This window comes from Pseudomonas lurida (assembly GCF_013522705.1).
In the GTDB taxonomy this organism is placed as follows: domain Bacteria; phylum Pseudomonadota; class Gammaproteobacteria; order Pseudomonadales; family Pseudomonadaceae; genus Aquipseudomonas; species Aquipseudomonas quebecensis.
In genome coordinates, this window is the sequence record NZ_JAAMRE010000008.1 from 114,996 (window position 1) to 172,666 (window position 57,671).

The 57,671-nt window shown below is 61.6% G+C and carries 50 protein-coding genes and 1 other RNA gene (2 of these 51 cut by a window edge); 24 read left to right on the forward strand and 27 right to left on the reverse strand.

What is annotated here, in order from left to right; genetic code table 11:
• The 11 genes from G7025_RS09595 to G7025_RS09645 form a co-directional block, all read left to right on the forward strand.
• A protein-coding gene (locus tag G7025_RS09595; RefSeq protein WP_181078486.1) for an alginate export family protein crosses the window boundary here: on the forward strand, positions 1 to 339 show its end. The gene continues 1,149 nt to the left of window position 1, outside the view; 339 of the gene's 1,488 nt are visible here — the last part of the coding sequence; the start codon falls outside the window, past its left edge; its stop codon occupies positions 337 to 339.
• Positions 339 to 1,907, forward strand: coding sequence for a mannuronan 5-epimerase AlgG (algG, locus tag G7025_RS09600; RefSeq protein WP_181078488.1), 1,569 nt, complete (start codon positions 339 to 341; stop codon positions 1,905 to 1,907). The genes G7025_RS09595 and algG overlap by 1 nt, the downstream gene beginning before the upstream one ends.
• 11 nt (positions 1,908 to 1,918) lie before the next feature.
• The gene (locus G7025_RS09605; RefSeq protein WP_181078490.1) at positions 1,919 to 3,367 is read left to right on the forward strand and encodes an alginate O-acetyltransferase; all 1,449 of its coding nucleotides are present in this window, start codon (positions 1,919 to 1,921) and stop codon (positions 3,365 to 3,367) included.
• A gap of 8 nt (positions 3,368 to 3,375) precedes the next feature.
• Entirely contained in the window at positions 3,376 to 4,485 is a 1,110-nt protein-coding gene (locus G7025_RS09610) for a mannuronate-specific alginate lyase (RefSeq protein ID WP_181078492.1), read from the forward strand.
• A 190-nt stretch (positions 4,486 to 4,675) separates the two neighbouring features.
• A complete protein-coding gene (locus G7025_RS09615) occupies positions 4,676 to 6,208 on the forward strand; it encodes an MBOAT family O-acyltransferase (protein WP_181078494.1) in 1,533 nt (510 codons plus the stop codon).
• Positions 6,209 to 6,219: 11 nt separating this feature from the next.
• On the forward strand, positions 6,220 to 7,395 hold the full coding sequence (locus G7025_RS09620) for an alginate O-acetyltransferase (protein WP_181078496.1): 1,176 nt from the start codon (positions 6,220 to 6,222) through the stop codon (positions 7,393 to 7,395).
• 16 nt (positions 7,396 to 7,411) lie between these two features.
• Complete coding sequence (locus tag G7025_RS09625) at positions 7,412 to 8,068, forward strand: alginate O-acetyltransferase AlgF (RefSeq protein ID WP_181078498.1); 657 nt, start codon at positions 7,412 to 7,414, stop codon at positions 8,066 to 8,068.
• A 149-nt stretch (positions 8,069 to 8,217) separates the two neighbouring features.
• Positions 8,218 to 9,669, forward strand: coding sequence for a mannose-1-phosphate guanylyltransferase/mannose-6-phosphate isomerase (locus G7025_RS09630; protein WP_181078500.1), 1,452 nt, complete (start codon positions 8,218 to 8,220; stop codon positions 9,667 to 9,669).
• Between the two features lie 260 nt (positions 9,670 to 9,929).
• Positions 9,930 to 10,394 carry a multidrug transporter gene (locus G7025_RS09635; RefSeq protein ID WP_181078502.1) on the forward strand — a complete coding sequence of 155 codons (465 nt, stop codon included), beginning with the start codon at positions 9,930 to 9,932 and terminating at the stop codon, positions 10,392 to 10,394.
• 14 nt (positions 10,395 to 10,408) lie between these two features.
• Positions 10,409 to 11,221, forward strand: coding sequence for an SDR family oxidoreductase (locus G7025_RS09640; RefSeq protein WP_181078504.1), 813 nt, complete (start codon positions 10,409 to 10,411; stop codon positions 11,219 to 11,221).
• Entirely contained in the window at positions 11,222 to 11,623 is a 402-nt protein-coding gene (locus G7025_RS09645) for a nuclear transport factor 2 family protein (protein ID WP_181078506.1), read from the forward strand.
• Between the two features lie 38 nt (positions 11,624 to 11,661).
• Here G7025_RS09645 and G7025_RS09650 read toward each other — a convergent pair whose 3' ends face one another.
• Genes G7025_RS09650 through G7025_RS09665 form a run of 4 tightly spaced genes read right to left on the reverse strand, consistent with a single transcriptional unit; the run spans position 11,662 to position 16,422 of the window.
• Entirely contained in the window at positions 11,662 to 12,522 is an 861-nt protein-coding gene (locus G7025_RS09650; protein WP_181078508.1) for an efflux RND transporter periplasmic adaptor subunit, read from the reverse strand.
• A 10-nt stretch (positions 12,523 to 12,532) separates the two neighbouring features.
• The gene (locus G7025_RS09655) at positions 12,533 to 12,733 is read right to left on the reverse strand and encodes a DUF1656 domain-containing protein (protein ID WP_003171907.1); all 201 of its coding nucleotides are present in this window, start codon (positions 12,731 to 12,733) and stop codon (positions 12,533 to 12,535) included.
• Positions 12,723 to 14,900: an FUSC family protein gene (locus G7025_RS09660; RefSeq protein WP_181078510.1), complete on the reverse strand. Its 2,178-nt coding sequence runs from the start codon at positions 14,898 to 14,900 to the stop codon at positions 12,723 to 12,725. The genes G7025_RS09655 and G7025_RS09660 overlap by 11 nt, the downstream gene beginning before the upstream one ends.
• Before the next feature lie 10 nt (positions 14,901 to 14,910).
• Positions 14,911 to 16,422 carry an efflux transporter outer membrane subunit gene (locus G7025_RS09665; protein WP_181078512.1) on the reverse strand — a complete coding sequence of 504 codons (1,512 nt, stop codon included), beginning with the start codon at positions 16,420 to 16,422 and terminating at the stop codon, positions 14,911 to 14,913.
• A 191-nt stretch (positions 16,423 to 16,613) separates the two neighbouring features.
• On the opposite strand from G7025_RS09665, the gene G7025_RS09670 reads away from it, so the two are divergent.
• The 6 genes from G7025_RS09670 to G7025_RS09695 all read left to right on the forward strand — a co-directional run bounded on the left by G7025_RS09670 (position 16,614) and on the right by G7025_RS09695 (position 23,269).
• On the forward strand, positions 16,614 to 18,809 hold the full coding sequence (locus G7025_RS09670; protein WP_181078514.1) for a hypothetical protein: 2,196 nt from the start codon (positions 16,614 to 16,616) through the stop codon (positions 18,807 to 18,809).
• Positions 18,810 to 18,908: 99 nt separating this feature from the next.
• Positions 18,909 to 19,877 (forward strand): LysR family transcriptional regulator, encoded by a 969-nt coding sequence (locus tag G7025_RS09675; RefSeq protein WP_181078516.1) that lies wholly within the window; start codon positions 18,909 to 18,911, stop codon positions 19,875 to 19,877.
• Between the two features lie 119 nt (positions 19,878 to 19,996).
• Positions 19,997 to 20,971, forward strand: a complete 975-nt coding sequence (locus G7025_RS09680; protein WP_181078518.1) for a 2-hydroxyacid dehydrogenase — start codon at positions 19,997 to 19,999, stop codon at positions 20,969 to 20,971.
• A 64-nt stretch (positions 20,972 to 21,035) separates the two neighbouring features.
• Positions 21,036 to 21,938 (forward strand): chemotaxis protein CheV, encoded by a 903-nt coding sequence (locus G7025_RS09685; RefSeq protein ID WP_181078520.1) that lies wholly within the window; start codon positions 21,036 to 21,038, stop codon positions 21,936 to 21,938.
• Between the two features lie 3 nt (positions 21,939 to 21,941).
• Positions 21,942 to 22,424, forward strand: a complete 483-nt coding sequence (locus tag G7025_RS09690; protein ID WP_181078522.1) for a GNAT family N-acetyltransferase — start codon at positions 21,942 to 21,944, stop codon at positions 22,422 to 22,424.
• A gap of 101 nt (positions 22,425 to 22,525) precedes the next feature.
• The gene (locus G7025_RS09695) at positions 22,526 to 23,269 is read left to right on the forward strand and encodes a YkgJ family cysteine cluster protein (protein ID WP_181078524.1); all 744 of its coding nucleotides are present in this window, start codon (positions 22,526 to 22,528) and stop codon (positions 23,267 to 23,269) included.
• A gap of 40 nt (positions 23,270 to 23,309) precedes the next feature.
• On the opposite strand, the gene G7025_RS09700 is transcribed toward G7025_RS09695, so the two are convergent.
• The 3 genes from G7025_RS09700 to G7025_RS09710 form a co-directional block, all read right to left on the reverse strand.
• On the reverse strand, positions 23,310 to 24,479 hold the full coding sequence (locus G7025_RS09700) for a transporter substrate-binding domain-containing protein (RefSeq protein ID WP_181078526.1): 1,170 nt from the start codon (positions 24,477 to 24,479) through the stop codon (positions 23,310 to 23,312).
• A gap of 131 nt (positions 24,480 to 24,610) precedes the next feature.
• The gene (locus tag G7025_RS09705) at positions 24,611 to 25,387 is read right to left on the reverse strand and encodes a transporter substrate-binding domain-containing protein (protein WP_181078528.1); all 777 of its coding nucleotides are present in this window, start codon (positions 25,385 to 25,387) and stop codon (positions 24,611 to 24,613) included.
• Between the two features lie 163 nt (positions 25,388 to 25,550).
• Positions 25,551 to 25,784: a hypothetical protein gene (locus G7025_RS09710; protein WP_034111815.1), complete on the reverse strand. Its 234-nt coding sequence runs from the start codon at positions 25,782 to 25,784 to the stop codon at positions 25,551 to 25,553.
• A 213-nt stretch (positions 25,785 to 25,997) separates the two neighbouring features.
• Here G7025_RS09710 and G7025_RS09715 point away from each other — a divergent pair, with 213 nt between their 5' ends.
• From G7025_RS09715 to G7025_RS09740, 6 genes are all read left to right on the forward strand, one after another.
• Complete coding sequence (locus tag G7025_RS09715; protein WP_181078529.1) at positions 25,998 to 27,164, forward strand: efflux RND transporter periplasmic adaptor subunit; 1,167 nt, start codon at positions 25,998 to 26,000, stop codon at positions 27,162 to 27,164.
• The gene (locus G7025_RS09720; protein WP_181078531.1) at positions 27,161 to 30,256 is read left to right on the forward strand and encodes a multidrug efflux RND transporter permease subunit; all 3,096 of its coding nucleotides are present in this window, start codon (positions 27,161 to 27,163) and stop codon (positions 30,254 to 30,256) included. The genes G7025_RS09715 and G7025_RS09720 overlap by 4 nt, the downstream gene beginning before the upstream one ends.
• A gap of 9 nt (positions 30,257 to 30,265) precedes the next feature.
• Positions 30,266 to 30,943: a heavy metal response regulator transcription factor gene (locus tag G7025_RS09725; RefSeq protein ID WP_181078533.1), complete on the forward strand. Its 678-nt coding sequence runs from the start codon at positions 30,266 to 30,268 to the stop codon at positions 30,941 to 30,943.
• Entirely contained in the window at positions 30,933 to 32,297 is a 1,365-nt protein-coding gene (locus G7025_RS09730) for a heavy metal sensor histidine kinase (protein WP_181078535.1), read from the forward strand. Before G7025_RS09725 ends, G7025_RS09730 begins: the two co-directional genes overlap by 11 nt.
• 270 nt (positions 32,298 to 32,567) lie before the next feature.
• A complete protein-coding gene (locus tag G7025_RS09735) occupies positions 32,568 to 33,896 on the forward strand; it encodes an OprD family porin (RefSeq protein WP_181078537.1) in 1,329 nt (442 codons plus the stop codon).
• Between the two features lie 87 nt (positions 33,897 to 33,983).
• Positions 33,984 to 35,477, forward strand: a complete 1,494-nt coding sequence (locus G7025_RS09740; RefSeq protein WP_181078539.1) for a sensor domain-containing diguanylate cyclase — start codon at positions 33,984 to 33,986, stop codon at positions 35,475 to 35,477.
• Positions 35,478 to 35,540: 63 nt separating this feature from the next.
• On the opposite strand, the gene G7025_RS09745 is transcribed toward G7025_RS09740, so the two are convergent.
• The 20 genes from G7025_RS09745 to rsmI form a co-directional block, all read right to left on the reverse strand.
• Positions 35,541 to 36,554 (reverse strand): hypothetical protein, encoded by a 1,014-nt coding sequence (locus G7025_RS09745; protein ID WP_181078542.1) that lies wholly within the window; start codon positions 36,552 to 36,554, stop codon positions 35,541 to 35,543.
• Entirely contained in the window at positions 36,547 to 37,020 is a 474-nt protein-coding gene (locus G7025_RS09750; RefSeq protein ID WP_181078544.1) for a type III secretion system chaperone, read from the reverse strand. Before G7025_RS09750 ends, G7025_RS09745 begins: the two co-directional genes overlap by 8 nt.
• Before the next feature lie 353 nt (positions 37,021 to 37,373).
• Positions 37,374 to 38,285, reverse strand: a complete 912-nt coding sequence (gene lpxC, locus G7025_RS09755) for a UDP-3-O-acyl-N-acetylglucosamine deacetylase (RefSeq protein WP_003171886.1) — start codon at positions 38,283 to 38,285, stop codon at positions 37,374 to 37,376.
• Positions 38,286 to 38,397: 112 nt separating this feature from the next.
• Positions 38,398 to 39,594 carry a cell division protein FtsZ gene (gene ftsZ, locus G7025_RS09760; protein ID WP_078823296.1) on the reverse strand — a complete coding sequence of 399 codons (1,197 nt, stop codon included), beginning with the start codon at positions 39,592 to 39,594 and terminating at the stop codon, positions 38,398 to 38,400.
• A 117-nt stretch (positions 39,595 to 39,711) separates the two neighbouring features.
• Positions 39,712 to 40,974, reverse strand: a complete 1,263-nt coding sequence (ftsA, locus tag G7025_RS09765) for a cell division protein FtsA (protein ID WP_181078546.1) — start codon at positions 40,972 to 40,974, stop codon at positions 39,712 to 39,714.
• Between the two features lie 15 nt (positions 40,975 to 40,989).
• Positions 40,990 to 41,859 (reverse strand): cell division protein FtsQ/DivIB, encoded by an 870-nt coding sequence (locus G7025_RS09770; protein ID WP_181078548.1) that lies wholly within the window; start codon positions 41,857 to 41,859, stop codon positions 40,990 to 40,992.
• A gap of 4 nt (positions 41,860 to 41,863) precedes the next feature.
• Positions 41,864 to 42,820 carry a D-alanine--D-alanine ligase gene (locus G7025_RS09775; protein ID WP_181078550.1) on the reverse strand — a complete coding sequence of 319 codons (957 nt, stop codon included), beginning with the start codon at positions 42,818 to 42,820 and terminating at the stop codon, positions 41,864 to 41,866.
• A complete protein-coding gene (murC, locus tag G7025_RS09780) occupies positions 42,817 to 44,265 on the reverse strand; it encodes a UDP-N-acetylmuramate--L-alanine ligase (RefSeq protein WP_181078552.1) in 1,449 nt (482 codons plus the stop codon). Before murC ends, G7025_RS09775 begins: the two co-directional genes overlap by 4 nt.
• Complete coding sequence (murG, locus tag G7025_RS09785; RefSeq protein ID WP_181078554.1) at positions 44,258 to 45,328, reverse strand: undecaprenyldiphospho-muramoylpentapeptide beta-N-acetylglucosaminyltransferase; 1,071 nt, start codon at positions 45,326 to 45,328, stop codon at positions 44,258 to 44,260. The genes murC and murG overlap by 8 nt, the downstream gene beginning before the upstream one ends.
• Positions 45,318 to 46,541 carry a putative lipid II flippase FtsW gene (gene ftsW / locus G7025_RS09790; protein WP_375139328.1) on the reverse strand — a complete coding sequence of 408 codons (1,224 nt, stop codon included), beginning with the start codon at positions 46,539 to 46,541 and terminating at the stop codon, positions 45,318 to 45,320. Before ftsW ends, murG begins: the two co-directional genes overlap by 11 nt.
• Positions 46,538 to 47,884, reverse strand: a complete 1,347-nt coding sequence (gene murD / locus G7025_RS09795; RefSeq protein ID WP_181078556.1) for a UDP-N-acetylmuramoyl-L-alanine--D-glutamate ligase — start codon at positions 47,882 to 47,884, stop codon at positions 46,538 to 46,540. The genes ftsW and murD overlap by 4 nt, the downstream gene beginning before the upstream one ends.
• A 6-nt stretch (positions 47,885 to 47,890) precedes the next feature.
• Positions 47,891 to 48,973: a phospho-N-acetylmuramoyl-pentapeptide-transferase gene (gene mraY / locus G7025_RS09800; protein WP_034111805.1), complete on the reverse strand. Its 1,083-nt coding sequence runs from the start codon at positions 48,971 to 48,973 to the stop codon at positions 47,891 to 47,893.
• Complete coding sequence (locus G7025_RS09805) at positions 48,973 to 50,343, reverse strand: UDP-N-acetylmuramoyl-tripeptide--D-alanyl-D-alanine ligase (protein ID WP_181078558.1); 1,371 nt, start codon at positions 50,341 to 50,343, stop codon at positions 48,973 to 48,975. The genes mraY and G7025_RS09805 overlap by 1 nt, the downstream gene beginning before the upstream one ends.
• On the reverse strand, positions 50,336 to 51,799 hold the full coding sequence (locus G7025_RS09810) for a UDP-N-acetylmuramoyl-L-alanyl-D-glutamate--2,6-diaminopimelate ligase (protein ID WP_181078560.1): 1,464 nt from the start codon (positions 51,797 to 51,799) through the stop codon (positions 50,336 to 50,338). Before G7025_RS09810 ends, G7025_RS09805 begins: the two co-directional genes overlap by 8 nt.
• Positions 51,799 to 53,541, reverse strand: a complete 1,743-nt coding sequence (locus tag G7025_RS09815) for a peptidoglycan D,D-transpeptidase FtsI family protein (protein WP_181078617.1) — start codon at positions 53,539 to 53,541, stop codon at positions 51,799 to 51,801. The genes G7025_RS09810 and G7025_RS09815 overlap by 1 nt, the downstream gene beginning before the upstream one ends.
• Positions 53,541 to 53,834, reverse strand: coding sequence for a cell division protein FtsL (ftsL, locus tag G7025_RS09820; protein ID WP_124361353.1), 294 nt, complete (start codon positions 53,832 to 53,834; stop codon positions 53,541 to 53,543). Before ftsL ends, G7025_RS09815 begins: the two co-directional genes overlap by 1 nt.
• Positions 53,831 to 54,778: a 16S rRNA (cytosine(1402)-N(4))-methyltransferase RsmH gene (gene rsmH, locus G7025_RS09825; RefSeq protein WP_370694742.1), complete on the reverse strand. Its 948-nt coding sequence runs from the start codon at positions 54,776 to 54,778 to the stop codon at positions 53,831 to 53,833. The genes ftsL and rsmH overlap by 4 nt, the downstream gene beginning before the upstream one ends.
• On the reverse strand, positions 54,775 to 55,230 hold the full coding sequence (gene mraZ / locus G7025_RS09830; protein WP_003171868.1) for a division/cell wall cluster transcriptional repressor MraZ: 456 nt from the start codon (positions 55,228 to 55,230) through the stop codon (positions 54,775 to 54,777). The genes rsmH and mraZ overlap by 4 nt, the downstream gene beginning before the upstream one ends.
• A gap of 355 nt (positions 55,231 to 55,585) precedes the next feature.
• An RNA gene (gene rnpB / locus G7025_RS09835) (RNase P RNA component class A) lies at positions 55,586 to 55,939 on the reverse strand.
• Positions 55,940 to 56,035: 96 nt separating this feature from the next.
• Positions 56,036 to 56,941, reverse strand: coding sequence for a 16S rRNA (cytidine(1402)-2'-O)-methyltransferase (rsmI, locus tag G7025_RS09840; protein ID WP_181078562.1), 906 nt, complete (start codon positions 56,939 to 56,941; stop codon positions 56,036 to 56,038).
• Positions 56,942 to 57,128: 187 nt separating this feature from the next.
• Here rsmI and G7025_RS09845 point away from each other — a divergent pair, with 187 nt between their 5' ends.
• On the forward strand, positions 57,129 to 57,671 hold the 5' portion of the coding sequence (locus G7025_RS09845; protein ID WP_181078563.1) for a penicillin-binding protein activator. The gene runs 1,269 nt beyond the window's last position; 543 of the gene's 1,812 nt are visible here — the first part of the coding sequence; it begins with the start codon at positions 57,129 to 57,131; its stop codon lies beyond the right edge, outside the window.

Here is a 57,671-nt window from a genome sequence, read left to right on the forward strand (position 1 = left end):
GTGTACCACAAGTTCTGGCGCGTGGACGGCAACAAGCCGGTGGGCAGCAATGGCATCGATGCGGTGCAGAACAACACCGATGACGTGACCGGCGCGATCCTGTCCAGCACCTCGCTGCCGCTGGAAGATGGCAAGAAAGACCTGGGCCAGGAGATGGACTTGGTGGTCACCAAGTACTTCAAGACCGGCCTGCTGCCGGCCGCGCTCAGCCAGTCGATCGACGAGCCGTCGGCGTTGGTGCGGTTCCGTGCCGGTGTGTTCAAACCGGGTGACGCCTACGGCAGCCAGGTCGACTCGTACATGCATCGCGCGTTTGTCGACGTGATCTGGAAATTCTGATGGGAGCCTGCGCAATGAATGCTCAAAGCCTACTCGTCGCGGCAATGCTGGTGGCCAGTGCCCCGGCATTTGCCGACACGGCGGCCAAGGCGCCTACCATCGCCAAGGAACTGCAACAGGCCAAGACCTACACCATTTCCAGCCCGCCGACCGCGCCGCTGGAGATGGCCAAGCCTGCCCTGCCGGACCTGTCGGGCTACACCGCCGCGGCCATGGAAAAAAAGATCGTCAGGACCAAGCCGGGCAAGATCAGCACCCGTCGCATGATGCAGGAAGACGCGCTCAAGGACTTTATCGGCGGCGATAACAAGATGGCCGAATGGGTGGTGCGCCAGCACGGCATTCCCCAGGCGATCTTTGTCGACGACGGCTACATGAACCTCAAGGACCTGCTGGGCAAAGTGCCCAAGCAGTACCTGAGCGAAACTTCGCCGGGCGTGTTCCTGGCCAAGTTGCCGATCGTGGTCGGGCGCAAGGGCATCCTCGAAATCGACAAGCGCACCCAAGAGCTGCGCCTGTCCCAGGAAGCCGGTTCGTTCCTGATCAACGACGGCCAGCTGTTTGTGCGTGACACCAAAATCACTGGCTGGAGCGAGAAGGCCAACGGCCCGGCGCTGTTCAAATCGCCCAAGGAATTTCGTCCGTTTCTGCTGGCCTGGGGCGGCACCGAGACCTACGTCGCCAACAGCAAGATGGCCAGCTTCGGCTACGCCAACAGTAAGTCGTACGGGGTGAGTATTTCCCAGTACACGCCGAACATGGCCAAGGTGCTCAAGCGCCCTGAGCCGACCGGCTGGATCATCGATTCCGAGTTCTCGGACATGTGGTACGGCTTCTACTGCTACGAAACCACGGGCTTCGTGCTCAAGGGCAACACCTACAAAGACAACATCGTCTACGGCATTGACCCTCACGACCGTTCACACGGGCTGATCATCGCGGACAACACCGTCTACGGCACCAAGAAGAAGCACGGCATCATCATTTCCCGTGAGGTGAACGACAGCTTCATCTTCAACAACCGCAGCTACGACAACAAACTCTCGGGCCTGGTGATCGACCGGAACAGCGTCAACAACCTGATCGCCGACAACGAGATCTACCGCAACCACACCGACGGCATCACCCTCTATGAGAGCGGCGACAACCTGCTGTGGGGCAACAAGGTAATCAGCAACCGTCGCCACGGCATCCGCGTGCGTAACAGCGTGAATATCAAGCTGTACGAGAACACCGCGATGGCCAACGGTTTGACCGGCGTCTACGGCCACATCAAGGACTTGACCAACACCGACCGCGACATCGCCCTCGACCCGTTCGACGCCAAGGTTTCGCTGATCGTGGTCGGCGGGGAACTGGCGGGGAACGGCAGCGGGCCGCTGTCCATCGACTCGCCGTTGAGTATCGAGCTGTATCGCGTGTCGATGCTGGCGCCGACCAAATCCAGCGGTATCAGCTTCTCCGGCGTCCTCGGCGATCGCCAGGAAGAGATTCTCGACCTGCTGGTGCGCCAGCAGAAAGCCGTGCTGATCGACCCTGTCGAACGCCAGACCGAAATGCAGGACTGAGGATGACCCTTATGCACCCACACATGATCAAACTGCTGAGCCTCTCGGGTCTGACCCTCGGCCTGCTCGCGGCCAGCCAGAGCGTACGCGCCGACGACGTCAAGGCGCCGACCTTCACCGCCGAACCGTGCTGCAGCCTGTGCCCGGCCGCCCACGACGCGAAGAATTACACCACGCGCTACCAGCAGAACTTCACCACCCTGGTCCAAGCCCAGGGCGACTGGCTGTTCCGTACCCAGGAAGACCTGCGCACCGAATTCGACACCACGCCGGCCGGCTACAAGCGCATGCAGCAGTTGCACGATGCGTTCAAGGCCAAGGGCGTGGAACTGGTGGTGGTCTACCAGCCGACCCGTGGCCTGGTGAACCGCAACAAGCTCAACCCTGCGGAAAAAGCCTCGTACGATTTCGACAAGGCGCTGACCAACTACAAGACCATGCTCGGCCGTTTCGCCAAGATGGGCTATGTGGTGCCGGACCTGTCGCCGCTGACCAATGAGCAGCTGCCGGACGAACTGCCGGCCCACGACTTCTACTTCCGTGGCGACCAGCACTGGACCCCGTACGGCGCTCAGCGCACCGCGAAAATCGTCGCGGCCAAGGTCAAGCAGCTGCCGCAGTTCGCCGATATTCCCAAGCGCGAATTCGAAACCAAGCGCACCGGACGCATGGGCAAGACCGGCACCCTGCACAACATGGCCGGGCAACTGTGCGGCACCAGCTACGCGATCCAGTACATGGACCAGTTCACCACCGAGCCCAAGGGCGAAGCGGGCGACGGCGACCTGTTCAGCGATTCGGGCAACCCGCAGATCACGCTGGTGGGCACCAGCCACAGCGGCAAGAACTACAACTTCGCCGGCTTCCTGCAAGAAGAAATCGGCGCCGACATTCTCAACGTCGCCTTCCCGGGCGGCGGCCTGGAAGGCTCGATGATCCAATACCTGGGCAGCGACGAATTCCAGAAGACACCGCCCAAGATCCTGATCTGGGAGTTCTCGCCGCTGTATCGCCTCGACCAGGAAACCATCTATCGCCAGATGATGGCGCTGCTGGACAACGGCTGTGAAGGCAAGACCGCACAGATGAGCGCCAGCGCCACCTTGAAGCCCGGCAAGAACGAATTGCTGGTCAACAGTTCGAACAAAGACCTGCGCAACGCCAACCACCAGGTTGATATCCGCTTTGCCGATCCGTCGGTGAAAACCCTGCAAGCCACCCTCTGGTACATGAACGGGCGCCACGAGGACATCAAGATCGAGAAACCCGAAACATCCGATACAGACGGGCGTTTCGCCTTTGAACTGCGCACCGATGAAGACTGGGCCTCGCAGAACTTGCTGGCCGTGGAAGTGCAGGGCCCTGAAAAGGGTGCCGCCGCGCAGAAGGTCGAAGCGAAAATTTGCACACGCAACGTATTCCCAAGCGGTGGTCAACAGACCGCCCAACTCGGGAAGTGAGGTTACTTATGCAAAAGTTGATGCTCCCTACCCTGCTGGGCCTGGCGATGTTCGCCGGTTCAGTCAACGCCGCCGCCCCGCTGCGTCCGCCTCAAGGCTATTTCGCCCCGATTGAAGCGTTCAAGACCGGCGAGGCCAAGGAAAACTGCGACACCATGCCGACGCCGTACACCGGGCCGCTGCAGTTTCGCAGTAAGTACGAAGGTTCCGACAAGGCGCGCTCAACCCTGAACGTGCAGTCGGAAAAAGCCTTTCGCGACAGCACCGCCGACATCACCAAGCTGGAAAAAGACACCAGCAAGCGCGTGATGCAGTTCATGCGCGACGGGCGCCCGGAGCAGCTCGAATGCACGCTCAACTGGTTGGTGTCCTGGGCCAAGGCCGATGCATTGATGTCCAAGGACTTCAACCACACCGGCAAGTCCATGCGCAAATGGGCGCTGGGCAGCATGGCCTCGGCCTATGTGCGCCTGAAGTTTTCCGACTCGCACCCGCTGGCCAACCACCAGCAGGAATCGCAGCTGATCGAAGCCTGGTTCAACAAACTGGCCGATCAAGTGGTCAGCGACTGGGACAACCTGCCGCTGGAAAAAACCAACAACCATTCCTACTGGGCCGCCTGGTCGGTGATGGCAACCTCCGTCGCCACCAACCGCCGCGACCTGTTCGATTGGGCGGTGAAGGAATACAAGGTCGGCGTGAATCAGGTCGACGACCAAGGCTTCCTGCCTAACGAATTGAAGCGCCAGCAGCGCGCGCTGTCGTACCACAACTACGCCCTGCCGCCGCTGTCGATGATCGCCAGTTTTGCCCTGGTCAATGGCGTGGACCTGCGCCAGGAAAACAACAGCGCGCTCAAGCGCCTGGGCGACAAAGTGCTGGCCGGGGTCAAGGACCCGCAGATCTTCGAGCAGAAGAACGGCAAGGAGCAGGACATGAAGGACCTCAAGGAGGACATGAAATATGCCTGGCTTGAGCCGTTCTGCACCCTCTACACCTGCGCGCCGGATGTGATCGAACGCAAGCATGACATGCAGCCGTTCAAGACCTTCCGCCTGGGCGGCGACCTGACCAAGGTCTACGACCCGGCGCATGAAAAAGGCAATAAAGGCAGCTAGTCGCTGATCGTTCCCACGCTCTGCGTGGGAATGCAGCACGGGACGCTCTGCGTCCCAAAGCGTGACGCAGAGCGTCACAAAAGGCATTCCCACGCAGAGCGTGGGAACGATCAAAGCTTCCCCCGACACCGTGGGGGGGTTTGGGGGGGCCGTTGGCCCTTGACTGTTGGTTAAACATGGAGAGATCGGGATGGTTTTCTCGTCCAATGTGTTCCTGTTTCTGTTCTTGCCGATCTTTCTCGGCTTGTACTACTTGAGCGGGCAACGCTATCGCAATCTGCTGCTGCTGATTGCCAGCTACGTGTTCTACGCCTGGTGGCGGGTGGACTTCCTGGCGCTGTTTGCCGCCGTGACACTGTGGAATTACTGGATCGGCCTCAAGGTCGGTGCCGCCGGTGTGCGCACCAAACCGGCCCAACGCTGGCTGCTGCTCGGCGTGGCCGTCGACCTGTGCATCCTCGGCTACTTCAAGTACGCCAACTTCGGTGTCGACAGCATCAATGTGATGATGAAGTCGATGGGCCTGGAGCCGTTCATCCTGACCCACGTGCTATTGCCGATCGGTATCTCGTTCTACATTTTCGAGTCCATCAGCTACATCATCGACGTGTACCGTGGCGACACCCCGGCCACGCGCAACCTCATCGACTTTGCGGCGTTCGTGGCGATTTTCCCGCACCTGATCGCCGGCCCCGTGCTGCGCTTCCGCGACCTGGCCGACCAGTTCAACAACCGCACTCACACCTTGGATAAGTTCTCCGAAGGCTGCACGCGGTTCATGCAGGGTTTCATCAAGAAGGTCTTTATCGCCGACACGCTGGCGGTGGTGGCCGACCATTGCTTCGCCCTGCAAAACCCCACCACCGGGGATGCCTGGCTGGGTGCACTGGCCTACACCGCGCAGCTGTACTTCGACTTCTCGGGCTACAGCGACATGGCCATCGGCCTGGGCTTGATGATGGGTTTCCGCTTTATGGAAAACTTCAAACAGCCGTATATCAGCCAGTCGATCACCGAGTTCTGGCGCCGCTGGCACATCAGCCTGTCGACCTGGCTGCGTGACTACCTGTACATCACCCTGGGTGGCAACCGTAAAGGCACGCTGATTACTTATCGCAACCTGTTCCTGACCATGCTGCTCGGTGGCCTGTGGCACGGCGCGAACATCACCTACATCGTGTGGGGCGCCTGGCACGGCATGTGGCTGGCGATTGAAAAAGCCATCGGCCTGAACACCGCGCCGCGCAGTTTCAATGTGCTGCGCTGGGCCTTCACGTTCCTGCTGGTGGTGATGGGCTGGGTGATCTTCCGCGCCGAAAACCTGCACGTCGCCGGCCGTATGTACGGTGCGATGTTCAGCTTTGGCGAGTGGTCGCTGTCGGAACTCAACCGCGCCAGCCTTACCGGTCTGCAAGTGGCAACCCTGGTGGTGGCGTACGCAACCCTGGCGTTCTTCGGTCTGCGCGACTTCTACACCAATCGCCCCGCCGATAAAACCAAGCCGGCCGACCCGAGCCTGATCAAGGCCGTGCCGGGCGACAACCCCGGCAGCATCCATCAGCCCGGCTTCACCGTGGGCCAGGACGCCGCCGTGCAACCGGCCTACTGGACCGCTGACTGGCCACGCTACGCTATGCGCGCTGCGGTGCTGGCGCTGTTCGTGGCGTCGATTCTCAAACTGTCGGCGCAGAGTTTCTCGCCGTTCCTTTACTTCCAATTCTGAGGGAGCCGACCATGACCCGTTCATTACGCATCCTCTATATCGGCCTGTTCCTGGTGCTATTGCTGGCACTGGGCGCCTGGTCGCTGCGCAGTTTCTTCGGCTTCAGCACCAATGCCGACGCGACCGTGCTCAACGGTCGCTGGACCAAGGCCGTCGAGACTCACTATGACGATGAGTTCCCGATCAAGCGTCTGGGCACCAACCTGTGGGCCGCGCTGGACTACAAGCTGTTCAATGAAGGCCGCCCTGGCGTGGTGCTGGGCCGCGATCACTGGCTGTACAGCGACGAGGAGTTCAATCCCGCCGTCAACGAAGACCAGAACCTGGAAGGCAACTACGCGCTGGTCGAAGGCGTGCGCCAGAAGCTCAAGGCCCAGGGCATTCAACTGGTGATGGCGATCGTGCCGGCCAAGGTGCGCCTGTACCCGGAACACCTGGGTGAGGTGAAACCGGCGAGCATCCACGCCAACCTGTACCAGGACTTCCACGCCCGTGTCGCCGCCGACAAGATTCCTGCTCCCGACCTGCTTGGCCCGCTGCAACAGGCCAAGTTGAGCGGCAAGCAAGTGTTCCTGCGCACCGACACCCACTGGACCCCGGACGGCGCGGAAGTCGCCGCCAGGCAACTGGCCAAGGCGATTGCCGAGCAGACCCCGCTCAGTGGCGAGCCGCAGCGCTTTGTGACCGAGGCCGAGAAGATCGAGCCGCACAAAGGCGACTTGCGTCTGTTCCTGCCCCTGGACCCGCTGTTCGAAAACCTGATGCCGCCCAAGGAGCCGCTGGAAAAACGCGTTACGCACCTGGCTGAAACCAAAGGCGACGACGCGCTGTTCAGCGACAGCGAAACGCCAGTTGCACTGGTGGGCACCAGCTACAGCGCCAACCCGAACTGGAACTTCGTCGGCGCCCTCAAGCAAGCCCTGGGCAGCGATGTAATCAGCTACGCCGAAGACGGCCACGGCCCGATCCTGCCCATGCTCAGCTACCTGAAAAGCGACGACTTCAAGAACAACCCGCCACAAGTGCTGATCTGGGAGTTCCCAGAACGTTATCTGCCGGTCAACAACGAAATCGGTGATGCCGACCCATCGTGGGTTGCGCAACTTAAACAAGCCGGTTCACGCCAACAAAACATGGCACAGAACACCCTTAAAAAATCCGAGACGCCCGACCGGGCGCAAAACTGAAAGAGAGGTAACTCACATGACTTTCACTACTACTCCTCGTCGTCTCGCCAAGACCCTGGCCATCGCTGCCGGCTTGAGCTTCGTATCGATGTCTGCCTTCGCCGGCGGCGACGCCGCCCTGTACGGCCCGACCGCGCCAAAAGGCTCAAGCTTCGTGCGCATCTACAACGCCAGCAACCAGGAAGTCAGCGCTACAGTCGGCAACACCAACCTCAGCGAAGTGGCCCCGCTGGCCAGCAGCGACTTCAGCTTCATGCCAGGCGGTGACTACAGCGCCAAGGTGGGCAGCCAGACCGTGCCGGTCAAACTCGCCGCCGATCACTACTACACCCTGGTCAACAGCAGCAGCGGCCAGCCGCAACTGATCGAAGAGCCGCCATTCAAGAACAAGCAGAAATCCCTGGTGCGCGTGCAGAACCTCAGCGACAAGGCCCTGACCCTGAAAACCGCCGACGGCAAGACCGACGTGGTCAAGTCGGTGGCCGCCAAGGGCCGCGGCGAGCGCGAGATCAACCCGGTGAAGGTGAGCCTGGCGTTGTATGACGGTGACAAGAAAGTCGGCGATGTGAAGCCGGTTGCGTTGGAACGTGGTGAAGCGGCGGTGCTGTATGTAACGGGCTCGGGTTCGAGCCTGTCGCCAGTCTGGGTGAAACGCCCTGTGTCGACCCGCTGATTAGCTTTTGAAATTGACGCTCCCCCTGTGGGCGCAGGCTTGCTCGCGAATGCGGTGGTTCAGTAACAGATGTACCGACTGAAACACCGCCTCGGGGGCAAGCCCCCTCCCACAGGCTCTGACCCAAATCGATTCAAGGAGAAACACCCATGATCCCAGTAATCCTTTCCGGTGGTAGCGGCTCACGTCTTTGGCCGCTTTCCCGTAAACAGTTCCCCAAGCAATTCCTGGCCCTGACCGGTGAGCACACGCTGTTCCAGCAGACTCTGGAGCGCCTGGTGTTCGAAGGCATGGACGCCCCGATCGTGGTCTGCAACAAGGACCACCGTTTTATCGTCAACGAGCAACTGGCCGCGCGTAAGCTTGAATGCCAACGCATCCTGATGGAACCGTTTGGCCGCAACACCGCGCCGGCCGTGGCCCTGACCGCGATGATGCTGGTCAATGAAGGCCGCGACGAGCTGATGCTGGTGCTGCCCGCCGACCACGTGATCGACGATCAGAAGGCTCTGCAACGTGCCCTGGCCCTGGCCACCGTGGCCGCCGAGCGCGGCGAGATGGTGCTGTTCGGCGTCCCGGCTACGCGTCCGGAAACCGGTTACGGCTACATCAAGTCCACCAACGATTCGCTGCTGCCAGAAGGCGTGAGCCGCGTGCAGCAGTTCGTGGAAAAACCCGATGAAAAACGCGCCGTCGAGTTCGTCAAGAGCGGCGGCTACTTCTGGAACAGCGGCATGTTCCTGTTCCGCGCCAGCCGCTTCCTGGAAGAGCTGAAAAAACACGACCCGGACATCTACGACACCTGTGTACTGACCCTGGAGCGCAGCGAGCAGACCGCCGACACTGTGACCTTCGACGACGCCACCTTCGCCTGCTGCCCGGACAACTCCATCGACTACGCCGTGATGGAAAAAACCCAGCGCGCCTGCGTGGTACCGCTGAGCGCCGGTTGGAGCGACGTGGGTTGCTGGGCGTCGCTGTGGGCGGTCAACGACAAAGACGCCAACGGCAACGTGAGCAAAGGCGACGTAGTGATCCAGGACAGCCGCAACTGCATGGTGCACGGCAACGGCAAGCTGGTGTCGGTGATCGGCCTGGACAACATCGTGGTGGTGGAAACCAAGGACGCGATGATGATTGCCCACAAGGACAAGGTCCAGGGCGTCAAGCAGATGGTCAACACCCTCAACGAACAGGGCCGCAGCGAAACCCAGAACCACTGCGAAGTGTATCGTCCGTGGGGCTCCTACGATTCGGTGGACATGGGCGGCCGCTTCCAGGTCAAGCACATCTCGGTCAAGCCGGGCGCGTGCCTGTCGCTGCAGATGCACCACCACCGCGCCGAACACTGGATCGTGGTCAGCGGCACCGCTGAAGTGACCTGTGACGAGAACGTGTTCCTGCTCACCGAAAACCAGTCCACCTACATCCCGATCGCTTCGGTGCATCGCCTGCGCAACCCAGGCAAGATCCCGTTGGAGATCATCGAAGTGCAATCGGGCAGCTACCTGGGCGAAGACGACATCGAACGCTTCGAAGACATCTACGGCCGCTCGACGCCGGTAGAACGTGGCGTGTCGGTGAAAACTATCGCGCAGTAAAACAGTCGTACAAGAAGCCCTCGCCCAACCCATTGCGTCCCCTATCCGCAGTGGGTTGGGTGGGGGCTTTTTTTTGATTTTCGCTGGCTGTGAGGGCCTTATCGGGGCAAGCCCCCCTCCCACCTTTGATCTGTGAATACATTCCAATGTGGGAGGGGGCTTGCCCCCGATAAGGCCCGCAAGGCCACCACAGCACTCAAGCTACCCAATCCCACCTACGCTTAAGTTAGGATGCTGGTTCCAAATTCGAGGTGGTCTCCATGTTCTTCGGCGTTCTCCTGATCATCACCTGGCTGATCCTGCTGCTGCGCTACCCGGCCAAAGCACTGCCGGTATCCCTCGCCGCCTTGGCCGGCCTGGGTTGCGTGGCCGTCTGGGTGGTGTGGCTGGACAACCGCGAAGCCTCACAATTGGCGCGCCTGGAACTGCGCATCACCTACGCGCCGCAGGACTGCCCGGCCGATCGGCCGCTGAAGCTGACCCTGAACAACGGCAACGACGTGCCCCTCACCGAACTGCGCTGGCGCGTGGCCGCCTACGCACCGGGCGACACCGTGAACCTGGCCGACAACGTCTACGCCGCCCCGCGCTATCGCGGGCCCGGCGAATTGCAGGCCGGCGCCACCTGGGACGATTGCCTGCCCACCCCACCGCTACGCCCCGGCTACCGCCCGCAAACCCTGGAATTTCGCGCCGAGCACCTGCAAGGCAGTTTCTCGGACTGACAAAGGACTGCTCCATGCCCAACGTACTCATCACCGGTTGCTCCAGCGGCATCGGCCGCGCCCTGGCCGATGCCTTCAAGGCTGCCGGCTTCAACGTATGGGCCAGCGCCCGCCGCCCTGAAGACGTAACCGCCCTCGCCGCCGCCGGTTTCACTGCAGTCGAACTTGATGTCAACGACAGTGCGGCCTTGCAGCGCCTGGCCGAGCAACTGGGCGAGCTGGATGTGCTGATCAACAACGCCGGCTACGGCGCCATGGGCCCGCTGCTCGACGGCGGCACCGAGGCCCTGCAGCGCCAATTCGAAACCAATGTGTTCTCCATCGTCGGCGTGACCCAGGCGCTGTTCCCGGCCCTGCGCAAACGCAAGGGCCTGGTGGTGAATATCGGCAGCGTTTCCGGTGTGCTGGTCACGCCCTTCGCCGGCGCCTACTGTGCGTCCAAGGCCGCCGTGCATGCGTTGAGCGATGCACTGCGCATGGAACTGGCACCGTTCGGCGTGCGCGTCATGGAGGTCCAGCCCGGCGCCATCGACACCCACTTCGCCAAAAATGCCGGCGCCCAGGCCGAATTGCTGATCAACCAACAATCGCCCTGGTGGCCCTTGCGCGAGGGCATTCGTGCGCGCAGCCAGGCGTCCCAGGACAAACCGACACCCGCTGCAGTGTTTGCGGCCGATGTGCTCAAGGCGGTGCGACAACCGCAACCGCCGCGCCTGTTGCGCTCGGGCAATGGCAGCCGGGCGTTGCCGTTGTTGGCGGCGTTGTTGCCCAAAGGATTATTGGAAACCGTGTTGAAAAAACGCTTTGGTTTGAATGGGAGTTTGTAAATGATCGACTACAGCGATTTCTTTGAAGAAGTGACCCAGACCCACATCGAGATCGAACAATGGTTTGCCGGCGTCGCGCCTGAAGGCACCCTGCAGAACCTGCTCGCGCGTTTCTCGCCCGACTTCAGCATGATCGCCCCCGCCACCGGCGCACGGGTGAATGCGGCCGGGGTCAACGCACTGTTCACCCGCCTGGGCGGCATGCGCCCTGGCTTGAAAATCACCTTGAGCGAAATGACCGGGATTGACCGCCACGCGCGCGGCGCCACGGTGACCTATCGCGAACATCAAGTGGACGACAGCGGCACGCAGACCGACCGCCGAGCCACCGTGGTGTTCGAGAAACAGGCCAGTGGTGCGCTGTTGTGGCGGCATTTGCATGAGACCTTCATCAAGACATAACACAGTCAAATGTGGGAGGGGGATTGCCCCCCCACATTTCAATTCTGCGCTTGGTCAACGATCACCGTGCAGGTAATCCCCGCCGCCAACACCACGCCCTCCGGCACTTCATCAATGTGAATCCGCACCGGCACCCGCTGGGCCAATCGCACCCAGTTGAACGTCGGGTTCACATCGGCGATCAGTTCGCGGCTCTCGGGGTTGTCGCGGTCGTAGATGCCGCGGGAGATGCTTTCCACATGGCCCTTCAAGGTCTCGCCGCTCATCAGTTGCATATCGGCGTTGTCGCCGACTTTCACATGGGGCAATTTGGTCTCTTCGAAGAAGCCATAGACCCAGAACGAGTTCATATCCACCACGGCCATCTTGGCCTCGCCGATGCGTGCATAGTCGCCACGGTGGACGTTGAGGTTGGTGACGTAGCCGTCCACCGCCGCTAACACCTGAGTCCGTTTCAAATTCAGTTCCGCCGCTTCCAGCTGGGCCAGCGCATGTTGGTAATCCGCCAGCGCCGAGTCGGCGATGTTGCTCGCGTCGTCGCGGTTTTCCCGGGAGATCACCAGCGCGTCGAGGTCGGCGCGGCGGTGGGCGTTGACCTTGCGCATTTCCCAGGTGGCTTTGCGCGAAGCGACAAGGGCCTGGGCCTGTTTGACCGCGATGCGGTAGTGCTCCGGATCGATCTGCATCAGCAGGTCGCCCTTTTTTACCAACTGGTTGTCACGCACCGGCACGTCGACCACTTCACCGGTGACGTCGGCGGCGACATTGATGATGTCGGCGCGCACGCGACCGTCGCGGGTCCACGGCGTCTCCATGTAGTGCACCCACAGCGTGCGGCCAATCCAGATCGCCAGGGCCAGTACCAGCAAGGTGGCGAGCAGGCTGAAAAATTTTTTCATCGGGGCATTCTCAACGGTAGACGCTCAGCGCCAGGGCGCCGAACAGGCAAACGAACAGGCTCAGGCGCAGCAGCGCCGGGTGCCAGAAAAACCGGTACAGGTCGAACCCGGCCAGGAAGCGGTCCAGCGCCCAGGCCAGCACGGCGGCGATCAGGAACATCAGGGTCATGGTCGGCATGTAGAGGCCGTGGAATGCGATCTCACGGGGCATGGGAGGATCCTTTGAGGGCCGCCAGCGGCGATTGCGGGTCCAGCAGCGAGGTGCGGATAAAGTGCAGGTAGCTTTTCACCCGGCGCAGGGCCGAAGTGTCGAAGTGCGGAGCGAACGGTTCGTCAGTGGCCTGCACGCGGCTGATCGCATGGTCGACGGCGACGAGCCCGCGCTCCAGATTGCTCGCGCTGGGCTGCAGGAACAGCCGCACCAGCGAACGCCCCATCACGCGGATGGCCTGGCGCCACGGCTGGGATTCGGCGTACGCCGGGTGCACCGGCAGGATCGCCTGTTCCTTGCGCAACTCGATGATCGCGTGGCCGACCTCCAGCACCACAAACATCCAGCGCAGCAAGTCGCGCTGCACCTGCGGCTGGCCCACGGCGAGGCCGTAGGCCTGGTGCAACAGGTCGCGGGTGCGGCTCTCGAAACTGGAGGCCAGGCCTTTGAGCCTGCCGCTGATGGCATACACCACTTGTTCGCGCAGGTCCTGCTCCAGGCGGCGCCACAACCAGCGGCTGTTGGGGGGCAGGATGATCGCCCCGGCCGCCGCGCATACCAGCATGCCGATGACCATGGCGATGTAGTCGTTGATAAAGGTGTAGGGGTTGTAGACCGTGAGGTTGTCCGGCACCGACCCGGTGCTGAAAAAAATCAGCAGGCCCACACCGACACCGGCATATTGCGGGCGTGAGGCGAGAAAGGCGCCGGCAACGATGACCGGTGCGAGCATCACGCACAACAGTGGGAAACCGTCGATCCAGGGGAACACGAAGAACATGTCGACAAACCCCACCAGGGCACCGATGAAGGTGCCGCAGGCCATCTGAAACGCCATGCGCTTGGGGTTGGGCGTGGCGGCGGACAGGCCGACGGTGGCCGCTGCGATCAGGGTCATGGTGGCGCCGCTGGGCCAGGCGGTGGCGACCCAGTAACTGCCCAGCACAATCAGAATGAACGAGGCGCGAATGCCGGATGCGGCGCAAGCCAGCCAGTTGGTTTTCGGTGTGTAGGGCTCGTCCCAGTCTTCCCGCGCGTGACTGTGATCGGCCAGGGAGGCATGGGTCTGCGCGTAGTTGTGCAGGTCATCGACAAAGCGGTACAGCAACTCGTAGGCGGTATGAAAATCCAGTTGCTCGGCTTCGGTGGGCTGCGTTTCCTGGAAGATTGCGCGCAGGCTGCGCACGGTGGCGGGCAAGCCGTCCTTGTAGGCACTCAATTGCGTCACCAGGCGGGCGGCATCGGGACTCGTAAGTGCACGTGCGGAGAAACCATCGAGCCGTTCGGCAAGATCCTGCAAGCCAGGTTTGATCGCCGCGACCACGTGGTCGGCGGCATCGGCGCGCAGGCGTTCGAGCAATTGGTGCAGGGCGTTGAAGCGTGTGGTGACGCTCATGAATTCGCTGTTGAGACGACTGAGGCGACCGTTGCGCCGGCGCATGTGCGGGTCTTCGAACACGGTGACGCTGCGCAGTCCTTCCAGGCCCACGGCTTCGGCGATGAAGCGCACGTTGCCGGCCTCGAAGGCGTCGCGCTGGCTGCGCCCGCGCAGGCCATCGGTGACGAACAACGCGAATACCCCAAAGCGCTGATAAAGTGCATTGCGCATGGCAGCGCTGGAGGTCTGCGGCAGGATCGCAGCACTGACCAACGTCGAGCAGATGATCCCCAAAGAGATTTCCAGCACGCGCCACACCGCCGCCATGAATGCGCCATCCGGATGCGCCAGGGCCGGCAGGCCGACCATCGCGGCGGTATACCCGGCCAGCACAAACCCATAGGCGCGAAAGTTGCGATTGCGCGTGGCGCCGGCGGTGCAGATGCCGACCCAGATCGCCAGCGCACCAAGAAACAGCTCGGTGTTCTGCGCAAACAGGGCGATCAGCAAGACCATCACCGCCGACCCCGCCAGGGTGCCGAGGAAGCGGTAAAAACTCTTGGCGAACACCTGGCCGCTCTGCGGCTGCATCACGATAAACACGGTGATCATCGCGGTGCGCGGTTGCGGCAATTCCAGGCGCATGGCCAGCCACAACGTGAGAAACGCCGCGATCAACACTTTGAAGATATACACCCAGGTCACGCCGTCGCTGCGTGCCCAATCGAAAAAACCACGGCGCCACTCAAGGGCGTGCAGCCAGCGCAGCGGTGCAGGCAAGGAAGTCATCGCAAGCTACTCAGTGATCGAACACGGCCAGCGCCGCCGGGGTTTTGCTCGGAAGGGTCTTGGCGGGCGCCGGCACGTCGTCGCCGGCACCGAGGCCGCCGCCCAGGGCGGTCACCAGTTCGGCGTGGGCGCTCAGGCGCGCGGCCTGCACCTGCTGCTGGATCTGTTGCTGGCGAAACAGCAGGGTCTGGGCGTTCAGCACGTTCAGGTAATCGGTGAGGCCGCGTTGGTAGGCGATCATCGCGATGTCATAGGTTTTCTGCGCCGAGGCCACCGATTGCGCGGCGAAGGCCTGCTGCTTGTCCATGGACTCGCGACGGATCAACTGATCGCTGATGCCCTTGAGTGCGTTGACCAGGGTCTGGTTGTAATGCGCCACCGCGATGTCATAACCGGCGCTGGCTTCACCCAGTTGGGCGCGCAGGCGGCCGCCGTCGAAAATCGGCAGGGTGATGGCCGGGCCGACGCTGTAATTGAATTTTTTACCGGCCAGGAATTCCAGCATGCCGCCGCCGGTGGCCATGTAACCGAGGCTGCCGACCAGATCGACGTTAGGGTAGAAACCGGCATGGGCCACATCGATGCCCCGTGCCTGCGCCGCCACTTGCCAGCGACTGGCGACCACATCCGGACGTTGGCCGAGCAGTTGCGCGGGCACGCTCGACGGCAGTGCGAGCGGCGCAGCCAATGACAGGCTCGGGCGCCGCAATTGCGCGCCCTGCCCCGGCCCCATGCCCGCCAGCGCCGCCAGTTGGTTGCGGCTCAGGGCGATGGCTTCGTCCAGCGCATCCAGTTGGCGATGGGTTTCCGGCAACGGCGTTTCAGCCTGGCTTACGTCGAAGTGCGTGCCGATCCCGGCATTGAGGCGTTTGTTGGCCAGGTCGAGAATCTGCTGTTGCTGGGCCAACGTCGCGGCGACGATGTCGCGGTTGGCGTACTGCAACGACAGCTGAATATAGGCGCGCACCACATTGTTCTGCAGTTCGAGCTGGGCCTGGCGCGCTTCGGCGGCGCTCATGTGCGCCAGGTCGACCGCCCGCTCGGTGGCATTGCTTTCACGCCCCCACAGGTCCAGGGCATAGCTCAGGCCCAGGGACGAATTGTTGTCCCAGGTGTTGGCACCGCTCAATTCGCCCGGCCCGTAGAACTGATCCTTGGGCCAATTGTGGCGTTTGAGGGTGGTGTCGCTGTTGATCTGCAGCGCCTCGGCCGACTCGGCCAACCCGGCCATGGACCGCGCCTCACGCACCCGCGCGGCGGCCATGGCCAGGCTTGGGCTGTGCCGGGTAGCGAGATCGACCCAGTGGTCCAGTTGCGGGTCGCCGTAGGCTCGCCACCACTGCGCGGTGGGCCAGTGGGCGTCTTGCGCCGCCTGCTGGATCGCCTCGTCGGTCGCCAGTTGATTGGCGTCGAGGGCCTGGCCTTGCGGGGCGATTCCTCCGGTTCCGATGCAGCCGCTGATTGCTAACGATAAAGCCCAAACACTGAGAGTCTTCAGCTCTCTGCTGATGCGACGCGGCACGGCAAGCGAATTCCTGAGATGGGTGAAGCGGGAGAGGTGGCGCAATTCTAGGGCGCGCGGGGGATGCCGATAAGCGGGCATTCCTGTGAATCTTTGTTACCGTTCAGGCGATAATCCGGGCGTTTGCCCTACACAGTCCGGTGCGGGCAGCTTCACATAATGGGCAACATTCATTTCTTGCGGAGCCGCCCATGCTTCCTCCCTTGAGCGTCCTTGCGCCTGCCGCCGCGCCTCTGTCACCCGCCGAAGCCTGCGCCGACGGCTTGCGCAGGCAACTGCACATTCATCCGGCACCGCTGAGCCCAGGTAGGTTGCCCTTACAGCGCGATGCGCGCTGGGTCCTCGACACGGTGCTGGAAAAGCTGATGAACCTGGCCGGCTATCCGCGCGATAAAGAGGCGCTCGAAGCGCTTCATCACACCCTGTCCAACAGTCCGGCCAGGCTGGAGATGGCGGCTGAGGAACTGCCCGATTTCTATCATTTTTTCAAAAAGGCCGAGCACTTGCTCAAGCGCCACCGCAGTGTCGATGATCCAAACATCGAAGCTGACTATCGCTTGTGCCGCGCCCTTAAGTGGCAGTTCCGGGCCGCTACCAGCGATACCAGGCACACGCGTCTGACCCAAGGCGTGTTGTCAGCGCTGGGTTATATCGATGCCGGTGGTAAACGTATCAACCATCGCCAACTTGGTTACGAATTCGCGCTGGAACCCACGCGACAGTTAAGTGCAGGCCCTTACCTGGCGGCCGATTCTCTGGTGGAAGTTACCGACGACCAGCGCATCAGGAGCACCCGCGTGGTTGGCCTGCTGGGCAAACTGAACTCGACGCTGGCGAACGTGACGGCGGGCACGTCGGGTCATCAACTGGGAATCGGCTATTTATCCTCACGGGAGTACCCAAGCCTTGCGCACTATGCCGATGCCCGCAGCCACTCAGTACGCACGTCCCTGAGTGAAAATATCGCCCGGACCGTACGGAATTTTCCGGCCATTTTGAGTGACCGTTTCCATTTGCAAAGGCATCGGGACTACAGCGCACAGAGCCAGCCCTACACCCGCGAGGCACTGGCCGCCAATGGCCTGGGCGACGTTGAATTGCCCTGCCTGCAACACACCGACCAGCCGGTGATGACCGAACGCGGTTCTAAAATGACTGCAGGCAGCAGACTGGCGCTGGATGTCTTCAGCTTCCTGAAGGTAAACACTGCGATGGCGCTGACATTGCAACGCACTGTGCAGTCCAAGACGCTTGATATCCTTGGCCTGTACGACACAGCGCCGGCGCTGGCCCGGCAGCAACTGGCCGCCCGACAATCGTCGGCGGACACGCCGCTCAAGCTGCTGGCGGATCTGAATGCACAGGTGGCGTCCAGCAGCCGACACTTTGTTCAACAGCTCAACTCACCGCGCGCAAACGCCGTCGTTGACCTGCGCACTCAACAGGCCCAATCACTGCTGGAGCGCTACGTGCTGCTTCAGGACCTGGGGCCTGTCGATCCAGTGGTGAACGCAGACATACGCGACCTGATCCAGCAGCACCGCGCCCTTCTGCGGCCGCAGGCATTGTGCGTCTATCAACTGAAGGCCCCGACCCAGATACTGAGCGGGTCGGTGGGCGCCTCGGTCTCGTCCCGGGCCGAGGGCGGTAAAGGCGTGACCCTCGAGGTCAGCCACCGAACATCCGACGATCCACATTTGAGTGGCGACTACCTGGCGATCGATATCGCCCCGCTCAAATGCAAAAAAGGGGTGGTCACGGCACTGCGCGAAGTATTGGCGGCCCTGGGTAAGCAGACCTTCGACTGGGAAGACCTGATCCACTCCATCAGCGCATCGCTGCTCGACCCCGCCCGACAGCCGTCCACCCACGTGCTGGTCAAGATCAAGCATGGGCAACCGGTAGTGCTTCTGACCCGCCATACCCGCGACAAGCATCGCGACCTGGCCTTGCCGGAACCGATCAGCCACTACACCGGCGTCCAATTGCAGTCGTTGCGCACCCGGCAATCGCTGCACAAGGAGCAATGGGGCACCGATTCGCTGGACCACCTGCTACCGATCGCCCGCCGCTACCTGGCCAACCCCGAAGACAGGCCCGGCTGGGACCGTTATATAGAGGCACACAGCGATGACCTGTCCAAGCTGTTCGACGCCATGGGCCGACAATCACCGGGCAGTGTCCTGAGCGCTGAGCTGGACGTACTCAGGCGTATCGGCCCGGCACTCGATCAGGCGGTTGAAACGCTGGCACAGCAGGCCGCCGACACGCTTGCGGCGCCGACACCGGAAAATCGTGCGCGGGCGCGACAGGCATTGGACCGGATGTTGCTGGCTTACCTGCCGCACTATGTGGCGAAAGTCAGCGAGGCCTGGCGGTTGGACTGAGCCCTGGCGGGGATTTTCATCGACTTAGGTCGTGCCCAGCGGATACACACCTGCTGGCAACTTCATGTCACAATTTGCCATCGACCTTGAGAACCCCCCATGGACACTTTGCAAAACATGCGCGCCTTCAGTTGCGTGGCCGAAGCCGGCAGCTTCACCGCCGCCGCCGCCCAGCTGGACACCACCACGGCCAACGTCTCGCGCGCGGTCTCCAACCTTGAGGCCCATCTGCAAACCCGCTTGCTCAACCGCACCACCCGCCGCATTGCCCTCACCGAGGCGGGTAAACGCTACCTGCTGCGCTGTGAACAGATCCTTGCGTATGTCGAGGAGGCCGAGGCCGAGGCCAGCGACGCCCATGCCCGCCCCGCCGGGCAACTGAAAGTGCACACCATGACCGGTATCGGCCAGCACTTCGTAATCGATGCCATCGCCCGCTACCGCCGCACCCACCCGGACGTGACCTTCGACCTGACCCTGGCCAACCGCGTGCCGGACCTGCTCGACGAGGGCTATGACGTGTCCATCGTGCTGGCCAGCGAACTGCCGGACTCGGGCTTCGTATCCCAGCGCCTGGGCATCACCTACAGCATCGCCTGCGCGTCGCCGGACTACGTCAAGGCCAAGGGGTGCGCACAGCGCCCCCAGGACTTGCTCAACCACGCCTGCCTGCGCCTGGTCAGCCCGGTCATTCAGTTGGACAAATGGACGTTCAACGGCCCGGAAGGCCAAGAAAGCGTGGCGATCAACACCTCGCCGTTCCTGGTGAACTCGGCCGACGCAATGAAAACCGCGATCACCAGCGGCATGGGCGTCGGGCTGCTGCCGGTGTACGCCGCCATCGAAGGCCTGCGCAACGGCACCCTGGTGCGGGTGATGCCCAACTACCGCTCCCAGGAGCTGAACCTGTACGCCATCTACCCGTCGCGCCAGTACCTGGATGCGAAGATCAAAACCTGGGTGGAATACCTGCGCGGCTCACTGCCGGAGATTCTGGCGGCGCATCAGGCCGAACTGGTGGCGTATGAATTGAGCGGCAGCCTGGGTGGGGTGCGGTTGGCTAATTGATAGCCAGCAAACAACACAGTGTGTCCGGTGCCCAGATTGGATCGGCGGTGTCCTGACAACCGCCGGCAGGAATGTTAGCGTGCCTGGCATTCTTCCGTAGTCGATGAGCCCCGCCTGCCATGAAAAAGACTGTCCTCGCCTTCAGCCGCATCACCCCGTCGATGATTGAACGCCTGCAACAGGACTTCGAGGTGATCGCGCCGAATCCCAAGCTGGGGGATATCAACGCGCAGTTCGCCGAGGCCCTGCCCCACGCCCACGGCTTGATCGGTGTGGGCCGCAAACTGGGCCGCGCGCAGCTCGAAGGCGCGGGCAAGCTGGAGGTGGTGTCGAGCGTGTCGGTGGGCTACGACAACTACGATGTGCCGTACCTCACCGAGCGTGGAATCATGCTCACCAACACCCCCGACGTGCTGACCGAAAGCACCGCCGACCTGGCGTTCGCCCTGTTGATGAGCAGCGCCCGCCGCGTGGCCGAGCTGGACGCCTGGACCAAGGCCGGGCAGTGGAAGGCCAGCGTCGGCGCACCGTTGTTCGGCTGCGATGTGCACGGCAAGACCCTGGGCATCGTCGGCATGGGCAATATCGGCGCGGCGGTCGCGCGGCGCGGGCGACTGGGGTTCAACATGCCGATCCTGTACAGCGGCAACAGCCGCAAGCCGGCGCTGGAACAGGAACTGGGCGCGCAGTTGCGCAGTCTCGAGCAATTGCTGGCCGAAGCGGACTTCGTCTGCCTGGTGGTGCCGTTGAACGACAAGACCCGCCACCTGATCAGCACCCGCGAGCTGGGGCTGATGAAGCCCAGCGCCATCCTGGTGAATATTTCCCGCGGCCCGGTGGTGGACGAACCGGCGCTGATCCAGGCCTTGCAGAACCGGACCATTCGCGGCGCCGGGCTGGACGTGTATGAGCAGGAACCGCTGGCCGAGTCGCCGCTGTTCCAGCTAAGCAATGCCGTGACCCTGCCGCACATCGGCTCGGCCACCACCGAAACCCGCGAAGCCATGGCCAACCGTGCCCTGGACAACCTGCGCAGCGCCCTGCTCGGGCAGAAGCCGCAGGATCTGGTGAACCCGCAAGTGTGGAAGGGCTAAAGCCTGGGCCGCGCAGGTCGATAACCTTCCATAGATCGTCCTCCCTGATTCACAGAAGGTTTTTATGCCTACCTCCAAAGCCCGCGCAGATTCACTCTCGCTTCTGCTCTTTACCTTGCGCAGCGGCAAGCTGATGGCCATCAACCTGCTGAAGGTCAGCGAAATCATCCCCTGCCCGCCGCTGACCAAACTGCCGGAGTCGCACCCGCACGTCAAAGGCATCGCTACCCTGCGCGGCGCCTCGCTGTCGGTGATCGACCTGAGCCGCGCCCTTGGCGAGATGCCGCTGGAAGATCCGAATGGTGGCTGCCTGATCGTCACCGATGTGAGCCGCTCCAAGCAGGGCCTGCACGTGCAGGCGGTGAGCAAGATCGTGCACTGCCTGACCACCGATATCCGCCCCCCGCCCTACGGCTCCGGCGGTAATCGCGCGTTCATCACCGGCGTGACGCAGGTGGAAGGCGGCCTGGTACAGGTGCTCGATATCGAAAAAGTCATCCACGGCATCGCCCCGGCCCCGATCGAAGCGGCACCGACCGACCTGACCATGGAAGAAGCCGAAGTGCTCGGCCATGCGCGGATCCTGGTGGTGGATGACAGCCAGGTGGCGTTGCAGCAGTCGGTGCATACCCTGCGCAACCTCGGCCTGACCTGCCACACCGCGCGCAGTGCCAAGGAAGCCATCGATGTGCTGCTGGAGCTGCAAGGCACCGGCGAAGAAATCAACGTGGTGGTGTCGGACATCGAAATGTCCGAAATGGACGGTTACGCCCTGACCCGCACCCTGCGCGAAACCCCGGACTTCCAGCACCTCTACGTGCTGCTGCACACCTCTCTGGACAGTGCGATGAACAGTGAAAAAGCACGGCTGGCCGGCGCCAACGCGGTGCTGACCAAGTTCTCGTCCCCCGAGCTGACCAAGTGCCTGGTGGTGGCCGCCCAGACCGTGGCGCAACAAGGTCGTTGAGCCATGGCTGCATATTTTCAGCTGCTGCGCCGCCCCCTCACCGGGAGCCTGCCCGCGCCGCAATGGCCGGCCGGTACGCAGTTGGATCATTACCGCGATGAGCTGGCCCCGGCGATTCATGCGGTATTGCGCCTGACTCAGGAACAGGGCGGTGGCCGCGTACCCGATCTGCACACCTGGCAGGACCGGTTTGTCACCGATGCCGAGTTCGACCCCACCCTGTGCCTGGTCGCCAGCAACGAGACGGGCATTCTGGGCGTGGCCCAGTGCTGGACCAGCGCGTTTATCAAGAACCTGTCCGTGCACCCCTGCGCCCAGGGTCAGGGGCTGGGTCGCGCCTTGTTGCTGCACGCGTTCCAGGTGTTCAAGCAACGCGGCGAGCCCTATGTGGACCTCAAGGTGCTGGAAACCAACCTGCGTGCCCGGCGACTGTATGAAAGTGCGGGCATGCTGTTTGTCATGCGCGATGTGGTCAGCGAAGAATGACTGGCGCATAACTTGCTTCCAGAGCGGTATTGCGGTGAACAGAGGTAAAAACCCGTCACCGCCGTTGCATGCCCTCTGACCTAGCCTGGTGACAGCCTGCCATGAACACTCATTTTTCCTGCGTCGGTTGCGGCAAATGCTGCAGTGACCACCACGTGCCCCTGACCCTCGACGAAGCCCGTATGTGGGCGGCGGACGGCGGTAACGTCATCGTTCTGGTGGAGGGCTTTCTCGGCAACGGCCTGGGGTTGCCCGTGCAACAGCGCGAGCACGCCGAACGGCGTTCGGTGGTAGTCCCCAGCGGCACAGCCGAGGCGTTCGTGGCGATTACCTTCGCCGCCTACAACGCCGGACGCTGCCGGAATCTTGACGAAGACAACCTGTGCCGCATCTATGAACGGCGCCCGCTGGTCTGTCGCATCTACCCGATGGAGATCAACCCACACATCCCGTTGAACCCTGCGGCCAAGGACTGTCCGCCGGAGTCCTGGGAACAGGGCCCGGCACTGATCGTCGGGGGCGAACTGGTCGATCGGGAACTCGCGCAGTTGATCCAGCAATCACGCCAGGCCGACCGCGACGACGTGCAAACCAAGGAGGCGGTCTGCGCCCTGCTGGGCATTCGCACCACGGCGCTCAAGGGCGATGGCTTCACCGCCTACCTGCCGGACATGGGCGCATTCGCCCAGGCCATCGAGCTGGCGATGGCCCACCCCTCTGCGGCCAGTGAGTGGGTGTTCCAGGTGTCCGGCCCGGGCATCGCCGAACAACTGCTGGACGCCGGCGCGCAGATCGCCACCGAGGTGCCGGCCAATTACACATTTATTCCGCTGCGGGCGGCGTGATGCGACGCGCCGCCCATCCGCGCGGTGTTGATTGGCGCCCTCAATAGCTGGCGACGCACTCTATTTCGATGCGCGCATCCAGTAGCAGCCGACCGGCAGCGAACGTGGTTCGGGCGGGCAGATGATTCGCCGGGAAGTAGCGGCTATAGACTTTGTTCATGGCGGCGAAATCGTTGATATCGGCGAGGATCACGGTGCACTTGACAACGCGTTCCATCGACAATCCCTTGTCCTTGAGAATCGTGCGCATGCTCTCCAAGGCCCTGGCGGTTTCCGCTTCTATTCCACCGGGTACGCGCTTGCCAGCGCTGTCCAAACCCAGCAAGCCCGACAGAAACAGCAAGGACCCGGCCCGCACCGTTTGCGAAAACGGTAGGCCTGCGTCGGCGGGAGAGAAGCCCAGAGGTTGGAGTACAGGGCGCTGGGGCGCTGGCGCGGCGGCGAGATAACGTCCCGTAATAGCGGCGTGCTGGCCGTTGTCCTTGAGTCGTTGCAAGGCCTGGTTCAACGCGTCACGCAGTTCAGGGTCGGTTTTGCGCAGGCCGATGGCAACCCCGGTGCCGAGCATTTCATCCTTGATGGCGGGCCCGGCAAACGCGAAATCCACACCTTGCGCAGTTTTCAACAAGGCTTGCGAGATTTCGATGCTGTCCTGCAACGTTGCATCAATCTCGCCCTTGCGCAGGCTCTCGATCAACTGCGCGTTGAGCTTGAACGTCTTCACCTCGACCCCATGGGGGGCCCAGCGCGCCAATGCGTAGGCCTCCCGACTGGTACCGGCCAGCACGCCGATGCGGCGGCCCTGCAGTACCTTCAGATCAGGCTGCAGGGCCAGGTCGCGTCGCGCCACCAGCCTGGTTTCGAGCGGGTACAGGTTATCGGTGAAATCGATCTGCTTGCGCCGCGCGGGGGTGGAGGACATGGGCATGATCGCGTCAAAGCGGCCGGCTTCAAGCGCCGCCAGATTGGTGGCGTAGCTCTGGTCGACCCACTCGCAACGCCTTTTGAGTTGGGCGCACAGTGCGTTGCCCAGTTCTATATTCAACCCCACCAGCTCGCCTTTGGCGTTGCGACTTTCAAAAGGCGGTACCAGAGGCTCGACGCCAAACCGTATGACTTGTGATCGTTTTTCCTTCGCGTAAGCCGTGGAGCACAACACACCGGTCATCGTGCATAAAGCCAGCGCCAACATCAGTCGTGTCAGGATCATGATTCAGTCCTTGCAAAAAATAAGAGGGCTTTCGGGCGCCTATCAATGGCCGCACCGACTACCCCAGTAGATTTAGCAGGACTCCTCGCATAATCGCCCGGCACTCATCCTGTAATGCTGTAGGAAAAACCCTAAAATCTCGGAATTTCCAGGCGATAGGGCGCGATGATCCGCTGGTACTCACCGTTCTGCTTCAACTGTTCAAGCGCCAGGTTGAGCGCATGACGCAACGCGGTATCAGGCTTGCGCACCGCGATTGCCACACCATCGCCCAACAGCTCGGCGGAAACGGCCGGGCCCAGGAAGTCGAAGGCCTGGCCTTCGTCGGTGTCGAGCAGGGCCTCGCGAATTTCCACGGTGCCCTGCAACGTCGCGTCGAGTTCGCCCGCCAGCAGGCCGTGGACCAAGTCGGTGTTGAGCCAGAAACTTTTGATAATGACGCCCTTCGGCGCCCATTTGGAACGGGCGAACGCCTCACGATTGCTGCCCAGCAATACCCCTACCCGCTTGCCCTTGAGCGACTTGGCGGTGGGCAGCAGGCCGGAAGCCTTGCGCGCGACCAGGCGGGTGGTGAAGGGGTAGAGCAGATCGGTGAAGTTCGCCCATCGCCGGCGTTCCGAGGTGGGCGCGATCCCCATGATGGCGTCGAAGCGCCGGGCATCCAGGGCGCGGAAGTTTTCCACCTGTACCTGGTCGACCCAGGTACACCGCACATGCATTTGCACGCAGAGGGCATTACCCAGTTCGATATTCAGACCGACCAGTTGCCCTTGTGGGTCGCGGCTCTGAAACGGGGGGAACAGCGCGGCGACGGCAAATCGGACTTCTTGACGCGGTGGGTCGGCGGCCGCGACGGCATCCACCGAAAGCAACAGGGCGAGCGCTACACAGAGGTGTATCAGAGCCACGGGAAACATCCTTTTCCAGAGAAACCAGCCTCATCGCCCCTCGCCCGGTATGCACGGGCGCAGCAAAGGCAGGCAAGCTTTCTAGAAACGGACTTGATCCTACAAGCAGAAATATCAGCAGAGCTTGTAGGCAAATGCCATCACGATTAAACGGTAATTACACTCAGCGTTTACCCATGGAGCGACGCGTGCCGGGCGGGGCCATTCCGGGAGTCTTGGTGTGGCCGTTCTTGGCGCCGTTCTTGTACCAGGGCTGCGCGGCGTTCTTGGCTCCGGCAAGTTCACCCGGTTTGAAGGGAAACTTGAACGCCGGGATCTCGGCCTTTTCAACGCCTTCGGCGCTGGCCGGATCGGCGAGGTCGGCCGCTTCAACGGGGGATTGTGTCGGGGAATTCATGGAAGCTCCGGAGCGTGCAGAAAAATGAAGCGAGACCGCTTGCCGGCCACGCTGGCGCGCAGTATACCTGCCCGCCTCGGTTCTTTAACCACCGCCTGTACGAATGGTCGGCGTTTGCTGACAGCCCTGTCAGTTAGCCGTCACCGTGCTGACCGGGTTGGCGGGCTATAAAGGCCGCTACCTATTCCACTCCTCTGTCCCGGCCCCCTGCCCATGCACATTCAGCGAAAAACCGCCCTGATCGCGGCAGTCCTCGTGGTTTCCGCGGTTGCTCTCTGGGCCGTGACCCGCCCGGCCAAGCCTCGGCTGGCGGCACCCAGCGCGATTCCGGTACGCGTGGTAAGCGTGGCCCGGCAGGATGTGCCGCGCTTTGTCAGCGGCATCGGCACGGTGCTGTCGCTGCACAGTGTGGTGGTACGCCCGCAGGTGGATGGCATTCTCACCCGGTTGCTGGTCAAGGAAGGCCAGTGGGTCAAGGCCGGCGACCTGCTGGCCACCCTCGATGATCGTTCGATCCGCGCCGGCCTCGACCAGGCCAGGGCCCAACTGGGCGAGAGCCAGGCCCAGTTGCAGGTGGCGCAGGTCAACCTCAAGCGCTACAAGGCATTGAGCGTCGACGACGGTGTGTCCAAGCAGACCTATGACCAGCAGCAAGCCCTGGTCAACCAGCTCAAGGCCAGCGCCCAGGGCAACCAGGCGGCGATTGATTCGGCTCAAGTGCAGTTGTCCTACACGCAGATTCGCTCGCCGGTCAGTGGTCGCGTTGGTATTCGCACAGTGGATGAAGGCAACTTCCTGCGCAGCAGCGATGCCCAGGGGCTGTTTTCCGTGACGCAGATCGACCCGATCGCGGTGGAATTTTCCCTGCCGCAGCAGATGCTGCCGACCCTGCAAGGCCTGATCGCCGCTCCGGAAAAAGCCAGTGTTGACGCCTACCTGGGCGCCGACACCGACGGCCGCACCGGCGACTTGCTGGGCCGTGGCCATCTGAGCCTGATCGACAACCAGATCAGTTCCACCACCGGCACCCTGCGCGCCAAGGCCGAATTCAGCAACACCGCCCAGCGCCTGTGGCCCGGCCAACTGGTGACCGTCAAGATCCAGACCGCCCTCGATAGAAACGCCCTGGTGGTGCCGCCGACCGTCGTGCAGCGTGGCCTGGATTCGCACTTTGTGTACCGGGTAAACGGTGACAAGGCCGAAGTGGTGCCAGTACAGGTGACGTATCAGAACAGCGACCTCAGCCTGATCACCGGCGTGCAGGCCGGGGATGTGCTGGTCAGCGACGGTCAGTCGCGGCTCAAGGCCGGTGCGCGGGTCGAGGTGCTCAAGGAGCCGCCCCAGGCGATCCAGACCGTCGACGCCACGGTGCAGCCATGAGCGGCAGCCGCTCGCCGTCGGCCTGGTGCGTCGACCACCCGGTCGCCACTTTGCTGCTGACCTTCGCCCTGGTGCTGCTCGGGCTGATTGCCTTCCCGCGCCTGGCCATTGCGCCCCTGCCGGAAGCGGAATTTCCGACGATCCAAGTCACCGCGCAGTTGCCCGGCGCCAGCCCCGACACGATGGCCTCGTCGGTGGCCACACCGTTGGAAGTGCAATTCAGCGCCATCCCCGGCGTGACTCAGATGACCTCCAGCAGCGCCTTGGGCTCCACCCTGCTGACTCTGCAATTCACCCTCGACAAAAGCATCGACACTGCCGCCCAGGAAGTGCAGGCGGCGATCAACACCGCGTCCGGCAAGCTGCCCAGCGATATGCCGAGCCTGCCGACCTGGAAGAAGGTCAACCCGGCGGACAGCCCTGTGCTGATCCTCAGTGTCAGCTCCGACAGCATGCCCAGCACCGAACTGAGCGACTACGTGGAAACCCTGCTGGCCCGGCAGATCAGCCAGATCGATGGCGTCGGTCAGATCAACATCACCGGCCAGCAACGTCCGGCGATTCGCGTGCAGGCTTCGCCCGACAAACTCGCGGCCATCGGTCTGACGCTTGCCGATATCCGCCTGGCCATTCAGCAGTCGAGCCTGAACCTGGCCAAGGGGGCGATCTACGGTGATAACAGCGTGTCGACCCTGTCGACCAATGATCAGTTATTCCAGCCACAGGACTACGCTCAATTGATCGTGTCCTACAAAAACGGCGCGCCGGTGCAGTTGCGCGATATCGCCAAGGTCATCAACGGCTCGGAAAACGCCTACGTGCAGGCCTGGTCCGGGGACACTCCCGGGGTCAACCTGGTGATCTCGCGCCAGCCTGGCGCGAATATCGTCGAGACCGTCGACCGCATCCAGGCGCAGCTACCGCGCCTGCAAGCCATGTTGCCGGCATCGGTGCAGGTCAGTGTGCTGAGCGACCGCACCAAAACCATCCGCGCCTCGCTGCATGAGGTGGAAGTGACCTTGCTGATCGCGATCCTGCTGGTGGTGGCGGTGATGGCGCTGTTCCTGCGCCAACTGTCGGCCACGCTGATTGTGTCCAGTGTGCTCGGCGTGTCGCTGATCGCCAGTTTTGCGCTGATGTACCTGATGGGCTTCAGCCTGAATAACCTGACCCTGGTGGCCATCGTGATCGCCGTGGGCTTTGTGGTGGACGATGCCATCGTGGTGGTGGAGAACATCCACCGGCACCTGGAGGCCGGGCTCGATCAGCGCGCGGCGGCGATCAAGGGCGCCGGCGAGATCGGCTTTACGGTGGTGTCCATCAGCTTTTCCCTGGTGGCGGCGTTTATTCCGCTGCTGTTCATGGGGGGTGTGGTCGGGCGGCTGTTCAAGGAGTTCGCGCTCACCGCTACCTCGACCATTCTGATTTCGGTGGTGGTGTCCCTGACCCTGGCACCGACCCTGGCCGCGTTGTTCATGCGCGCGCCCAGCCATCACACCCAGGCCAGGCCCGGTTTCAGCGAGCGCCTGCTGGCCGGCTACGCGCGCAACCTGCGGCGTGCCCTGGCCCATCAACGCAGCATGCTGGCGATCTTCGGCGTGACGCTTGCGTTGGCCGTGGTCGGCTACGTGTTTATTCCCAAAGGGTTCTTCCCCGTGCAGGACACCGGCTTCGTACTCGGCACCAGCGAGGCGGCGGCCGATGTGTCCTTCCCGGACATGGTCGCCAAACACAAGGCCCTGGCCGAGATCATCAAGGACGACCCGGCGGTACAGGCGTTTTCCCATTCCGTGGGGGTGACCGGCAGCAACCAGACCATCGCCAACGGCCGCTTCTGGATCGCCTTGAAAGTGCGTGGGGAGCGCGATGTGTCGGCCAGCCAGTTTATCGACCGCGTCCGCGCGAAACTCGCCAAGGTGCCGGGCATTGTGCTGTACCTGCGCGCCGGCCAGGATATCAACCTCAGCTCCGGCCCCAGCCGCGCCCAGTACCAATATGTGCTCAAGAGCAACGACGGCCCGACGCTCAACACCTGGACCCAGCGCCTCACCGAGAAACTGCGCGCCAACCCGGCCTTTCGCGACCTGTCCAACGACTTGCAACTGGGCGGCAGCATCACCCACATCAGCATCGACCGGCAGGCCGCCGCACGGTTCGGCCTGAGCGCCACCGATGTCGACCAGGCGCTGTACGACGCCTTCGGCCAACGCCAGATCAACGAATTCCAGACCGAGATCAACCAATACCAGGTGGTGCTGGAACTGGATCGCCAACAACGCGGCAAGGCCGAGAGCCTGAACTATTTCTACCTGCGCTCCCCCTTGACCAACGAAATGGTGCCGCTGTCGGCGCTGGCCAAGGTCGACCCACCGACCGTCGGGCCATTATCCATCAGCCATGACGGCATGTTCCCGGCCGCCAACCTGTCCTTCAACCTGGCACCCGGCGTAGCGCTGGGCGATGCGGTGATCATGCTCGACCAGGCCAAGGCCGAGATCGGCATGCCCAGCACCCTTATCGGCAGCTTCCAGGGCGCCGCCCAGGCATTCCAGAGTTCACTGGCCAGCCAGCCGTGGCTGATCCTTGCGGCGCTGGTGGCGGTGTACATCATCCTGGGGGTGCTGTACGAAAGCTTCGTGCATCCGCTGACGATCATCTCGACCCTGCCGTCGGCCGGCCTCGGCGCGCTGATCATGCTCACCCTGATGGGCCAGGACTTTTCGATCATGGCGTTGATCGGCCTGGTGCTGCTGATCGGCATCGTGAAAAAGAACGGCATCCTGATGATCGACTTTGCCCTCGACGCCCAGCGCGTGCGTGGCCTGGCGCCTCAGGAGGCGATTTACCAGGCCTGCGTCACGCGGTTCCGACCGATCATCATGACCACCCTCGCCGCCCTGCTTGGCGCGGTGCCGCTGATGCTGGGCGCCGGTCCCGGCGCGGAACTGCGCCAGCCGCTGGGCATCGCGGTGGTCGGCGGGCTGCTGGTGAGCCAGGCGCTGACCCTGTTCACCACGCCGGTCATATACTTGTACCTCGAAAAGTTGTTCCATCGGCCCACACCAGCGTCCGCGCTGGCGACCACAGAGTGAGGCGGGGTCATGCGCGTCCTGATTATCGAAGATGAAGAAAAAACCGCGGACTATCTGCACCGTGGCCTGACGGAACAGGGCTACACCGTCGACGTGGCCCGTGACGGTGTCGAAGGTTTGCACCTGGCGTTGGAGAACGACTATGCCGTGATCGTGCTCGACGTGATGCTGCCGGGCCTCGACGGCTTTGGCGTGCTGCGGGCGTTACGCGCGCGCAAGCAGACCCCGGTGATCATGCTCACCGCCCGCGAGCGCGTGGAAGACCGCATTCGCGGCCTGCGCGAAGGCGCCGACGACTACCTGGGCAAACCCTTTTCGTTTCTCGAACTGGTGGCGCGCCTGCAGGCGTTGACCCGCCGCAGTGGCGGGCATGAGCCGGTGCAGGTGACCGTCGCCGACTTGTGGATCGACCTGATCAGCCGCAAGGCCAGTCGCAACGGCCTGCGCCTGGATCTGACCGCCAAGGAATTCTCGCTGCTCAGCGTATTGGCGCGCCGCCAGGGCGAGATCCTGTCCAAGACAGCGATTGCGGAGATGGTGTGGGACATCAATTTCGACAGCGATGCCAACGTGGTCGAAGTGGCGATCAAGCGCCTGCGGGCCAAGCTCGACGGCCCGTTCGAACACAAACTGCTGCACACCATCCGTGGCATGGGCTATGTGCTGGAGAACCGCAGTGCCGGCTGATTCCATTGCGCTGCGCCTGAGCGGCATGTTCACCCTGGTGGCGGCGCTGATCTTCCTGCTGATCGGCGGCGCGCTGTACCAGCAAGTGGACCGCGGCCTGGGCCTGCTGCCGGAGGCCGAACTGGACGCACGCTACAGCGTGCTCGAATCCTCGGTGAACCGCTTCGGCACCCCGGACCACTGGGCCAAGATCACCAACAAGCTCAAACTGCTGAGCGAAGAAGACAAGCGCATTCATTTCTGGGTAGTCAGCAGCGACCCGGCCTATGAATACGGCAACCCCGACGCACGCATTCGTGCCTTCGCCGCTGAACGCACCGGTAAGCGTGACTTGCACCTGCCCGGCCAGCGTTATCCGCTCAAAGTGCTGGTCAGCCAGTTCGCCGCCAAGGACCAGCGCCCGCCGCTGCGCTTTATGATCGCCATCGACACCGAAAACTTCCGCGCCACCCAGCATCACTTGCTGGTGGCGCTGGTCAGCCTGGCGCTGGTGGGCGTGCTGCTGGCGGCGCTGCTGGGGTTCTGGGTCTCGCGCATCGGCCTCAAGCCGCTGGGCAAGCTCTCGGACGAGGCCAGCCAACTGGCGCCGCCGAAACTCTCCGGCCGCCTGCTGTTGTCACCGTTGCCGCCGGAGCTCAAGCAGTTCGTCAACACATTCAATGCCACGCTGGACCGCGTGGAACAGGCTTATTCGCGCCTGGAGTCGTTCAATGCCGACGTGGCCCACGAGCTGCGCTCACCCTTGACCAACCTGATCGGCCAGACCCAGGTGGCGCTGACGCGCGGGCGCTCGGCCGAACATTATCTGGAGGTGCTGCAGTCGAACCTGGAAGAGTTGGAGCGCCTGCGTTCGATCGTCAACGACATGTTGTTCCTCGCCAGCGCGGACCAGGGCACCAAGGCCACCAAGTTGAGCGAAAGCTCCCTGGCCGACGAGGTCGCAACGACCCTCGATTACCTGGACTTTATCCTCGAAGACGCCCAGGTGCAGGTGCAGGTCCATGGCGACGCACAGGTGCAGATCGAGAGAGCCCACCTGCGTCGCGCGCTGATCAACCTGCTGAGCAACGCCGTGCAACACACGGCGCCCGGTCAGGTCATCGACGTGCACATCGAGGTGCAGGCGCATCACGTCGCCATCGGCGTGACCAACCCCGGCGAAACCATCGCCAGTGAACACCTGCCTCGGCTGTTCGAGCGGTTCTATCGGGTCGACGCCTCGCGGCGTAACAGCGGCGCGAACCATGGGTTGGGCCTGGCCATCGTCAAGGCGATTGCGCTGATGCACGGCGGGGATGTGTTTGTACGCAGCGACAGGCGCGGCAATACCTTTGGTATCACGCTGCCGGTATGAGCGCGTGACTGTTGCGGTTTGGGCAACAGTCATTATCTTGTTACACTCTGTTTCGCAGTGCTCGCCTGCGTTAATTTGACGCATCGATGAGCGCGACGGCAAAGACAGCTGCCCCGTTTACCCGAATTTCCCTCGACTTATTTCCAGGGCTCTACGCTGGGAATCTGTCTTAAAGCCGCTGACCTTCAGCGGCTTTTTTTTGCCGTCAAAAAAGGCCGGGCATTTCCCACGACACCGGCCGTTTACGTCTGATCCAAAGGAGCTCCACCGGTGCAGAACTCGCTGACGTTCACCCCGTTATTCCTCGCGATTACCGCAACGATTACGCCCATCGCTCACGCGGCGGACAGCGTCCCCGTCGACGGTTTCGTCGAAGGTTCACACCTGACAATCGACACCCGCAACTACTACATGAACCGCGACCGTCGTGATATCCACACCGACGACAGCAAGGAATGGGGCCAGGGTTTTATCGGCACCTTCGAGTCCGGCTTTACCCAGGGCACGCTCGGTTTCGGCCTGGACGCTCATGCCATGCTCGGCCTCAAGCTTGACGGCGGTGGCGGCACTGACGGTTCCAGCATCCTTCCCTATGGCAGCGACACCGGCAGCGGCAAAGCGCCGGGTTCGTTCTCCACCGCCGGCGGCACCTTGAAAATGCGCGCCTTCGACACCGAACTCAAAGCCGGCGACCTGTTCCTCAACAACCCGGTGATCGCCGGTGGCATGACGCGCATGCTGCCGCAGACCTTCCGTGGCGTCAGTCTGACCAACCGCAGCCTGGACGGCTGGATGTTCGAAGGCGGCCAGGCCAGCTTCACCAAGCTCTATAACCAGAGCGGCCACCGGCGCATCGGCACCAGCTACGGCGCCTTGCCCGATAACCACGACAGCCAGCACCTGGACTGGGCCGGCGTATCGTTCAGCGCTGCGCCGGGTGTGACCAGCAACCTCTATGCGTCGCAACTCAAGGACGTCTGGCAGCAGTACTACTACGATCTGGATTACACCTACGCGTTGAACGACCGGGTCAGCCTTAACCCAGGCCTGCACTACTACCATACACAGGACATCGGCCAATCCCTGCTGGGCGACATCGACAACAACACCTGGAGCCTGCACTTCACCGTGGGCGTGGGCAGCCACAGCGTCACCGCCGCCTATCAGCGGGTCAACGGCAACACACCGTTCGACTACATCACCCAGGGCGACAGCGTGTACCTGGACAATTCCCAGCAATACTCGGACTTCAACGGTCCGAATGAGCGCTCGTGGAAGCTCAAGTACGCTTATGATTTTGCCGGCCTTGGCATGCCAGGCCTGACCTCGGCGGTGTCTTACATCAGCGGCAAAACCGATCTGACCCAGGTCGATCCGCAAAGCCGTGGCTACAGCGCCTGGTACAGCGCCGACGGCAAAGACGCTGAACACTGGGAACGGGATATCGATCTGAAATACGTAGTGCAGGACGGTCACGCCAAGGACCTCGCCGTGCGCCTGCAATGGGCCACGCACCGAGGCGGCCGCGGTTATTCGGCGGTGGATCGTGACGTGGATGAATATCGGATGATCGTCGACTATCCGATTGACGTGTTTTGAGGGCTCGAATCTTTCTTTTTAGCTGAGTATTCAATTTTCATCGGGTAGAACTAAACTGCCAGCATCTATCTCGCTGAAGTCTGCCCGATGAGTCAACGCCGTGTTCGTCCACCGCCTGCACACCCGGAATTGCTGCTGCTCCTGGGCAGCGGCCTGACCGTCGTTCTGATCGTCATCATCGTCGCGGCCTTACTGGTTCGCGAACATGCCAGTACGCTGCAGGCGGCTACGCGCTCGACCACGAACATTGCCCAACTGATCAACGCCGATGCGCTGCGTAACGTCGAGCTCTACGACCTGGCTCTCAAGGGGCTGATTGCGGCCAGGCAGCGCGAGGACCTGGCCAAGGTCGATGCGAACATTCAGCATCTGCTGCAGTTTGACTTGGCCACCGCCGCGCCCTTCAAGGGTGAAGTGCTGATGCTCGATGCCCATGGCACGGTGATCGCCGACTCGTCGACCCTGCAACCCACCGCGCGCAATTTTGCCGACCGCGACTATTTCCAGGCCCATGTGAATAACCCTCAAGCCGGGCTGTTTATCAGCCGGCCGTTCAGGGTGCACTGCGAGTGCGATCAGGTCTGGCGCATGGCCTTCAGCCGCCGCGTATCAGGCCCCAATGGCGAGTTTACCGGGGTGGCGGTGGCGACCATGCGCCTGGCGTACTTCGACCAGTTGTTCAATACCCTCACCATCGGCAACGGCAGCAGCGTCAATCTGCTCAACAATCGCGGCATTCTACTGGCTCAGCAACCGTTGCTCGAACGCGACATGATCGACAAGGACCTGAGCGAACGCCCGAACTTCAAGCGCATCCTGCGCGAAGGCAGCGGCAGCTTTCAGGCCGTCTCGGCCATCACCGGCAAGGAACGGCTGTATACATTCACCACCGTGGGCGACCTGCCGCTGATTGTGGTGGTGGCGTTGTCCCGCGAAGATGTGTTCGCCCCTTGGAAACGCGCCGCGCTGCTCACCAGCGGTGCCACCGGCATTCTGTGCGTCGGTTTGCTGTGGCTGACCTGGATGCTGCGTCGCGAGCTGCGACGTCGCTATCGCGCGGAGCGAGTGCTGTCAGAACTGGCAGCCACCGACCCCCTGACCGGCCTGGCCAACCGCCGCGTCCTGGACGAACGCCTGCGCCAGGAATGGGACCGCGCCCAACGCTCGACCGAAGCGCTGACCCTGCTGATGATTGACGTAGACCACTTCAAAGCCTTCAACGACCGCCACGGTCACAGCGGCGGCGACGAGGCCTTGCGCGCCGTGGCCCAGGTCATCGGCGACAATATCCGCCGCCCGGCTGACCTCGCGGCGCGCTACGGCGGTGAAGAATTCGCGGTGGTGCTGCCCCATACCGACGCCAAGGGCGCGATGGTCATCGCCGAGCACATCCGCAGCAGCGTCGAACGCTTGCCACGGGCGGCAGGCAGCGAAGGGCCGATTACCGTGAGTATCGGCATGAGTACCTGGGACAAACGCAACCGCCAATCCCTGGAAGCGCTGCTGCTTAGTGCGGACCAGGCGTTGTATGAGGCCAAGCATGGCGGACGTAATCGTATAGTCGATGCAATCCGCCATTGAGACGATCGCGCGCAGTGAGCGCAGGAAGCTTTATCGACGTCTGTAGAGTATTGGCTGACTCACTTACAATTTACCTGTCTTATCATCTTTTTTGACGGCCGCCTCCATGTAGCTATCCGAGAAAAAGTGCCTCGCAACTTTTATCTCAGGACGATACAAGCCGTTAATCAACTTATTCATATGTTCTTCCCCTGTGCCCGCCAGCAGACGTTTACTTGTTTCCGGCGGTAACTTGCGCAGATCCTTGATAATCGACAGTCCGATTCCCGCTTTCATGTCATCCCCGGAAAATACGGTCTGGAAAGGTTCCAGCTTTCGCCTGGAAATATCCTTAAATTCGCCTTGCGTCAGCGGTTCGATATGCCGTTCAAGATACGGTGTTTGCGCAAACCTCATTTCTACCAAACTCACCCACGCAGCATCCTTGAACGCCGGGCTTTCAAAGTCAAAACGAAAGGTAGTTCCGCCAAAACGACTGCTTGGTTTTTTTGGCTCGCCTCCCGCTTCCAAGGCAAAAAATACAAAATCGTCATTGCCGAGAATCTTAATATCTTCTTGGGGAGAGTTCTCCGTGTTAAAAATGATATTACGATCAATCAATTTTTGACGTGAAAACAAGCCGACGCTACCATCGTCGCGTTTTACCGGAGCTCCAGTACTATGCGTCGCATATAACGAACTTTCGAAATAGTTATTCAAAAATTGCTTCTCATCCGGAGTTAGTGCACCCAACTCATTTCGAAGATTGCGCAGGTTAGTCTTAGAAAGACCATCGACATAAGTTTTTTCCGAAGAGACAGGAACGGTGTTCCATAGCGTTCCATTTTTTATCATCCGCTCGTGGGACTTCCCGCTGATAAATTGGCGTATTCCTTTGGTTATCTGGCGAGCGGCTACATCTTCATTCATGGTAGGCCGGTCGCTTGATGAATAAGGTTTAGCGATACCGTTACCGATTCCCACGTCTGCTTTCGCAAACATACGTTCTATATGATTACCCTGCAAAACGCCTTCATTTCCGGCGTGTTTAGCATAATCAATCAAACCAGGGGTCTTGATCTGGCTGATACTAGGCATAGTGAACACCACCGAGACGAAGGAATTGATGATGGGCCGGGGCAGGTATAACCCGAGCTGAATTCAGAGTGCGTGTGTCAAACATATATGAACTTTCCAAAACCCAATCGATAAGGGCATTCAACTTCTCGCTAAGTCGTTTGGGCGACACATCACCCTCTACAATATGGCTCATTGCCAACAGCGCTGTGGATGCACTATTGAATCCGACCACAGGGATATGTTCGTGCAAGAAACCCATCTGACGTTCAAATAGCGAGCGGTACCAGCTGTCCATTTCCAAGCCATCTATCGCAACATGGGGAAATTCGCAAATCAGGCTGATACAGCCTTGAGCCCGATTATCATAAATCGCCAACTTCATGCCTTCTATCTTCATTTGGCACATCTGGCACTCATCAAACTTAAGATCAGGCAGACCAATCTGATCACCGAACAGCTTTAAAACAGCGTCATTTTTTTTCATACTCTACAAACTCCAGCCAAAGCACGAAACTCATAGCGTACAACCCACTGCGCCAATAATGCCGAGTAACTACCGACAAAAATATCGATACCAACAGCCTTGAAAATAGAAAACATAGTCATAACTCCGAAACTGGCCAACATCATTATCAGAGCATCCATGCCAAGCTTCGGAGGAAACACTACACTAGGAACTCTCAAATTCCGACTCAGGAAAAATGCAAAATCATTGCCAGAAAATTCTATAACGCTGAATGGAACGTATCCTTTCTGAATAACCACCCAGGTTTTTACGAGACGAAAAAAAGGCCACCCGAAGGCAGCCTTTAAAAACTAAAGAAAGAGAGTTGTTACTTACACCGCCGCAACGGGACGCATGTAAGAGATCGGTGCGGTGCTGGCATCTTCGAAGGTCACGACTTCCCAAGCATCTGTCTGCTCAATCAACTTGCGCAGCAGCTGGTTGTTAAGGGCGTGGCCCGACTTGAAGCCTTTGAACTCGCCTATCAGGCTATTGCCCAGCAGGTAGAGGTCACCGATTGCATCGAGGATCTTGTGCTTCACGAATTCGTCTTCATAGCGAAGGCCGTCTTCGTTCAGTACACCATCCGCGTCGACCACGATGGCGTTTTCAACGCTGCCGCCGAGTGCGAGGTTGTGCTTGCGCAGGTACTCGATGTCACTCATGAAACCAAAGGTACGGGCGCGGCTGACTTCTTTAACGAACGAAGTGCTGGAAAAATCCACGCTTGCACTTTGGGTGCGGTCACGGAATACCGGGTGATCGAAATCGATCTCAAAGCTCACTTTAAAGCCTTCGAACGGGACGAAGGTGGCGCGCTTGTCGCCGTCTTCTACTGTCACTTCCCGCAGAATGCGAATGAACTTCTTGGCTGCGTCCTGTTCTTCCAGGCCGGCAGATTGAATCAGGAATACGAAGGGTCCAGCGCTGCCATCCATGATCGGGACTTCGGACGCGGAGAGCTCGACGTAGGCGTTATCGATGCCCAAACCGGCCATGGCCGAGAGCAAGTGCTCCACCGTGTCCACTTTGACGTCACCGTTGACCAAAGTGGTCGACATAGTGGTTTCGCCAACGTTTTCCGCGCGAGCAGGTATCTGCACCACAGGGTCCAGGTCGGCACGCACAAACACGATGCCGGTGTCGACAGGTGCAGGCTTGAGGGTCAGGTAGACCTTTTCCCCGGAGTGCAGACCTACACCTGTGGCACGAATAATATTCTTCAGGGTGCGTTGTTTAATCATGGCTTGGACCGCTTCAGCGCAAATTGCGAACTGGTATCAACAAAGGCTGGCGATAATAGCAGACCAGACCTTTGCTGAACACCAATCACCTTCATAGCCCTGATACATTCCATTAATCGGCCTGACGACGCAGGAATGCCGGGATGTCCAGGTAGTCCAGGTCATCTTGCGGATTCGGGCTACGGGACGCTGCAGCACCGGCCTGAGCCTGGTTGCGCATCACAGTCGGACGATCCAGGTCGCGGTAGTTCACCGACGGCAGCTCCTGACGCGCAGGGGCTGGAGCGGCGGCTGCCTGACTGGCCTGGCTACCGTGCAGGGTATTGTCGATCACCTTCACAGGCTTCTCGATCTTGGCACCCAGGCCGGTGGCAACTACGGTGACATGCAGCTCATCGCGCATATCCGGATCGATAACGGTACCGACCTTGACCATGGCGTGCTCGGAAGCGAAGGCTTCGATGATGCTACCCACGTCGGAGTACTCACCCAGGGACAGGTCAGGACCGGCGGTGATGTTCACCAGAATGCCGCGTGCGCCTTGCAGGTTCACGTCTTCGAGCAGCGGGTTGCGGATGGCCGCTTCGGTGGCTTCGCGTGCACGGTTCGGACCGCTGGCGCAGCCGGTACCCATCATCGCCATGCCCATTTCGCTCATCACGGTACGTACGTCGGCAAAGTCGACGTTGATCATGCCTGGGCGCTTGATGATGTCGGAGATACCGCGAACGGCACCGGCCAGTACGTCGTCAGCCTTGGCGAAGGCGGACAGCAGGCTCGCGTCCTTGCCCAGGATGGTCAGCAGCTTCTCGTTGGGAATGGTGATCAACGAGTCGACGCTTTCAGACAGCAGACGGATACCTTCGTCGGCGATCTGCATGCGCTTGCGACCTTCGAACGGGAACGGACGGGTCACGACTGCAACCGTCAGAATCCCCATTTCCTTGGCCACTTCGGCAATGATCGGCGCTGCACCGGTACCGGTACCGCCGCCCATGCCAGTGGTGATGAACACCATGTTGGTGCCCTGCAGCACTTCGGCAATACGCTCGCGGTCTTCCAGGGCGGCTTGACGGCCGACTTCCGGATTAGCGCCGGCGCCGAGGCCTTTGGTCACCGCGGTGCCCAATTGCAGGATGGTGCGCGCGCCGATGCTTTTCAGCGCCTGGGCATCAGTGTTGGCGCAGATGAATTCAACGCCTTCAATGTTGCTCTTGACCATATGGTTGACAGCGTTGCCGCCGCCACCGCCGACACCGATCACTTTGATGACCGGGCTGGCGGGGATGTTGTCTACGAGTTCGAACATGTTCCCTCTCCTTTCATTTTCTCTAGTTTTTTCGCCTACTGCTTTACAGCAGCTCCAAGTTGCAAGCCATGAGCTGCAAACTTGAAGCTTGTAACTTGTCGCTTGAAGCCAACTTCGTCAGAAGTTCCCTTTTACCCAAGCCTGCAACCGCTCGAACAACGGCGCCTTGGCCTCGTCGTCGCTGCGGTAGCTGTCACGGTTGTTCGGGCCCGACAGGGAAATGCCGTCGGTCTGCTTTTGCAGTCCGTACAACAGCAAGCCCACACCGGTGGAATAAATCGGGTTGCGCACCACGTCGCCCAGGCCCTTCACGCCATGAGGCACGCCCAGACGCACCGGCATATGGAAGATTTCCTCGGCCAGTTCGACCGCGCCTTCCATCTTCGAGGTGCCACCGGTCAGCACGATGCCGGCCGGGATCAAATCTTCGTAGCCGCTGCGGCGCAGCTCAGCCTGGATCAGGGTGAACAGTTCGTCGTAGCGTGGCTCGACCACTTCGGCCAGGGCCTGGCGCGACAGTTCGCGCGGTGGACGATCGCCCACGCTCGGCACCTTGATGGTTTCGCCGGCGCCGGCCAGTTTAGCCAGGGCGCAGGCGTAACGGATCTTGATTTCTTCGGCGTACTGAGTCGGCGTGCGCAGTGCCATGGCAATGTCGTTGGTGACCTGGTCGCCGGCAATCGGGATCACGGCCGTGTGACGGATCGCACCTTCGGTGAAGATCGCGATATCGGTGGTGCCGCCGCCGATATCCACCAGGCACACGCCCAGTTCTTTTTCGTCGTCGGTCAGCACCGAGTAGGCCGAGGCCAGTTGCTCAAGGATGATGTCATCGATTTCCAGGCCGCAACGGCGCACGCACTTCTCAATGTTCTGCGCGGCGTTGACCGCACAAGTCACCACATGGACCTTGGCTTCCAGACGTACGCCCGACATGCCCAGCGGCTCGCGAACGCCTTCCTGGTTATCGATCACGTAATCCTGCGGCAGGGTGTGCAGCACGCGCTGGTCAGCCGGGATCGCCACGGCCTGGGCGGCATCAAGCACGCGTTCCAGGTCGGCCGAGCTGACTTCGCGGTCGCGGATCGCCACGATGCCGTGGGAGTTCAGGCTGCGGATATGGTTGCCGGCCACGCCGACGAACGCCGAGTGGATCCGGCAACCAGCCATCAGCTGCGCTTCTTCGATGGCGCGCTGGATCGATTGCACGGTGGACTCGATGTTGACCACCACGCCCTTCTTCAGGCCCCGGGACGGATGCGTGCCAATACCGACGATTTCGATCGCGCCGTCTTCCCCGACCTCGCCCACCAGCGCCACCACCTTGGAGGTGCCGATATCGAGACCGACGATCATTTTGCCGCTTTGCACGTTTGCCATGGGTCCTGCCTCTTCTTAATTCTTCGCGACAGCGGGTTGCGCTGCCGTGGGCGCAGCCGGTTCACGCCAGCCGACGGCAAGGCCGTTGGCGTAACGCAGGTCGACGCTCGCAATGTTCGTAATCTGTTCTTTCAAGGTTTTGTCGTAGATGGCAATAAAGCGGCGCATCTTCTCCACCAAGCGGTCGCGTCCCAGCAACAACTGGATGCCCGGGCCGGAACTGCCTGCCCCGGTTGTCAAAAACCAGCTGCCCCGTTCACGCAGTTCCAGGCGTGCAATGGAGAAGCCCAGTGGCCGCAGCATCTGGCTCAAGGCCTGGTACTGCTGCATCACTTGCTGCTGCGCCCGCTGCGGCCCGAACAGCTGCGGCAGGTGCTCGTAGTTGGCCAGCTCACGCGGGGTGAACGCCTGGCCCTGGTTGTTCAACAGCGCCTCGTCGCCCCAACGGGCCACCGGCAGTTGTTCTTCCAGGCGGATCGTCACCTGGTCAGGCCATACACGCCGCACTTCGGCATGAGCGATCCAAGGCATCTGCTCCAGCTCCCGGCGCATGCCGGCCAGGTCGATGGTGAAGAAGCTTGCCGCCAGGAACGGACCGATGCGCTGCTGCACCGCCTGCTGGCTGATGTAGCTCAGGTCGCCCTGCACGCTGATTTTGGTAATCGGGCGGTCGGCGTATGGCAATAGACGCTGCGCGCCTTCGTAAGTGCCGAAGCCCAACACCACCAGCAACACCGGCCAGAACAGCGCCTTGAGGAAACCGAAATTGGCTTTCGGCAGGCGCGCCGACATCGGCTCTTTAGCCACCATGCGACTGGCACCCCGGGGCACCGGCTTGCGGCTCGGTGCGTGTGGGGGCTGATGACGAAGCGATGCGCCTTTCATGGAGTTAGCCTCTTGGCTCAATACTGGCGGCCAGGATAGCCAGCACCAACTGCTGGAAATCCAGGCCGGCGGCACGGGCGGCCATCGGTACCAGGCTGTGGTCGGTCATCCCCGGTGCGGTGTTGACTTCAAGAAACCAGAAGTTGCCCTGGTCATCCTGCATCACGTCTGCCCGCGCCCAACCGGCGATACCGAGCGCCTCACAGGCTTTCGCCGTGAGGTCCATCAATTCCTGTTCTTTGGTTGCGTCGAGGCCGCACGGAATCCGGTACTGCGTATCGCAAGCCACGTACTTGGCGTCGTAGTCGTAAAACGTGTGGGGCGTGCCCAGGGCGATGGGCGGCAATACCTGGCCACGCAGGGTGGCGATGGTGTACTCGGGACCGGAAATCCACTGTTCCACCAACACTTGCGAATCGTAGGTACTTGCCGCTTTCCATGCGTCGATCAATTCGGCGGCCGAGTTCACTTTAGCCATGCCGATACTGGAGCCTTCATGGGCAGGTTTGACGATTAAAGGCAGGCCCAGTTCCTTGGCTGCAGAAATACAATCGTCTTCGCTGCACAGAACACTGTGACGCGGGGTGGGAATACCCAGGCTGTGCCATACCTGCTTGGTGCGCAGTTTGTCCATCGCCAGCGCCGAGGCCAGGATGCCGCTGCCGGTATAAGGAATACCGGCGCACTCCAACAGGCCCTGCATGCTGCCGTCTTCACCGCCGCGGCCGTGCAGGATGATAAAGGCGCGGTCGATTTTTTCCGCTTGCAGACGCGCGAGGAAATCATCGCCCACGTCGATCCCGAACGCATTCACGCCGGCACTTTGCAGCGCGTCGAGCACCGCGTTGCCGGACTTGAGCGACACTTCGCGCTCGGCGCTCTTGCCGCCGAACAATACGGCCACGCGGCCGAAGTCGGCTGGCGCGATTGTCGAAAACAGGGAGCCGTAGTCAGCAGTCATTTCGACGCTCCCTTCTTGGCGGCTGCAAACAGCGGGCTCGCCAGCAACTTAGGCGCAAGGCCGCCGATATCACCGGCGCCCTGGCACAGCAGGATATCGCCGGCACGCAGCAGCGGCTTGACGATCGGCGCCAGGTCCACGCCACGCTCGATATAGATAGGGTCCAACTGGCCCCGCTGACGGATGCTGTTGCACAGCTTGCGGCTGTCGGCGCCCGGGATCGGCTCTTCACCGGCCGGGTAGACCTCCATCAGCAGCAGCACGTTGGCATCGGCCAGCACATTGACGAAATCGTCGTACAGGTCGCGAGTACGGCTGTAGCGGTGCGGTTGGTAGACCATCACCAGGCGGCGCTCCGGCCAGCCGCCGCGCACGGCCTTGATCACGGCGGCAACTTCGGTCGGGTGATGCCCGTAGTCGTCCACCAGCATCACGTCGCCACCGTCTACCGGCAGTTGCCCGTAGACCTGGAAGCGTCGGCCCACACCGGCAAAGCGCGACAGCCCTTCGACGATGGCTTCATCGCTGACGCCTTCATCGGAAGCGATGCAAATGGTTGCCAGGGAGTTCAATACGTTGTGGTTGCCCGGCATGTTCACCGACACGTCCAACGGCTCACGATCCGGACGCAGCACGGTGAAATAGGTCTGCATGCCTTCCTGACGCACATTGATCGCACGCACGTCGGCGTCTTCGCTGAAGCCGTAGGTGACGGTCGGACGCTTGACCAGCGGCAGGATCTCGCGCACCACCGGGTCGTCCAGGCACACCACCGCCAGCCCGTAGAACGGCAGGTTGTGCAGGAACTCGACGAAGGTTTTCTTCAATTTGTTGAAGTCGCCGTCGTAGGTCGCCATGTGGTCGGCATCGATGTTGGTGACCACGGCCACCAACGGCTGCAGGTGCAGGAAGCTGGCATCGCTTTCGTCGGCTTCGGCGATCAGGTAGCGGCTGGTGCCCAGCTGTGCATTGGTGCCGGCTGCATTCAGGCGGCCACCGATCACGAAGGTCGGGTCCAGGCCACCGGCGGCGAACACCGAGGCGATCAGGCTGGTGGTCGTGGTCTTGCCATGGGTACCGGCAACGGCGATGCCGTGGCGGTAGCGCATCAGCTCGGCGAGCATCTCGGCACGTGGCACCACCGGAATACGGCGCTCAAGGGCGGTTGCCACTTCCGGGTTGGAGGTGTTCACGGCGCTGGACACCACCAGCACGTCGGCCTCGGCGGCGTTCTCGGCACGGTGGCCGATAAAGATCTGCGCGCCGAAGGACTTGAGGCGGTCGGTGACCAGGGATTCTTTCAAGTCCGAACCGGATACCTGATAGCCCAGGTTGAGCAACACTTCGGCAATGCCGCACATGCCCACGCCGCCGATACCGACGAAGTGGATGCGACGGATGCGGCGCATTTCCGGCTGTGGCATGGCTTTCTGATTCTCAACCATGGGCCACCTCCAGGCAGATATCGACCACGGTGCGGGTTGCTTCAGGTTTGGCCAGGCGGCTTGCGGTGCTCGCCATGCTGTTGAGTCGTTCCGGTTGCATCAAAACCTCGGTCAGGCGTGCGGCCAAATCGGCGGCGCCAGTCGTTCTTTGCGGCAGCAGGAAGGCAGCGCCCTCCCCGGCCAAATATTCGGCGTTGCGGGTCTGGTGATCGTCGATCGCATGGGGCAAAGGCACCAGCAAGGACGGCAGACCGGCGGCGGCCAGTTCACTGACGGTCAGCGCGCCAGCGCGACAGACCACCAGGTCGGCCCAGCCATAGGCTTGGGCCATGTCTTTGATGAAAGGCTGTACGTTGGCCTCCACACCGGCTTCGCGGTAACGCGCAGCGGTGACTTCATCGTGGTTTTTGCCGGCCTGGTGGAAGATCTCCGGACGCACGTCCAACGGCAGTTGCGCCACGGCTTCGGGCAGCAATTTGTTCAGCGGTTCAGCGCCCAGGCTTCCGCCCAGGATCAACAGGTGCGCCTTGCGCCCGGCCAATGCAGCGCGGGCGATGCCCATGAACAATTCGGTGCGCACCGGGTTGCCGGTGGTGCGACGTTTGCTCGACAAGCCAAAGGTGTTCGGGAACGCTTCACATACCCGCGCGGCCAGCGGCACCAACAGACGGTTGGCGGTGCCGGCCACGGCATTCTGTTCGTGCACGATCACCGGCACACCGGCCAGCCTGGCCGCAACGCCGCCGGGGCCGGTCACGTAACCGCCAAAGCCGAGCACACACACTGGCTTCAACTCACGAATGACCTTGCGCGCCTGCCACACCGCTTTGAGCAACACAAACGGCGCCTTGAGCAGCGACAACTTGCCCTTGCCACGCAGGCCGGTGACGTTGATCAGGTGCAGCGGTAATCCGGCGTTTGGCACCAGTTCATTCTCGATGCCGCGCGGCGTACCCAGCCAGTGCACGCTGTAGCCACGGTTCTGGAATTCCCGCGCACACGCCAGGGCAGGGAACACGTGCCCCCCGGTGCCGCCTGCCATGATCAGCACATTAGCGCCCATGGGTCGGCTCCTCGGCGAAGTCGCTTTCGCTGAATTCCATCTCTTCGCTGCCCAGGTGGGTGCGACTCTCCCACTCGATGCGCAGCAACAGGCCCAGGCAGATGCAGCAAATCACCAACGAACTGCCACCGTAACTGAGGAATGGCAGGGTCAGCCCCTTGGTCGGCAGACGCCCGACATTCACTCCGACGTTGATAAGGAACTGACCGATCCAAAGGAATGCCAGCCCGTAAGCCACGTAGGCGGCAAAGAACTGCTTGGCTTTCTCGGCCCATAGGCCTATGTAAAGGGCCCTCACGCAGACGAACACAAAGAGCGCTACCGTGCACAGCGAGCCCACGACACCCAGCTCTTCGGCAAGCACCGAGAATACGAAGTCAGTATGGGCTTCAGGCAGGTAGAACTGTTTCTGCACGCTGTTGCCCAGCCCGACACCGAACCAGCCGCCTCGACCAAAAGCAATCAGCGCCTGGGTCAACTGGTAACCGGCACCAAACTGATCGGACCAGGGATCGGTGAAGGTAATCAAGCGTGCCATCCGATAGGGTTGCGCCAGAACCAGCAGATAAACCGCAACAACCGCCAGCACCACCATCAACGCGAATCGCAACAGCCCAACACCGCCAAGAAACAGCATCGCCGCCGCCGCGCCCATCATTACTACCGTTGCGCCAAAATCCGGCTCCATCAGCAACAGACCGGCCATGGGTAGCAGCACGATGAATGGCTTGAAGAACCCCATCCAACTCTCGCGCACTTCCTTCTGACGTCGCACCAGATAGCCAGCCAGGTAGATCACCACGAACACCTTGGCGATTTCCGATGGCTGCACGTTGAACGCGCCGAAACCGATCCAGCGCATCGAGCCGTTCACCTCGCGACCGATGCCCGGCAGGATCACCATCACCAGCAAGCCGAACGCGCCGATCAGCATCAACCAGCCCAGGCGCTGCCAAGTGGCGATGGGGATCATCATGGTCACAATGCAGGAACCGATACCGATCAGCAGATACACCAGGTGACGGATCATCATGTACAGCGTATTGCCCGATTGCACGGCAGCCACTTCGGAAGAGGCCGAGGTAATCATCACCAGGCCCAGGCCTAGCAGCGCCAGACCGGCGGCGAGCATTGCGAAGTCAAGGTCGATACCGCGCCCGGTAATGATCGGCGACGGGTACGGCTTGATGATGTTTCTCAGGTTCAGGGTCATGCCAAGGTCTCCACGGCGCGAGCGAACAGCTGGCCGCGCTCTTCGTAGTTCTTGAACATGTCCAGGCTGGCACAGGCCGGCGACAGCAGTACGGCGTCACCGGGTTGGGCCAGGGTTTTGCCTTGCATCACGGCTTCGTCCAGGGAGGCCACGCGAACCTGCGGCACCGCGTCACCGAGGGCGGCGGCGATCAGCTCGGCATCACGCCCCATCAACACCACCGCGCGGCAATGTACGGCGACCGGCGCCTTGAGATCCTTGAAGTCGGCGCCCTTGCCGTCGCCACCGGCGATCAGCACCAGCTTGCCGTCGATATCGGCGCCAAGGCCTTCGATGGCCGCCAGCGCGGCGCCCACATTGGTGGCCTTGGAATCGTTGTAATAGCTCACGCCATCCAGGTCACGCACCCATTGGCAGCGGTGCTCAAGCCCGGCGAACGTGCGCAGGGTCGACAGCATCGCATCGAACGGCAAGCCGACGGCATGCCCCAAGGCCAGGGCCGCGAGGGCGTTTGACTGGTTGTGGGCGCCACGTATTTTCAACTCGCGCACCGGCATCAGGTTCTGGAATTCGAAGGCAAGGTATTTCTCGCCGTTCTCTTCGCGAATGCCGAAAGCCTTGAAGTCCGGTTTGCCCAGGCCGAAGGTCCAGCACGGCAGGCCCTCGCCCATCAGCGGACGGCTCAAGGCATCCTGACGGTTGACCACCACTTGCCTGGCACCGCGGAAAATCCGGTGCTTGGCCAGGTGATACGCCGGCAGGCCGCTGTAGCGGTCCATGTGGTCTTCACTCACGTTCAACACAGTGGCCACTTCGGCGCCGAGGTCGTGGGTGGTCTCCAGCTGGAAGCTCGACAGTTCCATCACGTACAGCTCGACGTCATCGCTGAGCAGGTCGAGCGCCGGGGTGCCGAGGTTGCCACCCACGGCCACGCGCTTGCCGGCCGCAGCCGCCATGTCGCCGACCAGGGTGGTCACGGTGCTTTTGGCATTGGAGCCGCTGATGGCCACGATCGGCGCCTTGGCATTGCGCGCAAACAGGTCGATGTCGCCTGACAGCTTCACGCCACGGGCCGCGGCGGCTTGCAGAGCCGGCGTGGACAAGGCCAGGCCGGGGCTCACATAGAGCTCGTCGGCACGGCACAGAAACTCGACATCCAGCTCGCCACAACGCACTTCCACGTGCGGGTAGTCACGGCGCAGCGTGACCAGCTCCGGTGGATTTTCCCGCGTATCGGCCACGGCGAACGACGTGCCGCGGTTCGCCAGGAAGCGAACCAGGGACATGCCGCTCTTGCCGAGGCCGACAACGATGCGGAAGTGGTCTGAAGCGATCAGGGACACTCTTTTCTACCTCAGTTTCAGGGTGGCAAGGCCGATCAGCACCAGAATCACGGTGATGATCCAGAAGCGGACGATCACGCGTGGCTCGGGCCAGCCCTTGAGTTCAAAGTGGTGGTGAATCGGCGCCATGCGGAACACGCGACGCCCGGTCAATTTGAAGGACGCCACTTGGATGACCACCGACAGGGTTTCCATCACGAACACACCGCCCATGATGAACAGCACGATTTCCTGGCGAACGATCACCGCGATGGTGCCCAGGGCCGCGCCCAGCGCCAACGCGCCGACGTCACCCATGAAGACTTGTGCCGGGTAGGTGTTGAACCACAGGAAGCCCAGGCCCGCACCAATCAGCGCGCCGCAGAATACGATCAACTCACCCGCGCCCGGTACGTAGGGGATCAGCAGGTATTCGGCGAATTTCACGTTACCCGACAGGTAGCAGAAGATACCGAGCGCACCGCCCACCATCACCGTCGGCATGATCGCCAGGCCGTCGAGGCCGTCGGTAAGGTTGACGGCGTTGCTGGAGCCGACGATCACGAAGTAGGTCAGCACCACGAAGCCGATGCCCAGGGGAATGCTGGCGTCCTTGAGCATGGGCAGAATCAGCGTGGTTTCCACCGCGCTTGGGGCGGTCATGTACAGGAAGATCGCCGCGCCCAAGCCGAACACCGACTGCCAGAAATACTTCCAACGGCTTGGCAGCCCCTTGGAGTTCTTCTCGATGACCTTGCGGTAGTCATCCACCCAGCCGATGGCGCCGAACAGCAGGGTCACCAGCAGCACCACCCATACATAACGGTTGTGCAGGTCAGCCCAAAGCAACGTGCTGACACCGATGGAGGACAGGATCAGCGCGCCGCCCATGGTCGGCGTACCGGACTTGGACAGGTGCGACTGCGGGCCGTCATTGCGAACCGATTGACCAATTTGCAGGTTCTGCAGGGTGCGGATCATCCACGGCCCCAGGAACAGTGACAAACACAACGCGGTCAGCACACCCAGGATCCCGCGCAGAGTCAGGTACTGGAAGACCGCGAAGCCTTTGTGGAACTGTTGCAGATACTCAGCCAGCAGCAGCAGCATTAATGTTTCTCCGTACTTGAGCCACACAAGGCCACGACGACGTTTTCCATCACCGCGCTGCGCGATCCCTTGATCAAAATGGTTGTCTGTTTGTCGTGTTCGGCCGCAGCCAGCGCCTGGATCAGCTCGGCTTGGGTGGCGAAATGCTGCGCACCTGGGCCGAAAGCGTTGACGGCGTGGGCCATGTTCGGGCCGACGGCATAAAGGGCGTCGACCTTGCCGCTGGCGTAGGCACCGACTTCGCGGTGGGATTGTTCGGCCCAGTCGCCCAGTTCAGCGATATCGCCCAGAACCAGTACCTTGCGGCCGTCGAAGCCTTTGAGCAGGTCGATGGCGGCGCAGACCGAGGACTGGTTGGCGTTGTAGGTGTCATCGATCACGCGCATGCCGTTTGTCGCCAACTGCGCCACGGTGCGGCCCTTGACCGGTTGCACCGCGCCAAGGCCCGTGGCAATACCGAACAGCGACACGCCCAGGGCGTACGCGGCAGCGGCGGCGGCCAGGGCATTGGCAACGTTATGGTTGCCCAACAAATTCAGTTGCACGTGTTCGCTGCCTTGCGGGGTGTGCAAGGTAAAGGACGGGCAGCCTCGGGCATCGACGGTGATGTTGGATGCATGGAAATCAGCCGCTGCGTTATGCACGGCAAACGTCAGGACCTTGCGACCGGCGGCGCGCACGCGCCAGGTTTCGAAGGCCTTGTCGTCGAGGTTCAATACGGCGGTGCCCGAAGCGTCGAGGCCTTCTAGGATTTCACCCTTGGCTTCGACGATCTTTTCCGGGCCACCGAACTCGCCCACGTGAGCAGTACCGGCGTTATTGATAATGGCGACGTGGGGCTTGGTCAGCGCCACGGTGTAGGCGATTTCGCCGACGCGCGAAGCACCCAACTCGATCACCGCCGCCGTGTGTTCCGGGGCCAATTCGAGCAGGGTCAACGGCGCGCCGAAATCGTTGTTCAGGTTGCCACGGGTAGCGAGTACCGGCCCGCGTGTGCGTAGCACGCCGGCCAGCAGTTCCTTGACTGTGGTCTTGCCGCTGGAGCCGGTGATGGCCGCCACCGGCTGCTCGAAGGCGGCACGGTTGAGTGCGCCCAGTTGGCCGAGGGCCAAACGGGTGTCGGCGACCAGCAACTGCGGCAAGCTCGACTCCGGTACTTCGCGCTGCACCAGGGCACCCACGGCGCCTTTGGCGGCGACGTCATTGAGGTAATCGTGGCCGTCAAAGCGCGGGCCGGCCAGCGCGACAAACAGTTGCCCTGGCTGGATGGCACGGCTGTCGATGCTGACGCCATCGAAGCGGCAATCGCCGGACAGAAGGCGAGCGGACAGGGCCTGGGGCAGTTCGCTGAAGCGCATCGGCTTAAGCATGGGCGATCTCCCAGGCACTCAAGGCGTGATCGGCCTCGACCAGGTCGGAAAAGGCATGCCGCTCGCCGTTGATTTCCTGGTAGTCCTCGTGGCCTTTACCGGCGAGCACCACCACATCGTCGACGCCGGCGCTGGCGATCAGTTGGGCAATGGCGTTACCGCGACCGGCGACAAAGGTAGCTTTGGAGACGTCTTTGAAGCCTGCACGGATGTCATCGAAAATCTGGCTTGGGTCTTCGCTGCGCGGGTTGTCGTCGGTCACCAGCACGCCGTCGGCCAGGCGCTCGACAATCTCGGCCATCAGCGGGCGCTTGCCGCGATCACGATCACCGCCGCAGCCGAACAGGCACAGTAATTTGCCCTTGGCGTGTGGGCGCAGCGCTTGGAGTACTTTTTCCAGGGCGTCCGGGGTGTGGGCGTAATCAACCACTACCAGCGGCTGTTTTCCGCCACCCAGGCGCTGCATGCGACCGGCCGGGCCTTCCAGCTTCGGCAGTACGTTCAGAATTTCGTCGAGGGCGTAGTCCAGGCCCAGCAGCGCACCGATGGCAGCAAGCACGTTGCTGAGGTTGAAACGACCGAGCAAGGTGCTGCGCAGGTGGTGTTCGCCCTGAGGGGTCACCAGGGTGGCGCGCACGCCTTCGTCGTCGAACCGGGCTTCGCGGCAATACAGGTAGGCACGTGGGTCCTGCAGGCTGTAGCTGATCAGGCGCCCTTCGCGGTCTTCGGTGGCGAGTTGGCGACCGAACGCATCGTCTAGGTTAACGACCCGGCATTTGAGATCGTTCCACGCGAACAGCTTGGCCTTGGCGGCGGCGTACGCCTCCATGGTGCCGTGGTAATCCAGATGGTCGCGGGACAGGTTGGTCATCACCGCCACATCGAACGCCAGGGCGCTGACGCGACCCTGCTCCAGCCCGTGGGATGAGACCTCCATGGCCACGGCCTTGGCACCGGCTTTTTTCAGGTCGGCCAGGGTCGCCTGCACGGCAATCGGGTTCGGCGTGGTGTGCAGGCCGCTTTGCAGCGCGCCATAGAAACCGGTCCCCAGAGTGCCGACAATGCCGCAGTGCTGGCCCAGCAGATCAAGAGCCTGGGCCACGAGCTGGGTCACGCTGGTCTTGCCGTTGGTGCCGGTCACGCCCACCAGATTGAGGTGGCGGCTCGGCTCGCCATAGAAACGCCCGGCGATATCGGATAACTGCTTGGCCAGCCCTTTGACCGGAATCAGCGGCACGTCGGTGATCGGCAGCACGGTGGCGCCTTCGGCTTCATACGCTACGGCGGCGGCACCGCGTTGCAGCGCATCGGCAATGTGCGCGCGACCGTCGAACCTGCCACCCGGCACGGCCAGGAACAGGTCGCCGGCACGCACATTGCGGCTGTCCAGGGTCAGCTCACGGATCAACAGGTCGCGACCGGCATGGGCGAAAATCTTGTTCAAACTTAGAGACATCAGCCGCGCCCTCCATTGGCTTTTACGGCAGCGGCCGGTGGTCCGGCGTTTGCTTGCTGGGTCGGCGGCAGGTTGTCAGGGGTGATGTTCATCAGGCGCAGGGTGCCGGACATCACTTTGCTGAACACCGGCGCCGAGACCAGGCCACCGAAGTAACCGGCCTTGCTGGGTTCATCGATCACCACGACGATGGCGTAGCGCGGGTCGCTCATCGGACCGAAGCCGGCGAACAGCGAACGGTACGAGTTCTCGGCATAGCCCTTGGTGCCCACGGATGTCTTACGTGCGGTACCGGATTTGCCGCCCACGTGATACGCCGGCACCTGGGCACGGAACACGCCGCGCGGTGCTTCGATCACTTGTTGCAGCATGCCTTGCATGGTCTTGGCGACATTTTCCGGGATCACCTGAGTCGCCTTTGGCGCTTCGTCGACGTGAATCAGGCTTAACGGCACCATGCGGCCATTGTTGGCCAGCACGGAGAAGGCGTGGGCCAATTGGATTGCCGTCACCGACAGGCCGTAGCCGTAGGACAGCGTGGCGGTCTCGGCTTTTTTCCAATCGCGGTAGTTCGGCAGGTTACCGACGCGCTCGCCAGGAAAGTCCAGGCCCGTGGGTTGGCCCAGGCCGATTTTCTGCGCCAGGTGGTAGATGGTTTCGCCGCCGATATCGAAGGCGACCTTACTCATGCCCACGTTACTGGAGTTGATCAGGATGCCTGTCAGGTCCAACACCGGCCCTTCGGTCCGGGATACGTCGCGAATGGTGTATTTGCCCAACTGCAGCGTGCCCGGATAGACCTCGACCTTGTCGCTGGGCTTCCAGCGTCCCGTTTCGAGGGCAGCACTCATGGAAATGGCTTTCATGGTCGAACCCGGCTCGAACACGTCGATCATGGCGCGGTTGCGCATCATCGCCGGTTGCAGGTTGCGACGGTTGTTCGGGTTGTAGGTTGGCTGGTTGACCATGGCGAGAATCTCACCGGTCTTCACGTCCATGATCACCAGGCTGCCGGCCTTGGCGCCGTTCTCGATGATCGCGTTACGCAGTTCGCGGTTGGCCAGGTATTGCAGACGCAGGTCAATCGACAACGCCAAGGGCTTACCGGCCTTGGCGTTCTTGGTGACCTGGACATCCTTGATCAGCCTTCCGCGCCGATCCTTGATGACTTGTCGCTTGCCTGGAACCCCGGCCAGCCATTCATCGTAGGCCAACTCGACACCTTCGCGACCGTGGTCGTCGATGTCGGTGAAGCCCACCATATGGGCGGTGGTTTCACCGGCCGGGTAGAAACGACGGAACTCCTCGATGCCGTAGACACCGGGGACTTTAAGGTCGAGCACCTGCTGGCCCTGCTCAGGGGTCAGGCCGCGAACCAGATAGATGAACTCTTTGTTGGCCTGGGCTTCCAGACGCTCGGCCAGGGCCTTGGGGTCTTGACCAAGGGCGGCGGCGAGGGCCGGCCAGCGGTCCTTGGCAACCTGCAGTTCCTTGGCGTTGGCCCACAGCGTGGTCACCGGTGTACTGACGGCCAGGGGCTCGCCATTGCGGTCGGTGATCAGGCCACGGTGCGCGGGAATAGGGATATGACGCAGGCTGCGGGCGTCGCCCTGGCCGATCAGGAAGTCGCGGTCGACCACCTGCAGGTCGATGATGCGCCAGGCGATCGCGCCCACCATCAGTGCCAGCAAGCCAAGCACCAGGCGGAAGCGCCATGGATAGAGCGCGCCTTCAAGTTTCATCATGGCGCCACCATCCGCACGTCAGCTGCGCCGGGGATATGCATTTTCAGCTGTTCCGTGGCCAGCACCTCGATACGACTGTGGGCGGTCCAGGTACTTTGCTCCAGGATCAACCGTCCCCACTCCGCCTGAGCTTTGTCGCGCACGCTCAATTCCCCGTACAGGGTGTTGAGCAACTGACGGTTCCAGTGGGCGCTGTAGGACACCGCGATGGCGGAAACCAGCACGCCGATAAACAGCAGCAACATAAAGAAGCTGCCGCCTGGCAGGGGCTTGGCGAAAAGCTTGCTCACCGCAACTTCTCCGCAACACGCATGACCGCACTGCGGGCACGTGGGTTGGCCTTAAGCTCAGCATCGGAAGCGAACTGCGCTTTGCCATGGATCTTGATTTTCGGCACAAAGGCTTCGAAACGTACCGGCAGGTTGCGCGGCAGGTTGTCGGACTCGCCCTTGACCAGGCGGCGCATGAACAGCTTGACGATACGGTCTTCCAGGGAGTGGAAGCTGATCACCACCAGGCGACCGCCCACTTCCAGCGCGTCGAGGGCAGCCTCCAGGCCGGCCTCCAGATCGCCCAATTCGTTGTTGACGTGAATGCGCAGGCCCTGGAACGCACGGGTCGCCGGGTTCTTGCCCTTTTCCCAGGCTGGGTTGGCGACTTTCAGCACTTCGGCCAGGTCAGCGGTGCGCTCGAACGGTTGCAGTTCGCGGCGCTCGACCACGGCACGAGCCATACGGCCGGCGAAACGCTCTTCGCCGTATTCCTTGAACACCCGGGCGATTTCTTCCACCGGCGCGGTGGCGATGAACTGCGCGGCGCTGACGCCTCGGGACGGGTCCATGCGCATGTCGAGGGGGCCGTCGTTCATGAAACTGAAACCGCGTTCCGGGTCATCGAGCTGGGGCGAAGACACGCCCAGGTCAAGCAAAACGCCGGCGACCTTGCCCGCCATGCCGCGCTCGGCCACTTCGGCTCCCAGCTCGGCAAAGCTGCGCTGCACAACGACAAAGCGGCCGTCTTCGGCCGCTAGCGCTTGCCCGGTGGCAATCGCTTGGGGGTCTTTGTCGAACCCGAGGAGCGTTCCGTCCGGCCCGAGCTGACTAAGGATCAATCGACTGTGCCCGCCCCGGCCGAACGTCCCATCCACATAGCAGCCATCCGCGCGTACGGCGAGAGCCTCGACGGCTTCGTCAAGCAGTACGGTGATGTGGTTAAAGCCGCTATCAATAGTCACAGGATCAGATCACGCAGTTCGTCAGGCATGGCGCCCGGTTGTTGAATAGCAGCCAGGTCAGCTGCGGAAACAGCATCCCAGGCATCTTCGTCCCACAATTGGAACTTGTTCAGTTGGCCGACCAGCATTGCGCGCTTATCGAGCTTGGCGTACTCGCGTAGACGCGGGGGTACCAGGAAACGACCACTGCCATCGAGTTCAAGGTCGACGGCATTACCGATCAGCAAACGCTGCAGGCGGCGGTTTTCTTCACGCAATGAAGGCAAGGCGCGCAATTTGGTTTCGATCAACTCCCACTCGTCGAGGGGGTAAACACATAAACAAGGGTCAACGGCATCGATTGTGATGATTAACTGCCCGGAACTTCTCGAAATCAGCTCGTCGCGATACCGGCTCGGCATAGCGAGACGGCCTTTTGCGTCGAGACTGATAGCGTTAGCTCCGCGAAACACAGATGCGTTTCTCCAAATTTTAGCGTTTTACGTTCAAAAAACCCACTTTGTGCCACTTTCCGCCACTTGCGCACACTATAGGAATGCGCCCACCACACCGTCAAGGCACGGATTCAAGGAAAAGCCTTACAGAACGGAGATTTAGGAGCGTAAAGGGAGGAGAAACCCGAGTTCGACGATATTTTTGACCCAACAAGCGCAGAGCACTCAAAGCGCTATAGCTCGAAGTTAAAGTGATTTATTAAGAGTAAGATTTTTTTGGTATTACGAAGATGCATCTGCCAATGATTTGGCAGGGAGGGAGTCTTGCGTTACTACCGTTTTTTTGCTCGAGACTCGAACAAAAGGAAATAAGGTGGAGAGTCGATCTATAAGCCGGGTTCTGTCTTGAACAGTCATTCGTCTACGATGGCCATCACTGGACATCTTTAGCAACCTACCCGGTCCCAGCGCGGGCCACGCCTTGGGACCCTATTTGGTCTTGCTCCAAGTGGGGTTTACCTAGCCACGAACTGTTGCCAGTCGTGCGGTGCGCTCTTACCGCACCTTTTCACCCTTACCGGCACCGAAGCGCTTAGGCGGTTATTTTCTGTGGCACTTTCCGTAGGCTCACGCCTCCCAGGCATTACCTGGCACTTCGCCCTATGGAGCCCGGACTTTCCTCCCCCCCCTAATTTTCATAGAGGGCAGCGACTGTCCAATCGACTCTCCGCCGCGCAGGTTAACGGCACGGCGGTCTCAGGACAAGTATTAAAAGACCGCGACTGCCATCATGACCGGATGAAATGCACCCTCCGCCCCGGAACTATTCGGCTTTCTGCTTATCCAGCGCCACTTGATACAGGACGTTCTTGCGCACGCCAGTGATTTCCGCCGCCAGGGCCGCTGCGCGTTTAAGTGGCATTTCCTTGAGCAACAGATCCAGGATGCGCATGGCCTCGCTGCTCACCGCGTCCTCGCTCTCCGGCGCGGTCCAGCCCGCTACCAGCACCACGCACTCGCCGCGCTGCTGGTTACTGTCGCCTTCGACAAAGGCTCGAAGCGCTTCCAGGGGTAAGCCCTTGAGCGTCTCGAAGGTTTTGGTCAGCTCGCGGGCCAACAGCGCCAGGCGCTCGCCGCCGAATACCAGCTCCATGTCCTGCAGGCACTCCAGGATGCGGTGCGGCGCTTCGTAGAAGATCAGCGTGCGCGGTTCCTCCTTGAGGGCCTCAAGGCGCGCTCGACGCCCCACCGCCTTGGCGGGCAGGAAGCCTTCGAAGATAAACCGGTCGGAAGGCAGGCCGGCCGCCGATAAGGCAGCAATCAACGCGCACGCCCCCGGAACAGGCACTACATTGATACCTGCGGCGCGTGCCTGGCGGACCAGGTGGTAACCGGGATCGGAGATCAATGGCGTGCCCGCATCGGAAATCAACGCCACGTCGTCGCCGGCCAGCAGACGCACGATAAAGCGGCTGCCTTCCTCGCGTTCGTTGTGCTCATGGCAGGCCGCCAGCGGCGTACTGATACCAAAATGCTGCATCAAACGTTGGGAGTGGCGCGTGTCTTCGGCCGCGATCAATTTAACGTCGCGCAACACTTTCAATGCGCGAGCACTGATGTCGTCCAGGTTGCCAATGGGCGTCGCCACGACAAAAAGCGAGCCTGCAGTGGAATTCAAAGGACCTGGAGCAGTCAAAACGCACACCTCGATGGTTGGCAAAAAAATCATTGTAGCGCGTAGATGCCTTGAAAAAACGCCATCGAGGCCGATCCCTTCAGGGTCGCTTGCGTCCGGTAACATCCAGTCAGCCGCTTTTGCACGACCTAAATCGACGGTTTCACGCCAGTAACATCGCGCCTGGGCCAGTGCTTGGGTACACTTCCACGCTAATTTGATCGGTATCAGGAACACTTACATGATCGCTTGCCTGCGGCTGCTCTCCGCCCTCTGCCTCGCTGCCCTACTGGCCGCCTGCGCCAGCTCGCCCTCGTCCAGCCTTGGCGAGCTTCCTCGGACCCCGGACGCCAGTATCGAGCAACTGCTCGAACAGGCCACCTCCGCCAAGACGCCGGAAAAGGCCGCACTGTTGCGCCTGAGTGCAGCTGACCTGGCCCACCACCAGAATAATCCTGGCCGCTCGGCGCAGATTCTTGCACAAGTGCCCCTGGAGGCTCTCAAGCCTGCCGCACAGGTGTTTGCCAGCACACTGGCTGCCGAGCTGGCGATGACGCGCAACCAGCCCAAGGCCGCGTTGACGGCATTGAGCCACCCGAGCCTGCAAAGCCTCAAGGACTTGCCTGCCGAGCAGCAGATTCGCACCGGTACCGTTCATGCCCGCGCTTATGAGGCCGACGGCCAGACCCTGGCCGCCGCCCGTGAGCGTGTCGCCATGGCCTCGTTGCTGACCGGCGACGCCGCGCATGCCAACCATGACGCCATCTGGGCGCTGATTGCCGCC

Bases quoted from the DNA above. Each gene is read 5' to 3' on its own strand.
- algG (WP_181078488.1), top strand. From the start codon at position 339: ATGGGAGCCTGCGCAATGAATGCTCAAAGCCTACTCGTCGCGGCAATG.
- G7025_RS09605 (WP_181078490.1), top strand. From the start codon at position 1,919: ATGCACCCACACATGATCAAACTGCTGAGCCTCTCGGGTCTGACCCTC.
- G7025_RS09610 (WP_181078492.1), top strand. From the start codon at position 3,376: ATGCAAAAGTTGATGCTCCCTACCCTGCTGGGCCTGGCGATGTTCGCC.
- G7025_RS09615 (WP_181078494.1), top strand. From the start codon at position 4,676: ATGGTTTTCTCGTCCAATGTGTTCCTGTTTCTGTTCTTGCCGATCTTT.
- G7025_RS09620 (WP_181078496.1), top strand. From the start codon at position 6,220: ATGACCCGTTCATTACGCATCCTCTATATCGGCCTGTTCCTGGTGCTA.
- G7025_RS09625 (WP_181078498.1), top strand. From the start codon at position 7,412: ATGACTTTCACTACTACTCCTCGTCGTCTCGCCAAGACCCTGGCCATC.
- G7025_RS09630 (WP_181078500.1), top strand. From the start codon at position 8,218: ATGATCCCAGTAATCCTTTCCGGTGGTAGCGGCTCACGTCTTTGGCCG.
- G7025_RS09635 (WP_181078502.1), top strand. From the start codon at position 9,930: ATGTTCTTCGGCGTTCTCCTGATCATCACCTGGCTGATCCTGCTGCTG.
- G7025_RS09640 (WP_181078504.1), top strand. From the start codon at position 10,409: ATGCCCAACGTACTCATCACCGGTTGCTCCAGCGGCATCGGCCGCGCC.
- G7025_RS09645 (WP_181078506.1), top strand. From the start codon at position 11,222: ATGATCGACTACAGCGATTTCTTTGAAGAAGTGACCCAGACCCACATC.
- G7025_RS09650 (WP_181078508.1), bottom strand. From the start codon at position 12,522: ATGAAAAAATTTTTCAGCCTGCTCGCCACCTTGCTGGTACTGGCCCTG.
- G7025_RS09655 (WP_003171907.1), bottom strand. From the start codon at position 12,733: ATGCCCCGTGAGATCGCATTCCACGGCCTCTACATGCCGACCATGACC.
- G7025_RS09660 (WP_181078510.1), bottom strand. From the start codon at position 14,900: ATGACTTCCTTGCCTGCACCGCTGCGCTGGCTGCACGCCCTTGAGTGG.
- G7025_RS09670 (WP_181078514.1), top strand. From the start codon at position 16,614: ATGCTTCCTCCCTTGAGCGTCCTTGCGCCTGCCGCCGCGCCTCTGTCA.
- G7025_RS09675 (WP_181078516.1), top strand. From the start codon at position 18,909: ATGGACACTTTGCAAAACATGCGCGCCTTCAGTTGCGTGGCCGAAGCC.
- G7025_RS09680 (WP_181078518.1), top strand. From the start codon at position 19,997: ATGAAAAAGACTGTCCTCGCCTTCAGCCGCATCACCCCGTCGATGATT.
- G7025_RS09685 (WP_181078520.1), top strand. From the start codon at position 21,036: ATGCCTACCTCCAAAGCCCGCGCAGATTCACTCTCGCTTCTGCTCTTT.
- G7025_RS09690 (WP_181078522.1), top strand. From the start codon at position 21,942: ATGGCTGCATATTTTCAGCTGCTGCGCCGCCCCCTCACCGGGAGCCTG.
- G7025_RS09695 (WP_181078524.1), top strand. From the start codon at position 22,526: ATGAACACTCATTTTTCCTGCGTCGGTTGCGGCAAATGCTGCAGTGAC.
- G7025_RS09700 (WP_181078526.1), bottom strand. From the start codon at position 24,479: ATGATCCTGACACGACTGATGTTGGCGCTGGCTTTATGCACGATGACC.
- G7025_RS09710 (WP_034111815.1), bottom strand. From the start codon at position 25,784: ATGAATTCCCCGACACAATCCCCCGTTGAAGCGGCCGACCTCGCCGAT.
- G7025_RS09715 (WP_181078529.1), top strand. From the start codon at position 25,998: ATGCACATTCAGCGAAAAACCGCCCTGATCGCGGCAGTCCTCGTGGTT.
- G7025_RS09720 (WP_181078531.1), top strand. From the start codon at position 27,161: ATGAGCGGCAGCCGCTCGCCGTCGGCCTGGTGCGTCGACCACCCGGTC.
- G7025_RS09725 (WP_181078533.1), top strand. From the start codon at position 30,266: ATGCGCGTCCTGATTATCGAAGATGAAGAAAAAACCGCGGACTATCTG.
- G7025_RS09740 (WP_181078539.1), top strand. From the start codon at position 33,984: ATGAGTCAACGCCGTGTTCGTCCACCGCCTGCACACCCGGAATTGCTG.
- G7025_RS09745 (WP_181078542.1), bottom strand. From the start codon at position 36,554: ATGCCTAGTATCAGCCAGATCAAGACCCCTGGTTTGATTGATTATGCT.
- G7025_RS09750 (WP_181078544.1), bottom strand. From the start codon at position 37,020: ATGAAAAAAAATGACGCTGTTTTAAAGCTGTTCGGTGATCAGATTGGT.
- lpxC (WP_003171886.1), bottom strand. From the start codon at position 38,285: ATGATTAAACAACGCACCCTGAAGAATATTATTCGTGCCACAGGTGTA.
- ftsZ (WP_078823296.1), bottom strand. From the start codon at position 39,594: ATGTTCGAACTCGTAGACAACATCCCCGCCAGCCCGGTCATCAAAGTG.
- ftsA (WP_181078546.1), bottom strand. From the start codon at position 40,974: ATGGCAAACGTGCAAAGCGGCAAAATGATCGTCGGTCTCGATATCGGC.
- G7025_RS09770 (WP_181078548.1), bottom strand. From the start codon at position 41,859: ATGAAAGGCGCATCGCTTCGTCATCAGCCCCCACACGCACCGAGCCGC.
- G7025_RS09775 (WP_181078550.1), bottom strand. From the start codon at position 42,820: ATGACTGCTGACTACGGCTCCCTGTTTTCGACAATCGCGCCAGCCGAC.
- murC (WP_181078552.1), bottom strand. From the start codon at position 44,265: ATGGTTGAGAATCAGAAAGCCATGCCACAGCCGGAAATGCGCCGCATC.
- murG (WP_181078554.1), bottom strand. From the start codon at position 45,328: ATGGGCGCTAATGTGCTGATCATGGCAGGCGGCACCGGGGGGCACGTG.
- ftsW (WP_375139328.1), bottom strand. From the start codon at position 46,541: ATGACCCTGAACCTGAGAAACATCATCAAGCCGTACCCGTCGCCGATC.
- mraY (WP_034111805.1), bottom strand. From the start codon at position 48,973: ATGCTGCTGCTGCTGGCTGAGTATCTGCAACAGTTCCACAAAGGCTTC.
- G7025_RS09805 (WP_181078558.1), bottom strand. From the start codon at position 50,343: ATGCTTAAGCCGATGCGCTTCAGCGAACTGCCCCAGGCCCTGTCCGCT.
- G7025_RS09810 (WP_181078560.1), bottom strand. From the start codon at position 51,799: ATGTCTCTAAGTTTGAACAAGATTTTCGCCCATGCCGGTCGCGACCTG.
- G7025_RS09815 (WP_181078617.1), bottom strand. From the start codon at position 53,541: ATGAAACTTGAAGGCGCGCTCTATCCATGGCGCTTCCGCCTGGTGCTT.
- rsmI (WP_181078562.1), bottom strand. From the start codon at position 56,941: ATGATTTTTTTGCCAACCATCGAGGTGTGCGTTTTGACTGCTCCAGGT.